Annotated in this window: 64 protein-coding genes and 2 pseudogenes (1 of these 66 only partly in view); 24 read left to right on the forward strand and 42 right to left on the reverse strand. The window is 69.0% G+C overall.

Annotation, left to right across the window (positions count from 1 at the left end; genetic code table 11):
• The 11 genes and pseudogenes from G4G29_RS20075 to G4G29_RS20855 all read right to left on the reverse strand — a co-directional run.
• Positions 1-76, reverse strand: the 5' end (the start) of a protein-coding gene (locus tag G4G29_RS20075) for a sugar ABC transporter substrate-binding protein (RefSeq protein WP_183151339.1). The gene continues 1,217 nt to the left of window position 1, outside the view; the window shows 76 of its 1,293 coding nt (coding positions 1-76); the start codon lies at positions 74-76; its stop codon lies beyond the left edge, outside the window.
• Positions 77-125: 49 nt separating this feature from the next.
• Positions 126-1,034, reverse strand: coding sequence for a carbohydrate ABC transporter permease (locus tag G4G29_RS20080; RefSeq protein ID WP_244632246.1), 909 nt, complete (start codon positions 1,032-1,034; stop codon positions 126-128).
• Positions 1,031-1,972, reverse strand: a complete 942-nt coding sequence (locus G4G29_RS20085; protein ID WP_183151340.1) for a sugar ABC transporter permease — start codon at positions 1,970-1,972, stop codon at positions 1,031-1,033. Before G4G29_RS20085 ends, G4G29_RS20080 begins: the two co-directional genes overlap by 4 nt.
• A 28-nt stretch (positions 1,973-2,000) precedes the next feature.
• Positions 2,001-2,660: a substrate-binding domain-containing protein gene (locus G4G29_RS20840; protein ID WP_244632630.1), complete on the reverse strand. Its 660-nt coding sequence runs from the start codon at positions 2,658-2,660 to the stop codon at positions 2,001-2,003.
• Positions 2,654-2,989, reverse strand: a complete 336-nt coding sequence (locus tag G4G29_RS20845; protein ID WP_202045435.1) for a LacI family DNA-binding transcriptional regulator — start codon at positions 2,987-2,989, stop codon at positions 2,654-2,656. Before G4G29_RS20845 ends, G4G29_RS20840 begins: the two co-directional genes overlap by 7 nt.
• 83 nt (positions 2,990-3,072) lie before the next feature.
• Positions 3,073-4,758 carry an aldolase/citrate lyase family protein gene (locus G4G29_RS23155; protein ID WP_244632247.1) on the reverse strand — a complete coding sequence of 562 codons (1,686 nt, stop codon included), beginning with the start codon at positions 4,756-4,758 and terminating at the stop codon, positions 3,073-3,075.
• Positions 4,719-5,060, reverse strand: coding sequence for a CoA transferase (locus tag G4G29_RS23160; protein WP_244632248.1), 342 nt, complete (start codon positions 5,058-5,060; stop codon positions 4,719-4,721). Before G4G29_RS23160 ends, G4G29_RS23155 begins: the two co-directional genes overlap by 40 nt.
• A gap of 107 nt (positions 5,061-5,167) precedes the next feature.
• Positions 5,168-6,196 carry an iron chelate uptake ABC transporter family permease subunit gene (locus G4G29_RS20105; RefSeq protein WP_183151342.1) on the reverse strand — a complete coding sequence of 343 codons (1,029 nt, stop codon included), beginning with the start codon at positions 6,194-6,196 and terminating at the stop codon, positions 5,168-5,170.
• Complete coding sequence (locus G4G29_RS23165) at positions 6,193-6,507, reverse strand: iron chelate uptake ABC transporter family permease subunit (RefSeq protein ID WP_244632249.1); 315 nt, start codon at positions 6,505-6,507, stop codon at positions 6,193-6,195. Before G4G29_RS23165 ends, G4G29_RS20105 begins: the two co-directional genes overlap by 4 nt.
• 52 nt (positions 6,508-6,559) lie before the next feature.
• Positions 6,560-7,282, reverse strand: coding sequence for an iron chelate uptake ABC transporter family permease subunit (locus tag G4G29_RS20850; protein ID WP_244632631.1), 723 nt, complete (start codon positions 7,280-7,282; stop codon positions 6,560-6,562).
• Between the two features lie 67 nt (positions 7,283-7,349).
• A pseudogene (locus tag G4G29_RS20855) lies at positions 7,350-8,405 on the reverse strand (ABC transporter substrate-binding protein); the annotation flags it as partial.
• 39 nt (positions 8,406-8,444) lie between these two features.
• Between G4G29_RS20855 and G4G29_RS20120 the strand changes: the two are divergent.
• Positions 8,445-8,639, forward strand: coding sequence for a hypothetical protein (locus tag G4G29_RS20120; RefSeq protein ID WP_183151344.1), 195 nt, complete (start codon positions 8,445-8,447; stop codon positions 8,637-8,639).
• A complete protein-coding gene (locus G4G29_RS20125) occupies positions 8,636-8,833 on the forward strand; it encodes a hypothetical protein (protein WP_183151345.1) in 198 nt (65 codons plus the stop codon). The genes G4G29_RS20120 and G4G29_RS20125 overlap by 4 nt, the downstream gene beginning before the upstream one ends.
• Positions 8,834-8,855: 22 nt before the next feature.
• Here G4G29_RS20125 and G4G29_RS23730 read toward each other — a convergent pair whose 3' ends face one another.
• The 9 genes from G4G29_RS23730 to G4G29_RS20150 form a co-directional block, all read right to left on the reverse strand.
• Positions 8,856-9,479 carry an ATP-binding cassette domain-containing protein gene (locus tag G4G29_RS23730; protein ID WP_274601205.1) on the reverse strand — a complete coding sequence of 208 codons (624 nt, stop codon included), beginning with the start codon at positions 9,477-9,479 and terminating at the stop codon, positions 8,856-8,858.
• Positions 9,476-9,694, reverse strand: coding sequence for an ATP-binding cassette domain-containing protein (locus tag G4G29_RS23175; RefSeq protein WP_244632250.1), 219 nt, complete (start codon positions 9,692-9,694; stop codon positions 9,476-9,478). The genes G4G29_RS23730 and G4G29_RS23175 overlap by 4 nt, the downstream gene beginning before the upstream one ends.
• Complete coding sequence (locus G4G29_RS23180) at positions 9,687-10,109, reverse strand: ATP-binding cassette domain-containing protein (protein ID WP_244632632.1); 423 nt, start codon at positions 10,107-10,109, stop codon at positions 9,687-9,689. The genes G4G29_RS23175 and G4G29_RS23180 overlap by 8 nt, the downstream gene beginning before the upstream one ends.
• Positions 10,067-10,504, reverse strand: coding sequence for an ATP-binding cassette domain-containing protein (locus G4G29_RS23185; protein ID WP_244632251.1), 438 nt, complete (start codon positions 10,502-10,504; stop codon positions 10,067-10,069). Before G4G29_RS23185 ends, G4G29_RS23180 begins: the two co-directional genes overlap by 43 nt.
• The gene (locus G4G29_RS20140) at positions 10,501-11,304 is read right to left on the reverse strand and encodes an ABC transporter permease (protein WP_244632252.1); all 804 of its coding nucleotides are present in this window, start codon (positions 11,302-11,304) and stop codon (positions 10,501-10,503) included. The genes G4G29_RS23185 and G4G29_RS20140 overlap by 4 nt, the downstream gene beginning before the upstream one ends.
• Positions 11,305-11,407: 103 nt before the next feature.
• Positions 11,408-11,677: an ABC transporter permease gene (locus tag G4G29_RS23190; RefSeq protein WP_244632253.1), complete on the reverse strand. Its 270-nt coding sequence runs from the start codon at positions 11,675-11,677 to the stop codon at positions 11,408-11,410.
• The gene (locus G4G29_RS23195; protein ID WP_244632254.1) at positions 11,674-12,072 is read right to left on the reverse strand and encodes an ABC transporter permease; all 399 of its coding nucleotides are present in this window, start codon (positions 12,070-12,072) and stop codon (positions 11,674-11,676) included. Before G4G29_RS23195 ends, G4G29_RS23190 begins: the two co-directional genes overlap by 4 nt.
• A complete protein-coding gene (locus G4G29_RS23200) occupies positions 12,021-12,467 on the reverse strand; it encodes an ABC transporter permease (RefSeq protein ID WP_244632255.1) in 447 nt (148 codons plus the stop codon). Before G4G29_RS23200 ends, G4G29_RS23195 begins: the two co-directional genes overlap by 52 nt.
• An 11-nt stretch (positions 12,468-12,478) precedes the next feature.
• Positions 12,479-14,065 carry an ABC transporter substrate-binding protein gene (locus G4G29_RS20150; protein WP_183151346.1) on the reverse strand — a complete coding sequence of 529 codons (1,587 nt, stop codon included), beginning with the start codon at positions 14,063-14,065 and terminating at the stop codon, positions 12,479-12,481.
• 150 nt (positions 14,066-14,215) lie between these two features.
• Here G4G29_RS20150 and G4G29_RS20155 point away from each other — a divergent pair, with 150 nt between their 5' ends.
• Positions 14,216-14,803 carry an Lrp/AsnC family transcriptional regulator gene (locus G4G29_RS20155; protein ID WP_244632256.1) on the forward strand — a complete coding sequence of 196 codons (588 nt, stop codon included), beginning with the start codon at positions 14,216-14,218 and terminating at the stop codon, positions 14,801-14,803.
• Between the two features lie 7 nt (positions 14,804-14,810).
• On the opposite strand, the gene G4G29_RS20160 is transcribed toward G4G29_RS20155, so the two are convergent.
• The 3 genes from G4G29_RS20160 to G4G29_RS20170 are packed head-to-tail and all read right to left on the reverse strand — an operon-like array spanning position 14,811 to position 16,118.
• Positions 14,811-15,170, reverse strand: a complete 360-nt coding sequence (locus tag G4G29_RS20160; RefSeq protein ID WP_244632257.1) for a hypothetical protein — start codon at positions 15,168-15,170, stop codon at positions 14,811-14,813.
• Between the two features lie 22 nt (positions 15,171-15,192).
• Entirely contained in the window at positions 15,193-15,798 is a 606-nt protein-coding gene (locus G4G29_RS20165; protein ID WP_183151348.1) for a GNAT family N-acetyltransferase, read from the reverse strand.
• A complete protein-coding gene (locus G4G29_RS20170; protein ID WP_183151349.1) occupies positions 15,795-16,118 on the reverse strand; it encodes a hypothetical protein in 324 nt (107 codons plus the stop codon). Before G4G29_RS20170 ends, G4G29_RS20165 begins: the two co-directional genes overlap by 4 nt.
• Before the next feature lie 285 nt (positions 16,119-16,403).
• Here G4G29_RS20170 and G4G29_RS20175 point away from each other — a divergent pair, with 285 nt between their 5' ends.
• From G4G29_RS20175 to G4G29_RS20185, 4 genes are all read left to right on the forward strand, one after another.
• On the forward strand, positions 16,404-16,808 hold the full coding sequence (locus tag G4G29_RS20175) for a hypothetical protein (protein ID WP_183151350.1): 405 nt from the start codon (positions 16,404-16,406) through the stop codon (positions 16,806-16,808).
• A 484-nt stretch (positions 16,809-17,292) separates the two neighbouring features.
• Entirely contained in the window at positions 17,293-17,718 is a 426-nt protein-coding gene (locus G4G29_RS23205) for a hypothetical protein (RefSeq protein WP_244632258.1), read from the forward strand.
• Positions 17,715-17,864, forward strand: coding sequence for a hypothetical protein (locus G4G29_RS23210; protein ID WP_244632259.1), 150 nt, complete (start codon positions 17,715-17,717; stop codon positions 17,862-17,864). Before G4G29_RS23205 ends, G4G29_RS23210 begins: the two co-directional genes overlap by 4 nt.
• Positions 17,861-18,964 (forward strand): hypothetical protein, encoded by a 1,104-nt coding sequence (locus tag G4G29_RS20185; RefSeq protein ID WP_183151351.1) that lies wholly within the window; start codon positions 17,861-17,863, stop codon positions 18,962-18,964. Before G4G29_RS23210 ends, G4G29_RS20185 begins: the two co-directional genes overlap by 4 nt.
• 222 nt (positions 18,965-19,186) lie before the next feature.
• Here the strand turns inward: G4G29_RS20185 and G4G29_RS20190 are convergent, their stop codons facing one another.
• Entirely contained in the window at positions 19,187-20,092 is a 906-nt protein-coding gene (locus G4G29_RS20190; RefSeq protein WP_244632260.1) for a nucleotide disphospho-sugar-binding domain-containing protein, read from the reverse strand.
• 470 nt (positions 20,093-20,562) lie between these two features.
• On the opposite strand from G4G29_RS20190, the pseudogene G4G29_RS23215 reads away from it, so the two are divergent.
• Positions 20,563-20,687: pseudogene (locus G4G29_RS23215) on the forward strand (TetR family transcriptional regulator); the annotation flags it as partial.
• 568 nt (positions 20,688-21,255) lie between these two features.
• Here the strand turns inward: G4G29_RS23215 and G4G29_RS20200 are convergent.
• Both G4G29_RS20200 and G4G29_RS20205 read right to left on the reverse strand, forming a co-directional pair.
• Positions 21,256-22,002, reverse strand: a complete 747-nt coding sequence (locus G4G29_RS20200) for a 3-hydroxybutyrate dehydrogenase (protein ID WP_183151352.1) — start codon at positions 22,000-22,002, stop codon at positions 21,256-21,258.
• Between the two features lie 20 nt (positions 22,003-22,022).
• The gene (locus G4G29_RS20205; RefSeq protein WP_183151353.1) at positions 22,023-23,384 is read right to left on the reverse strand and encodes an MFS transporter; all 1,362 of its coding nucleotides are present in this window, start codon (positions 23,382-23,384) and stop codon (positions 22,023-22,025) included.
• A 103-nt stretch (positions 23,385-23,487) separates the two neighbouring features.
• Between G4G29_RS20205 and G4G29_RS20210 the strand changes: the two genes are divergently transcribed.
• Positions 23,488-24,402 carry a LysR family transcriptional regulator gene (locus tag G4G29_RS20210; protein WP_183151354.1) on the forward strand — a complete coding sequence of 305 codons (915 nt, stop codon included), beginning with the start codon at positions 23,488-23,490 and terminating at the stop codon, positions 24,400-24,402.
• 21 nt (positions 24,403-24,423) lie between these two features.
• On the opposite strand, the gene G4G29_RS20215 is transcribed toward G4G29_RS20210, so the two are convergent.
• The 6 genes from G4G29_RS20215 to G4G29_RS20235 all read right to left on the reverse strand — a co-directional run bounded on the left by G4G29_RS20215 (position 24,424) and on the right by G4G29_RS20235 (position 30,916).
• On the reverse strand, positions 24,424-24,816 hold the full coding sequence (locus tag G4G29_RS20215; RefSeq protein ID WP_183151355.1) for a DUF779 domain-containing protein: 393 nt from the start codon (positions 24,814-24,816) through the stop codon (positions 24,424-24,426).
• Between the two features lie 59 nt (positions 24,817-24,875).
• Positions 24,876-26,426: an aldehyde dehydrogenase family protein gene (locus G4G29_RS20220; RefSeq protein WP_183151356.1), complete on the reverse strand. Its 1,551-nt coding sequence runs from the start codon at positions 26,424-26,426 to the stop codon at positions 24,876-24,878.
• A 109-nt stretch (positions 26,427-26,535) separates the two neighbouring features.
• Positions 26,536-27,300, reverse strand: a complete 765-nt coding sequence (locus G4G29_RS23220) for a hypothetical protein (protein WP_244632261.1) — start codon at positions 27,298-27,300, stop codon at positions 26,536-26,538.
• Positions 27,297-27,863 (reverse strand): hypothetical protein, encoded by a 567-nt coding sequence (locus tag G4G29_RS23225; RefSeq protein WP_244632262.1) that lies wholly within the window; start codon positions 27,861-27,863, stop codon positions 27,297-27,299. Before G4G29_RS23225 ends, G4G29_RS23220 begins: the two co-directional genes overlap by 4 nt.
• A 192-nt stretch (positions 27,864-28,055) precedes the next feature.
• Entirely contained in the window at positions 28,056-29,480 is a 1,425-nt protein-coding gene (locus tag G4G29_RS20230) for a CCA tRNA nucleotidyltransferase (RefSeq protein ID WP_244632263.1), read from the reverse strand.
• Positions 29,481-29,722: 242 nt separating this feature from the next.
• A complete protein-coding gene (locus tag G4G29_RS20235) occupies positions 29,723-30,916 on the reverse strand; it encodes a hypothetical protein (RefSeq protein ID WP_183151357.1) in 1,194 nt (397 codons plus the stop codon).
• Positions 30,917-31,139: 223 nt separating this feature from the next.
• On the opposite strand from G4G29_RS20235, the gene G4G29_RS20240 reads away from it, so the two are divergent.
• The 11 genes from G4G29_RS20240 (at position 31,140) to G4G29_RS20285 (ending at position 43,344) form a co-directional block, all read left to right on the forward strand.
• Positions 31,140-33,698: a metallophosphoesterase family protein gene (locus G4G29_RS20240; protein WP_183151358.1), complete on the forward strand. Its 2,559-nt coding sequence runs from the start codon at positions 31,140-31,142 to the stop codon at positions 33,696-33,698.
• A gap of 145 nt (positions 33,699-33,843) precedes the next feature.
• The gene (locus G4G29_RS20245; protein ID WP_183151359.1) at positions 33,844-34,869 is read left to right on the forward strand and encodes an Lrp/AsnC family transcriptional regulator; all 1,026 of its coding nucleotides are present in this window, start codon (positions 33,844-33,846) and stop codon (positions 34,867-34,869) included.
• A 115-nt stretch (positions 34,870-34,984) separates the two neighbouring features.
• Complete coding sequence (locus tag G4G29_RS20250; RefSeq protein WP_183151360.1) at positions 34,985-36,475, forward strand: aldehyde dehydrogenase family protein; 1,491 nt, start codon at positions 34,985-34,987, stop codon at positions 36,473-36,475.
• Positions 36,472-37,230 (forward strand): gamma-glutamyl-gamma-aminobutyrate hydrolase family protein, encoded by a 759-nt coding sequence (locus G4G29_RS20255; protein WP_183151361.1) that lies wholly within the window; start codon positions 36,472-36,474, stop codon positions 37,228-37,230. The genes G4G29_RS20250 and G4G29_RS20255 overlap by 4 nt, the downstream gene beginning before the upstream one ends.
• On the forward strand, positions 37,227-37,697 hold the full coding sequence (locus G4G29_RS20260; RefSeq protein ID WP_183151362.1) for a DUF3830 family protein: 471 nt from the start codon (positions 37,227-37,229) through the stop codon (positions 37,695-37,697). Before G4G29_RS20255 ends, G4G29_RS20260 begins: the two co-directional genes overlap by 4 nt.
• 41 nt (positions 37,698-37,738) lie before the next feature.
• Complete coding sequence (locus G4G29_RS20265; RefSeq protein ID WP_183151363.1) at positions 37,739-38,818, forward strand: ABC transporter substrate-binding protein; 1,080 nt, start codon at positions 37,739-37,741, stop codon at positions 38,816-38,818.
• Complete coding sequence (locus G4G29_RS20270) at positions 38,815-39,642, forward strand: ABC transporter permease (RefSeq protein ID WP_183151364.1); 828 nt, start codon at positions 38,815-38,817, stop codon at positions 39,640-39,642. The genes G4G29_RS20265 and G4G29_RS20270 overlap by 4 nt, the downstream gene beginning before the upstream one ends.
• A 2-nt stretch (positions 39,643-39,644) precedes the next feature.
• The gene (locus G4G29_RS20860) at positions 39,645-39,965 is read left to right on the forward strand and encodes a hypothetical protein (RefSeq protein ID WP_202045437.1); all 321 of its coding nucleotides are present in this window, start codon (positions 39,645-39,647) and stop codon (positions 39,963-39,965) included.
• Positions 39,965-40,444 (forward strand): ABC transporter permease subunit, encoded by a 480-nt coding sequence (locus tag G4G29_RS20865; RefSeq protein ID WP_202045439.1) that lies wholly within the window; start codon positions 39,965-39,967, stop codon positions 40,442-40,444. Before G4G29_RS20860 ends, G4G29_RS20865 begins: the two co-directional genes overlap by 1 nt.
• Positions 40,444-41,487 carry an ABC transporter ATP-binding protein gene (locus G4G29_RS20280; RefSeq protein WP_183151365.1) on the forward strand — a complete coding sequence of 348 codons (1,044 nt, stop codon included), beginning with the start codon at positions 40,444-40,446 and terminating at the stop codon, positions 41,485-41,487. Before G4G29_RS20865 ends, G4G29_RS20280 begins: the two co-directional genes overlap by 1 nt.
• Before the next feature lie 99 nt (positions 41,488-41,586).
• Positions 41,587-43,344: an alkaline phosphatase family protein gene (locus G4G29_RS20285; protein WP_183151366.1), complete on the forward strand. Its 1,758-nt coding sequence runs from the start codon at positions 41,587-41,589 to the stop codon at positions 43,342-43,344.
• A 36-nt stretch (positions 43,345-43,380) separates the two neighbouring features.
• Here G4G29_RS20285 and G4G29_RS23230 read toward each other — a convergent pair whose 3' ends face one another.
• The 8 genes from G4G29_RS23230 to G4G29_RS24380 all read right to left on the reverse strand — a co-directional run bounded on the left by G4G29_RS23230 (position 43,381) and on the right by G4G29_RS24380 (position 48,748).
• A complete protein-coding gene (locus G4G29_RS23230; RefSeq protein ID WP_244632264.1) occupies positions 43,381-43,974 on the reverse strand; it encodes a carboxypeptidase regulatory-like domain-containing protein in 594 nt (197 codons plus the stop codon).
• A gap of 453 nt (positions 43,975-44,427) precedes the next feature.
• The gene (locus G4G29_RS20295) at positions 44,428-44,628 is read right to left on the reverse strand and encodes an SdrD B-like domain-containing protein (protein WP_183151368.1); all 201 of its coding nucleotides are present in this window, start codon (positions 44,626-44,628) and stop codon (positions 44,428-44,430) included.
• A gap of 80 nt (positions 44,629-44,708) precedes the next feature.
• A complete protein-coding gene (locus G4G29_RS20300; RefSeq protein WP_183151369.1) occupies positions 44,709-45,362 on the reverse strand; it encodes a hypothetical protein in 654 nt (217 codons plus the stop codon).
• A gap of 66 nt (positions 45,363-45,428) precedes the next feature.
• Positions 45,429-46,079 (reverse strand): dihydrofolate reductase family protein, encoded by a 651-nt coding sequence (locus tag G4G29_RS20305; RefSeq protein WP_183151370.1) that lies wholly within the window; start codon positions 46,077-46,079, stop codon positions 45,429-45,431.
• An 84-nt stretch (positions 46,080-46,163) separates the two neighbouring features.
• Positions 46,164-47,219: an LLM class flavin-dependent oxidoreductase gene (locus tag G4G29_RS20310; RefSeq protein WP_183151371.1), complete on the reverse strand. Its 1,056-nt coding sequence runs from the start codon at positions 47,217-47,219 to the stop codon at positions 46,164-46,166.
• A gap of 28 nt (positions 47,220-47,247) precedes the next feature.
• Entirely contained in the window at positions 47,248-47,691 is a 444-nt protein-coding gene (locus G4G29_RS24370) for a hypothetical protein (RefSeq protein ID WP_309491609.1), read from the reverse strand.
• Positions 47,688-48,473 (reverse strand): methyltransferase, encoded by a 786-nt coding sequence (locus G4G29_RS24375; protein ID WP_345941129.1) that lies wholly within the window; start codon positions 48,471-48,473, stop codon positions 47,688-47,690. Before G4G29_RS24375 ends, G4G29_RS24370 begins: the two co-directional genes overlap by 4 nt.
• Positions 48,434-48,748, reverse strand: coding sequence for a hypothetical protein (locus tag G4G29_RS24380; RefSeq protein ID WP_345941130.1), 315 nt, complete (start codon positions 48,746-48,748; stop codon positions 48,434-48,436). Before G4G29_RS24380 ends, G4G29_RS24375 begins: the two co-directional genes overlap by 40 nt.
• A gap of 1,131 nt (positions 48,749-49,879) precedes the next feature.
• Between G4G29_RS24380 and G4G29_RS23235 the strand changes: the two genes are divergently transcribed.
• The 4 genes from G4G29_RS23235 to trxA all read left to right on the forward strand — a co-directional run bounded on the left by G4G29_RS23235 (position 49,880) and on the right by trxA (position 54,130).
• Positions 49,880-51,019: a DUF6049 family protein gene (locus G4G29_RS23235; protein WP_244632265.1), complete on the forward strand. Its 1,140-nt coding sequence runs from the start codon at positions 49,880-49,882 to the stop codon at positions 51,017-51,019.
• Entirely contained in the window at positions 51,012-52,718 is a 1,707-nt protein-coding gene (locus G4G29_RS20325; protein WP_244632266.1) for a lipid II flippase MurJ, read from the forward strand. The genes G4G29_RS23235 and G4G29_RS20325 overlap by 8 nt, the downstream gene beginning before the upstream one ends.
• 45 nt (positions 52,719-52,763) lie before the next feature.
• On the forward strand, positions 52,764-53,738 hold the full coding sequence (gene trxB, locus G4G29_RS20330; RefSeq protein WP_183151372.1) for a thioredoxin-disulfide reductase: 975 nt from the start codon (positions 52,764-52,766) through the stop codon (positions 53,736-53,738).
• A 68-nt stretch (positions 53,739-53,806) separates the two neighbouring features.
• Positions 53,807-54,130 (forward strand): thioredoxin, encoded by a 324-nt coding sequence (gene trxA / locus G4G29_RS20335; protein ID WP_046014687.1) that lies wholly within the window; start codon positions 53,807-53,809, stop codon positions 54,128-54,130.
• 430 nt (positions 54,131-54,560) lie between these two features.
• Here trxA and G4G29_RS20340 read toward each other — a convergent pair whose 3' ends face one another.
• Together G4G29_RS20340 and G4G29_RS23240 are read right to left on the reverse strand one after the other, a co-directional pair.
• Positions 54,561-54,830 carry a hypothetical protein gene (locus tag G4G29_RS20340; RefSeq protein WP_183151373.1) on the reverse strand — a complete coding sequence of 90 codons (270 nt, stop codon included), beginning with the start codon at positions 54,828-54,830 and terminating at the stop codon, positions 54,561-54,563.
• A gap of 61 nt (positions 54,831-54,891) precedes the next feature.
• A complete protein-coding gene (locus G4G29_RS23240; protein WP_244632267.1) occupies positions 54,892-55,146 on the reverse strand; it encodes an N-acetyltransferase in 255 nt (84 codons plus the stop codon).
• Between the last annotated feature and the right edge of the window lie 118 nt (positions 55,147-55,264).

Here is a 55,264-nt window from a genome sequence, read left to right on the forward strand (position 1 = left end):
CGGAACAGGACGCGAGGATCAGCGCCGTCGCCGCACCCGCGGCGAGCGCGATGGACGCGCGATGAAGCTTCTTCACTTCATACCTCTTTCTTTGTGTGATGGGACTTGCGGAAAGTCGTGTGCGTTCAGCCCTTGACGGCGCCCGAGAGCAGACCCGTGGCGAGGCGCTTCTGCAGCAGGGTGAAGAAGACGATGCTGGGGATGCTCGACAGGAGCGCACCGGCAGCCAGCGGTCCGACCGCGACCTTCCCCTCGCCGCCGACGAACGTGCTGAGGGCGATGGGGAGGGTGTAGTTCTCGGGCGACTGCAGCAGCACGAGCGCGAAGAAGAACTCGTTGTACGCCGATACGAAGCTGAACATCGCCGTCGCGACGAGTCCGGGCATGAGCAGCGGGAACACGACCCGCTGCAGCGTGCGGGCCTTGTTCGCCCCGTCGATGGACGCCGCCTCCTCGATGTCGTACGGGATCGCGGCGACATAGCCCTGCAGCATCCACAGCGAGAACGGCAGCGTGTACACCGAGTAGACCGCGACGAGTCCGAGGAGCGAGTCGACCAGCCCGACCGACCGGAGGATGAAGAACAGCGGGATGACGATCAGGATCACCGGGAAGATCTGACTCACCAGGATGTAGCCGACGCCGATCGACCGGAGCTTGCCCTGGAACCTGGCCATCACGTACGCGCCGGGGATCGACAGGAGCGTGACGATGATCGTGGTCGCCACCGCCACGAGAAGGCTGTTCCCCGCCGCACGCACGAGACCCTGCCTCTCGAGCGCGACCACGAAGTTGTCGATCGTGGGCTGCAGGGGCAGCAGGTTCACCGCGAGCGAGTTGATCTCGGCGGACGACTTGAACGCGGTCGAGATCAACCACAGCAGCGGGAACCCGAGGAAGATCAGGAACCCTGCGAGCGCCACGTACTGCAGCACACGCACGAGCAGCTTCCTGGTGCGGCGGTTCATCTTCGCGCGCTGCCTCTTCGTGGTGTTCTGCGTGACCAGGGTGCGGGTCTGGGTGCTCTGGGTCATCGTGCGCTCCTTTCCGGACGCAGCTGGCGCCAGAGGGCGATCACCAGGATCGCGACGAGGAACACGACGATCACGTCGCCCATCGCCGCGGCACCGCCGGTGTTGCGCGACTTGAAGGCCTCGAGGTACGTGAACAGCATGGGCAGCATCGTCCGTCCGCCAGGACCGCCCTCGGTCATGACGTAGACGATGCCGAACGAGTTGAAGTTCCAGATGAAGCTCAAGCTCGCGATCGAGAAGATCACCGGGCGCAGCGCCGGCAGGGTGACGCTGACGAATCGACGCCAGGTGCCTGCACCGTCGACCGCCGCGGCTTCGAGCAGCTCGCCTGGAACCTGCTGCAGACCCGCCAGCAGCACCACGGTGTTCTGCGGCATGCCCACCCAGACACCGACGAGGATGACGGCGGGCAGGGCGAGTCCGAAGTCGCCGAGCCAGTTGATGTTCTCGGGGCCGCCGAGCGATTCGATCAGCCAGTTCAACGGACCGTTGGTGGGCGAGTAGATCATCTGCCACATCACGGCGACGACCACGGGCGGCATCGCCCACGGGATGAGCGCGAGCACGCGGGTGATGCCGCGGAAGCGCAGGTCGGTGTTGAGCAGAAGAGCGAGGCTGAGTCCGCCGATCAGCTGGAGCGCGGTCACCGTGACCGCCCAGATCATGCCGATCCCGAACGACTGCCAGAACTGGGTGTCGGAGCCGAGCTTGATGAAGTTCTCGAAGCCGATGAACTGCGTGTCGTGGTGGCGCGCGAGCCGCGAGTCGGTGAACGCGGTGGCGACGCCGATGAAGAGCGGGACCACGCTGAGCAGGAGGATCGGGATCAGGGTGGGGATGACGAGGCCGATCGCCTCGTTGCGCCGCGACCTGGCGAGTCCGCCGGGCTTGGGCGCCGCGCTCTTCGCACGGTCGGTCCGGACTGCGGTGCCGCTCACGAGGACTCTCCGATCGTCGAGGCCCGCACTACGAGCGTGGCCTCCACCGTCTCGCGCCTGGTCGGACGGGAGGGGTCGGCGAAGCGCTCGGTGAGCATCCGCGCGGCGATCCGCCCTCGCCGCTCGGACTGCAGCGAGACGGAGGTGAGCGGGGGCTGTACAGCGCGGCCAGGTCGGTGTCATCGATGCCGGTCACGGCGATGTCCTCCGGCACCCGCATGCCGCGACGGCGGATGGCGTTGATCGCGCCGATCGCGATCAGGTCGTTGGCGCACACGATCGCGTCGATCGACTCTCCTCCGTCCGACGCCGCTGCGAGCATGCGCTCAGCGGCATCCACACCCGCGCCGACGGTGAAGTCGGTCGCGGTGATCTGCAGCGCGTCCGTGCGCACGAGGCCGTGCCGTTCGACGGCGGCGGCGAAGCCGGCTCGTCTGGCCGCTCCGGGGTTCGTGTTGCCTGGACCGTTGATCACGCCGATGCGCGTGCGCCCGATCTCGACGAGGTGGTCGACCACCATGCCGACCGCGACGGCGGAGTCGACGAAGACGCTGTCGATGCTGAGCTCCGAGTGCAGGGTGCCGATGACGACGACGGGCACGACGGTGTCGGCCAGCGCCTGCCGAAGCGCCGGCGTGACCCGCAGGGGCGAGATGATCAGGCCGTCGCCCGCTCCCATGCTCAGCATGCGCACGAGCTCGACCGTCTGGTCGGGGCGGCGGCCGGTCGCCGAGACGCTGATGCGGGTCGTCTCCCCAGCTCCTCCTCGATCGCGCGGAGCATCTGCACGTAGTTCGGGTTGCCGATGTCATCGACGGCGAACACGACCTGCGGGCGTCCTCCCAGCCGCAGCGAGCGCGCGGTGGCATCCGGGAGGTAGCCGATGCGCTTGGCCGCCGTGCGGACCTTGCGCACCATCTCCGGGCTCGCGGATCGACCGGTGAGGGCACGCGATGCGGACGCCAGCGAGACGCCGGCCGCAGCGGCGACCTCGTGCAGAGTCGGCTTCGTCCCCATGGTTCTCCTCATCGAGCGGAAACGTTTCCATCCCGCCATTGTGGAAACGTTTCCAAAATGGCGATATTCGGGCTGCAGGGAATCTAGGCGGACTCACCCAGGGTGTCAAGACCCCGGTGCGCGGGCACCGAGGATCCGTTCCGCGCGCCCGCGCATCGCGGGGTCCACCATCTCGCCGGAAGCAAGCGTCGCCACTCCTCCCCCGCGCAGCGCTGCGACGACCTCCCCCGCGCCCAGGCGATGTCGTCGTCGCTCGGCGCGAAGGCCGCCGCGATCACGGCGAGCTGGAGCGGATGCACAGCCATCCGTCCGATGAGCCCGAGTTCTGACGCGCGACGGGTGTCTTCGGCGAGGCCCTCGAGATCGCGGATCGCGGGGTACACCGCCGCCATCGGGGCAGGCAGTCCCGCGGCGCGTGCGGCGAACAGCATCGACAGTCGAGCATGGGCGATCACGGGTTCGCCCCCGCCGAGCTCGCTGCGCAGGTCACTCTCGCCGAGCGCGAGCGCCACGACGGCCGGATGCGCGGCGATCGCGGCAGCGTTCACCACTCCCCGAGCCGATTCGAGGAGCGCCACGACAGGCCGACCGGGAACCCGCGCTGCGGCGCGGTCGAGGTCGGCGACGGTCTCGACCTTCGGCAGACGCACACCGATGTCCGGAGCGAGGTCGGCCACGGCACGCAGATCCGCGTCGGAGCCGGCGTTCACGCGCACCTGCGCAGCGGCCGCTGCCCTCCGTCCATCCCGCAGCCACTCGACGACCGCTTCCCGCGCGGCCGACTTGCGCTCGGGAGACACCGCGTCCTCGAGGTCGAACACCACCAGGTCGGCGCCGCTCTCCTCGGCCGAGAGGAAGCGATCGGGGCGGTCGCCCGGCACATAGAGTCCGGTGCGGTACTGGCCGATCATCACACCACACCCTTCCCGCGGAGGTCGGCGATCTCCCCCCTCCGAGAACCCGGCGTCGCGCAGCACCTCGGCGGTGTCGGCGCCGTGCGCGCCCCCCGTCCACCGGATGGAGCCCGGCGTGCGCGACAGCCGGAACAGCACGTTCTGCATCGCGATGTCGCCGAGGTCTTCGTCGTCGACGCGCACGACCGTCCCCAGCGCCCGGTACTGCGGGTCCCCCACGACGCCGCGCACATCGTAGACAGGGGCGATCGCTGCGGACGCGGCCTCGAACGCGGCGACCACCTCTTCGGCGTCGTGCGCACCGATCCACGACTGCACGGCAGCGTCGAGCTCATCCGCGTGCTGCGCCCGATCGTGTCCGGAACGGAACCACGGCTCATCGATCAGCTCGGCGCGGCCGACGACCGTCATGACGCGCTCGGCGATCGATTGGGAACTCGTCGACACCGCCAACCAGATCCCGTCGCGCGAGCGGTAGACGTTGCGCGGGGCGTTGTTGACCGAGCGGTTCCCCGTGCGGGGTTGCACGATGCCGAGTTGATCCCACGCCGTGATCTGCCCGCCAAGGAGCATCAGGATGGGTTCGATGATCGCCATGTCGACGACCTGCCCCCGTCCATCGCGCTCGGCCCCACGCAGGGCGGCCATCACGGCATAGGCGGTGGCGAGTGCGGCGATCCCGTCGGCGAGACCGAACGGGGGCAGCGTGGGCGGCCCGTCCGGCGCCCCGGTGAGCGCCGCGAACCCGCTCATGGCCTCGGCGAGACTGCCGAATCCTGGGCGCGCGGCATAGGGCCCGAACTGCCCGAACGCCGTCACCCTCGCCAGCACGAGGCGGGGATTCGCCTCGAGCAACCGCTCGGGAGAGAGCCCCAGCGCTCGAGGGTGCCGGGGCGGAAGTTCTCGATCATGACATCGGCGTCCGCCACCAGGCGCAGCAGCACGTCGGCCCCCGCGGCGTCACCGAGGTCGATCGTCACGGTGCGCTTGTTGCGGCCGAGCGTCTTCCACCAGAGATTGACGCCGTCCTTCTGCGGCCCGTGACCCCGCGACGCGTCAGGGCGGGTCGGATGCTCCACCTTGATGACGTCGGCGCCGAAGTCCCCCAGGAAAGTCGCGGCCAGCGGCCCCGCGAACAGCGTGGACACATCGAGCACGCGCACCCCCTGCAGAGGCGCTGTTGGAACAGTTCTCAGATCTTCCCGGTCCGACACCGAGACATGATAGCCACAGCACCCGCCGGGCTCGACCCTCCGCGTGCACCTCAGAAGCGCCGCCGCGCCGACCGCACCACCAGGTAGATCAGGTACACGCCGCCGAGCACCAGCGTCACGACGCCGGCGGGGAGCGCATGCTTCGGCACCAGGTTCTGGCCGATGATGTCGGCGAGCGCGAGCAGCACGGCTCCCATCAGCGCTGTCGCCAGCAGATGAGCCGGGCCGTTCTTGACGATGAGCTTCGCGAGGTGCGGAGCCGCGAGCGATACGAAGGCGATCGGACCGATCACCGCGGTGACGACGCCGGTCAGTCCGACCGCGATCGTCACCAGTCCCCCCTTGGTGAGGCCCACTCGTCCGCCCAGACTGGTGCCGAGATCGTCGCCGAGCTCGATGAGCCACAGGCCTCGTCGAGCGAGGACCAGCAGCACCATCAGCACCGTCACGACAACGATCGGCACGGTGGCCTGCTGCCAGCCGACGCCGTTCAACGAACCGGCGTCCCAGATCGCGGCGGAGACGGCGACCTCGAGCCGTGCCCGCAACAGCATCCAGGAGTTCAGGGCGGCGAGCACCGCACTCACCCCGATGCCGACGATCACGATGCGGTACCCCAGGGCGCCGCGCCCGGCGATCAGCAGTGCGACCAGTGCGGCCGTGGCGAAGCCGCCGAGGATGGCGCCGATCGCGACGGCGATGCCCGACCCGCTGCCGCTGGTCATGACGATCAGGGCGCCGGTATAGGCGCCGGTCGTGAGCCCGATCACGTCGGGGCTGCCGAGCGGGTTGCGCGTGATGGTCTGGAACACCGTGCCTGAGAGCGCGAGTGCTGCCCCGAAGAACACCGCGGCGAGCGCCCGGGGCACACGCCAGTCGACGACCACCATGCGGATGCCGCCCTGCGTCTCGAACAGTGCCTGGATCACACGGATCGGCGAGAGCACGGTGTCGCCGATCGACAGGCTCGCGAGGAAGGTGAGGAGCAGGGTCGTCGCCAGGATGCCCATCGCCCAGCGTCCGCGCCGGTCGAGGGTGCGGCGTGCACGGCGGATGTCGGCGCGAGTCGGGGCGTTCACATCTGCACCGGGTTCCTGCGCCGACCGATCCAGATCAGGAACGGCGCGGCGACGAACGCCATCACGATGCCGACCGGCACCTCCTGCGGCGCGATGATCACCCGCCCGACCACGTCGCCGAGCACCACGACGATCGCACCGATCACAGCGGACAGCGGTACGACGGCCTTCTGCGATGGCCCGACGACACCACGCGCGATGTGCGGGGCGGCGAGTCCGAGAAAGGCCACCGGTCCCGCCACCGCGGTCGCGGTGCCGGCGAGGAGCGTCACGGCGGCGACCGAGCCCGTGCGCAGCATGCCGATCTTCACCCCCAGGGCAGCCGCGGTGTCGTCGCCGAGCGCGAGCAGGTCGAGGCCCCGGTCATGAGCTGCGCGAGCACGAGGCCGATCGCGATCGCGGGTCCGGCGACGAGGAGGATCGAGAGGTCGCGCCCCGCGAGCGCGCCGGACTCCCAGCTGCGCATGTGCAGGAAGGCAGTGGGGTTGAGGAGGACGAGGGCCGTCGTGATGCCCGCGAGCACCGCGGTGAGCGCGACCCCGAGAGCACGAGCGTCACGGGGCTTCCGCCGCCTACGGCTCCGAGCAGCACGACGACGATGGTCGCGACCAGCGCGCCGAAGAGGGCGAAGGCCATGAGCTGCGGGAAGGCGTTGATGCCGAGCGCCGCCACGGCGATCGCCACGGCGACCGATGCGCCGGCGTTGACGCCGAGGAGGCCGGGATCGGCCAGCGCGTTGCGGGTCAGTCCCTGCATGATCGCCCCCGCGGCTCCGAGCGCGAGGCCGACGACGATGCCGAGCACGGTGCGCGGGATGCGCGATTCGCGGACGACGAGCTGCGCGTCGCTCCCGTCGAAGTCGGTGATCGCCCGGAGCACGGTGTCGAGGCCGACGATCTTCGTGCCGACGGTCAGTCCGACGCCCGCGGCGATGGCGAGCGCGAGCAGCGCGAGCACGACGACGAGCGCGGTCCGTCCGGTGGATGACCGGCGCGGACCGCGACCCGAGCGCGTGCTCGCGGTCACCCGCCGTGCGGGCGGGGCCGTTCCCCGCGACGGCCTCCGCGAGGGCGGGCACCAGCGCATCGAGGACGTACGGCAGGCTGAGCGGCGAAGTGAAGTAGATCGCACCGGCCGTGACCCCGTCGGTGTAGACGACCGACGTGTTCTTCATGGCGTCGATCGCGGTCACGAACGCCTCGCCCTCGAGCGCCGTGATGTCGTCGTCAGACTCGGTTCCCCAGATCAGCACGTCGGCGGCGTTGAGCACGTCGAGGTTCTCGACCGGGATATACGCCTGGCCGCCCGACGAGTCGTCCGGAGCGTAGGCGTCGATCTCCGACGGGATCGTGAATCCGAGATCGGTGAGGAAGTCGGTGCTCAGGCCGTCCTGGTAGGCGATCGCCGAGCCGTCGTAGATCGCGTTCTGCAGGAACACGACAGACGTGTCCGCGAACTCGGGATGCGCGGCGGCGGCCTCGGCGAACTTCGCGTCGATGTCGTCGACGAGCTTCTGCGCCTCGTCCTTCATGCCGACCGCCTCGCCGATCTGCAGGGTCTGCACGTCCCACGGCTCGAAGTACATCGAGTAGTCGCCGGAGTGCGCCACGGTCGGGGCGATGTCCGACAGACGGTCGAAGTCCTCCTCCGTCATGCCGGCGTTGGTTCCGATGATGAGGTCGGGGTCGAGCAGGGCGATCGCCTCGAAGTCCAGGCCGTCGCTCGTGCCGAGCACCTCGGGCTCGGAGCCGTCGCGCGCCTCGTCGGCCCACGGCCAGGAGGCGAAGTCGTAGTCGCCGTACCAATCGGTCACGCCGACGGGCTCGAGACCCAGCGCCCAGAGCGTGTCCTGCTCGGTGTAGCCCACCGAGACGATGCGCGTGGGCTGCTCCGAGATCGTGGTGTCGCCGTAGGCGTGCTCGACCGTGACGGGGAACGCGTCGGCGTCGCCGGCGGGCGCGTCACCGCCCGCGTCATCGGCGGCGGGGGCACAGGAGGTGAGAACGGCCGCCGAGACGACGACGGCGAGCAGCGCGGTGAGCGCCTTCGAGCGGATGAGAGGCATGAGGCACCGTTCCGTTGGGTAAGGGTTGCCTAAGCTTATCCATCCCGCGCAGCCGCGACGCAGCCACCCGCCCAGATCGCGAGCTCGGCCGCGAACCAAGAGGTAAAATGTTACTGAGATCGATGCGCGGTCACCCGCTGACATCGGACGCTCTTCGCAGTGACAGATAGAGACGGGTTCGAAATGATCAACCGTATTCGCTGGATCATTCTCTGCGCGATCATCCTGACGGCGCTCGCATTCCTGATCGCCCGCCAGCAGGGCGCGATCACCGACTTCGTCACCTCGGTGGTTATGTGCGTCCTCATCGCCCTCGCGACGACCGTCGGGTTGGTCGCTTCATCGCTCCTTCGCCGGGAACGCCGGGAACGCCGATGAAATCCCGACTGAAACCCGCGACGTTCGCGACCATCGTGATCGCTCCGATCGTCGGCCTCCATCTCGTGCTCTTCATCACCCGAGCGTGGTCGCCCTCGTCATCCCTGATCGGCGTCGGCCTCATCGACGCCGTGAGTTGGACCATCTGCTTCTTCATCTGGCGTCAGACCGGCCGACGACTGCCCCCACGCTGACGGGCCGCCGCCCGTCGCACCGTCAGTATGCGACGGGCGGGATCTCGGCCCAGACAGCGCGGTCATCGACCGAGGGAGCAGCGGGGATGCGGCCGGCGCCGTCGGGCTCGGGGATCGCGGCGAGCAGCGCCTGCGTGTACGGATGCTGCGGCGCGGCCCAGAGCCGGTCGGTCGGTCCCGACTCGAGCACGCGCCCGCCGAACATCACGAAGGTCCGGTCCGCGATGCGGCGGACGACCGCGAGGTCGTGCGAGATGAACAGCATTCCCGCACCGGACTCCGCCACCAGGTCGCGCATGAGACCGGCGACACTCGTCTGCGTCGACGCGTCGAGCGCCGAGATCGGCTCGTCGGCGACGAGGAGCGACGGCCTGGCGGCCAGAGCCCTGGCGATCGCGATGCGCTGCTTCTGCCCGCCGGAGAACTGGTGCGGGAAGCGTGTGCGCACCTCCGCGGGCAGGCCGACCCGCTCGAGCCACTCCTCGACGGTCGAACCTGCCGCGCCGCGAGCCCGCGCCGTCGCGATGCCGTCCGCGACCTGGTCACCGACCCGGCGTCGCGGATTCAACGACGTCGCCGGGTCCTGGAACACCATCTGGATGCCCGTCAGCGCCGTCGATCGGCGTCGGATCCCGAGCGGGGTCACTGGGGCGTCACGGAAACGCACCGTCCCCCCGCGATCTTCTCGATGCCGACGACGGCGCGCGCGAGGCTGGACTTCCCGCTTCCCGACTCTCCGACGAGGGCCACGGTCTCGCCGGCGGAGACGCTGATCGACACACCGTTCACGGCGACGACCGGCGGGCTTCCCGGGTAGCGCACGACGACATCCTGCGCGTCGAGGACGGCGACCTCACTCATCTGCAGCCTGCCCTTCCGGCGCCTCGTCGATCCGCGAACCCGGCAGGGCCGCGAGCAGCATGCGCGTGTAGTCGTGCTGCGGATCGCGGAACAGCGTCTCGCGGTCGGCGAGCTCCACGATCCGGCCGTCCTTCATGACGGCGACCCTGTCGGCGATCGCGCTCATCACGCCGAGGTCGTGCGTCACGAGCAGGACGGCAAGGTTCCGTTCGGTCGCGAGGTCGCGCAGCAGCTTCAGGATGCCGGCCTGCACCGTGACGTCGAGCGCGGTGGTGGGCTCGTCGGCCAACAGCACCTCGGGGTCGCACGCGAGGGCGCAGGCGATCGCGATGCGCTGACGCTGGCCGCCCGAGAACTGGTGCGGATACCGCTTCAGCGCCTCTTCGGGGTTCGGCACCTGAACGGTCTCAAGCAGTTCGACGGCGCGCTGCCGCGCCGCAGCCCCTTGAGCCCCAGGTGCACGCGCATGTGATCGGTGAGCTGACGTCCGACGGGAAGCTGCGGGTGCAACGAGGCCGACGGGTCCTGGAACACCATCGCGATGCGCATGCCGCGCACCCGGTTGAGGGAGCGGCGCTTCAACCCGACCAGCTCTTCGCCCGCCAGGGAGATCGAGCCGCCCGTGCGCGCCTGGCGCGGCAGCAGACCGAGCACCGCGAGCGAGGTGAGCGTCTTGCCCGAACCGGATTCGCCGGCGAGGCCGTGGATGCGACCGGCCTCGAGCTCGAGCGACACACCCTTCACGAGGGGCCGCCCGATGTCGATCGTCAGATCCCGGATGCTGAGGACGGAGGTTCCCTGAACGCTCATGCGGCCACCCCCGTCGCGGACGCCTTGTGCTCGGCCGCCTTCTCGTGCGTGATCTCGGCCGTGGGGTCGAGCACATCGCGCATGGCGTCGCCCAGGAAGTTGAACGCCAGCACGACGGTCAGGATCGCGAGACCGGGGAAGACGCCGAGCCACCAGGCGTCGAAGTTCTGCATCGCGCCGGAGATCATCGATCCCCACTCGGCCGTCGGCGGCTGCGCGCCCAGGCCGAGGAAGGAGAGTCCGGAGAGGAGCAGGATCGCCGCGCCGATGTCGAGAGTCGCGAGCACCAGCACGGGGCCGGCGATGTTCGGGAGGATGTCGACGAACAGCGTGCGGGCGGGCGAGTGCCCGAGCAGCCGACCGGCGATGACGTAGTTCTGCCCCCGCAGGCTCAACACGATGCTGCGCGTCACGCGGGAGTACTGCGGCCAGGAGACCACGATCGCCGCGATCACGGCGTTGAACAGCGAGGGGCCGAGCGAGGCGGCGACCACCATCGCCAGGATCACGGTGGGGAACGCCATGAACAGGTCGGTGATGCGCATCAGCGTCTCGTCGACCCAGCCGCCGAAGTATCCGGCGAGCGCCCCGATCAGCGTTCCGATGATCATCGCGGCGATGACGAGCATGAGCGCGAGCGGGAGGCTCACCGTCGCACCCGTCATCAGGCGCGAGAAGATGTCGCGGCCGTTGCCGTCGGTGCCGAGGAACGTGTCGATGCCCGGTGCCTGCAGACGAGGGAGCACCTGCGCATTCGGCGGGTAGGGAACCCACCACTGCGCGGTGAAGGCCACGATCACCCACGCCCCGGCGACGACGGTGCCGATGATGCCGAGCGGGGTGCGCCAGGCGCGGGGCCAGCGGAAGCGGAAGCGCCCGGCCGGTGGGCTGCGGCGATGCGGCTCATGCGATCCTCACTCTCGGGTCCAGCACGCCGTAGAGCAGGTCGACGACGAAGTTGATGAGGAGGTAGATGACCCCGACCACGAGTCCGACGCCCATGATGCCCGGCAGGTCGAGGTTCGCGGCGGAGTTGTAGGCGTAGGTGCCGAGTCCGGGCCAGGCGAACACCGACTCGACGAGCACCGTGCCCGACAGCAGGGCCCCGAACGCGACACCCACCACGGTGAGGATCGGCAGCGAGGCGCCGCGGAGCACGTAGTCGAGGATCACGCGCAGGGCAGGGAGCCCCTGGCCCTGGCCGCGCGCACGTAGTCGCTGCCGAGGACCTCGAGCACCGAGGTGCGGATGAACCGGGTCAGCAGGCCGATGGTCACGAGCGAGAGCACCATGACCGGAAGCGCGAGGTGGGCGAGGGCGTCGAAGAAGCCGACCGCGTCGCCGTTCAGGAGGTAGTCGACCGTGTAGAGGCCCGTCACACGCGGGGGTGGCGTGATCGACGGCGAGATGCGTCCGGACCCCGGCGCGATGCGGAGCTCGAGGAAGAACACGTAGAAGCTGACCAGCGCGAGCCAGAAGGTCGGCACGCTCAGGCCGATCAGCGTGACGACGCGGATCACCTGGTCTGTGACGAGCCCTCGGCGGTAGGCGGCGAGCGTGCCGAGCACGATGCTGACCGCGAGGCTGACGATGATCGCGCCGATCGCGATCTCGATGGTCGCGGAACCGCGGTGGCGAGGTCGCTGGTGACCGGGCGTCCGGTCACCAGCGACGTGCCGAGGTCCCCGCGGAGCAGGTTCCCCATGTAGATGAAGTACTGCACGAACAGTGGCTGATCGAGTCCGTTCGCCTTGATGAAGGCTTCTCGGGTCGCCGGGTTCTGCGACGCGCCCTCACCGAGGGCGGCCGAGACCGGGTCTCCCGGCACCAGGTTGGTGAGCGCGAACGTGACGATCGTCACGCCCACCAACAGGAGCAGGGAGGTCCCGGCCCGCCGCAGCAGGTATCCGACGAGAGGCGAGCGGCGCCGCTGCGCCTGCCTCTGCACCGCCACTGTCGTCATGGGATGTCCGTTCAGCCGGCGGGCGTGATCTCGGCGATGTCCATCTCCCAGACGGAGTTGTACACGGCGCCCTGCACGCTGTCGGCGGAGGAGATGTTGCGCCCGGGGACGATCAGCGGCACGAACGGCCCCTCCGCCTGCATCGCTTCGGCGAAGTCAGTGAAGGCGGCCGTGCGCTGCTCGGGGTCGGTCGCGGCGGCAGCACCCGCCGCGATGCCGGCGATCTCCGGGTTCGCCTCAGCGGCCCAGCCGGCGCGGAGGCCGACCTTCAGACCAGGGGCGAAGGGCAGGAAGTTCGCGGAGTCGGCGTAGTCCGGACCCCAGAACCAGAGGCCGAAGCCCTCGGTGCCGTTGACGTAGGCGTCGAGTTCGGTCGCGAACGGCGCGGGCGCCAGCTCCACCGTGATGCCCGCGTCTTCGAGCTGCGCCTGCACGCGCTCGGCGAGCGGGATGAACTCCACGCCGCCCACCGGGTAGTCGTTGGGGAACTGCAGCTTCAGCGTCTGACCGTCGTAGCCGGCCTCCTCGAGCGCGGCCGCTGCCTTGTCGAGGTCCTGGTCGACGCCGTCTTCGAGTGCGCCTTCGAAGCCGGGCGGGATCACTCCGGTCGCCTGCACGGATCCGGCGCCCGCGAGCTCGAGAAGTGCGTCGTAGTCGAGCGCGTACCGGATCGCCTCGGCCAGCTTGACGTTCGCCAGGTCGCCCGCGACGGCCTCGGACTGGTTGAGCAGCAGGAAGATGGTCTGGCCTGACGGGACGGAGTCGACCGAGATGTCGTCGCCGAGACCCGCGACCTGGTCGCCGTTGAGGTCCATCGCGACCATCGAGTCGCCGCCCTTGAGGTTGGCGAGCTGGGTGGCGCTCTCCGAGACGTTGCGCACGACGACGCGCGAGTAGGCCGTCTCCTCGTCGCCGTTGTATGCCTCGTTGGGCGTCAGCACGACCTGCGAGCTGAGGTCGAGCGTGTCGAGCACGAACGGCCCGGAGCCGGCGGACTCCCCGTCGAGGAACTTCTGGGCGACGTCGGTGCCGTCGATCGTGCCGCCGTTCTCGATCACCACGTCGGAGTTGACGATGCCGAGCGCCGGGTTCGCCAGGATCGCGGGAAGCTGCAGCAGCGGAGTCTCGGACGTGATCTGGATCGTCTTCTCGTCGACCTCGGTGATGGTGAGGCCGCCGAGGAGGAAGTTCGGCTTGGCGTCGGTCATGCCCTGGATGCGCTGCAGCGAGAACACGACGTCCTTGGCCTCGATCGGCGAGCCGTCGGAGAAGACCCGGTCGCCTTCGAGCGTGAACGTGAACTCGGTCGCCTCGTCGTTCTGCTCCCACGAGGCGAGACCCGGGACCGGCGTGGAGACATCGGAGCCCTCGAAGTCGACAAGGGTCTCGTACAGCGCCTTCGCGATCATGTTGCCGGTCGGGTCGTAGGTGTGACCCGGGTCGGTGGTCTCGATCGAGAACGCGGTGTCGATGACGAGGGAGTCGGAGCCCTGGGACGACTCGCTCGTGTTCGCGGAGTTCCCTCCCGAGCAACCTGCGAGCGCGAAGAGCGCGACGGCTCCGAACGCGAGGACCGGCGTGATGCGGCGTGACGACATGAGGGCCTCCAAGGGCGAGGAGTACATTCGGGTGAGTCGCCACCGATGTGGACGACCGGGGATCAGATTCGCATCATATGCGACGATGTGTCCAGCGAGTGCGGTCCCCACCGACACGCTCTGTCCAGAACCTCGGATGTCAGGAGCAATATGTCCAGCAAGGATGCGGATCAGTCGAAGCATTCTGGACGAAGTGCCGCCCCTTTGGACGCGACCGCGTACAGAATCCTCGATGTGCTGCGTGATAACGGTCGCGTCTCGATCGCGGCCCTCGCCGACACGGTCGGGATCTCCCGCGCGAATGCGTACACGCGCGTCGAGTCTCTGGTGCACGACGGGGTCATCACGGGTTTCAGCGCCAGGGTCGACCAGGCGAAGGCAGGACTCTCGATCGGCGCGCTCGTCTTCGTCACCGTGATGCCCCAGGCGTGGGCGTCGTTCCGGGAACGCGTGCTCGAGATGCCCGACGTGGAGTGGTGCGCGATCACGACGGGCGAGCACGACGCGATGCTGTTGATCCGCGCCGTGGACGTCAGCGGCGTGCACGAGTTCTCGACCGGCGTGATCGCCCAGCTGCCCGAGGTCCGCACGGTCGTCAGCGTGGTCGTGCTCGACGAGGTGATCCGCCGCCCCTACCTGCTGCCGGCCGACCTGCCGGAGCGCGACACCGAGATCCCGCTCGGCATGACGCGCTGGACGCCCGCGTCACCAGGTCGGGACGCCCTGCCGCCGCGCTGAGGACCCCTCAGCGCACCGGGATCTCCTCGCACACGCTCAACTGCGGGAGGCCGTGCATCTCGTAGTGCTCCACGAGGCGGATACCGCCACCGTCGATGAGTTCCAGCTCGCTCTCGCCGTCGCCGGTGACCACCGAGCCGTCCGCCTTGAGCACGTGCACGAACGACACCCAGATCGTGTCCCCGGTGCGCGTGCCGACGAACTTCCCGAACGTGACGGTGTCGCCCTCGTAACCGCCCCAGATCGCGCCGTCGCGCTCGAAGTACTCGAAGATGCTCGGCGATTCGGGGTCGACCGCGGAGGTCGTGGAGGAGACCATCCGGAAGCGGCGGCCGTCGAGGGAAGGAAGGGTTGCTGTCGCAGTCACTCCTCGATTATGGGGGATGCCGTCACGGGCCAGGCCCCGCGGGGCGCTCTCGCCATTCCCTCTCGAGGAGGGCGTACACGAGGAGCGTCGCCCACTCGCCCTTGAACCACTCGCTCTCCACGAGCCGGGCTTCGCGCCGGAACCCGAGCCGTTCGACGACCCGCGCAGACCCGATGTTCCGTTCGTCGATCCGCGCGACGATGCGATGCAGGCCGAGTCCGTCGAAGCCGAGCGCGAGCAGTGCGGCGACGGCCTCGCCCGCGAATCCCTGCCCGGCGAAGCGCGGGTCGAAGATGTAGCCGACCTCACCAGTACGATCCGACTCGCTGCGCCAGAACAGCACCACGTCGCCCACCAGCTCGCCGCTCGCACGGTGTTCGACCGCGAGGCAGACGGCATCGCCCTCCTGGGTGAAGCGGGTGTTCGCCCAGGTCGTGGCGATCCGCTGCTCGACCGCGGCGAGGTCGAGCGGCGCATACGGCACGTAGCGCACGGAGTCCGGATCCGACTTGTACGCGTGCATCGCGGCGGCATCCGTGGGGGCGATGGGTCGCAGGAGCAGTCGCTCGGTGCGGATCGGGTACTCCGGCGCGTAGGCCGACCGCGGAGACCCGGACTCCTCCGTCATTCGAGGTCCAGCGAGACGATGCCGGGCCGATGCGCGGTTCTGGCGCGGACCGCGGCGAGCAGATCGTCATAGTCCGGCGTGATCTGCACACGAGGCGAAGACACGAGATACGTGGTGGCCCTCGCCGCCGCGCGCTCGAACCGGATGCGCTTGACGGGATACGCGGGCGGCGTGAGCCAGAGGCGGTCGACCTGCGCATAGGGGATGTCGACGCCGTCGACGCGGATGCCCTGCGAGTCGACCGACAGCTGCGCCGGGATCGAGCGGACGAGGCGACGGCGTTGCAGGGCGCCGATCCCGAATCCGACGGCGGCGAGCACGGCGAACGGCGCGAGCAGGATGAGGGCCGAGAGCTCCCCTCGAGGAAGCCCGGGATCAGTGCGAGGAGCCCGACGGCGACGGCGATCACCAGGAACACGACAGCGGCGATCGTGATCCGCGCGGCGACCCGCCGCTCTCCCGCCGCGTCGATCGTGAACTGCGTCGGCAGGTGCGCAGCGGCGCGGGCTGCCTCGACCGGGTCGTCGAACAGCGGCTGCGCGATCGGGTTCAGCGTCGCCATCAGCTCGTTGAACAGGGACCTCGTGTAGCCGGGGAGCTCGAACGTGATCTCCCGTCCGCCGCTGTGCACGATCAGGGCGCGGGTGGTGCCGCTGGGCAGCCCGTTGGTGCGGTGTTCGGTGATCTTCGAGCGGAAGACGGTGGTCGCTCGCGAGAACGTCTCGCGACCGCCCGCCTTCCCGATCTCGACCGCGTCGGGCCGCACGACGATGCGGATGTTGCGGAACCAGAAGAACCCGGCGAACACGGCGACCGTCAGCGCGACCGCGACGATCAGCACGACCAGACCGCGCGTGGCGATGTTCATCCCCGGGGAGGAACGTCGGGAGCAGGAACAGCGTCGCCGCAGAGAGGACGGCGGAGAGCACGATCGCCCCGACGGCGGAGCGGACGGGATGGCGGCGGAAGATCCGCTCTCGGGGCACGGCTTCGGCCTGATTCAGCATTGATCTCCCCCAGACGGTCGGCCTGCGTGGCCGACTCCCACCGTAGTGGCGGCGGTCGTATCGGCGACAGTGATCCCCGGTAGCTTTGTCGCATGGAGTGGATGTCTGATCCCTCGGCGGGGGCATGGCTGCGCGAGCGGCTCGATGCGGGTTACGAGACCATGCACGGGGTGGTTCCGCGCGGCTTCCCCTCCTATGCACGGATCCTCCATCCGGCGATCGTCCGGTCGCTGCCGGACCGCCCGGTGCCGTCTTCCGGAGAGTGGGATCGACTGCCCGAAGGGGAGCAGCATGTGCTCCTCGAGCAGTTCGTCGATGAGCCCGCGACCTGGGCGCAGACAGCCGCCGCCTTCGGCACGGTCCTGCACCCGCTGGCGCAGTGGCACCGGATCGTGCGGACCCCGCCGGACGGCGACTGGCGCACGCGGATCGCTCCGGACGGTCGCGAATTCTCCGCCCCCTGGAGGGCGAACTCGCCCCCGCGCACATGGCAGCCATCGCGACGCACCTCGTGGAGAACACGCACACCCCGGATGCCGGCTTCGTCGCGCTCTGGGAGGGCCGCGGCGATCTGTTCGGCTACTACGGCATCACTCCATCCGGCGGTTCCCCGACCTTCACCGACGACCCACACCATCAGGCGATGCTCGCTCGCAGCACGCACGATCCGTTCAACAACGTCTTCCGCAAAGCCACCTGGCAGGAGGGCATCCTCTCGCGCGAGATCTCCGAGGGTCCGCGCCTCCGGCTCCCGATGCGCGACCACGTGCTGTTCTCGGCACCACCCCGCGCCTTCGCCGACCCGGAGTGGGCTCGGCAGGTTCCGTGGCGCGACCGGATCGCCGAGGAACGCGGGTTCCCCGGCCACCCCAGAGCCCGAGCCTGCTGTGGCCCGAGGACCACACCTGGGTGATGGTGAGCGAGGTCGACTTCGACTCGACGATCGTGGCGGGCTCTGCCGCCCTGATCGACGCGATCTGCGCAGATCAGCGACTCGAGGCCTTCGCGATTCCGGAGGGCGCCGACCTCACCTGGGATGCCGACACGGTGAACCGGTGACATCTGCACAGGCGTCCTTCGACGCGCGGCCGCTCACCGAGCCGGTCGACGCTGCCGCCGTGCGCGCCTTCGCCGCGGAACTGCGATCACGCCCGTCGTCGCGGATGTCGGCGTCGACCGTCGTCGGGATCGTCGCCGTGTCTGTCGCGGCCGTCGTGATGATCCCGGTCATGGTCGGGGTGATCGTGAGCATCGCTTCGCTCGGCGGAAGCCCGTCGGCCCTGGCGATCCCGCTGCTGCTGATCGTCCTCCTGCTCGCCGCGGTCGGCGTCCTGATCTGGATGGGCGTGCGCAACGCGCAGACCACGCGGTATCGGCTGCATCGCTTCGCCCAGGCGAACGGCATGTCGTACGAGCCGAAGGTCGTCGATCCTCCGCTCCCCGGGATGGTCTTCAGCCTCGGCCGCTCGCGGCAGTCGACCGACCTGATCCGCGGCACGAGGCCGCGCTTCGTGGAGTTCGGCAACTACCAGTACACGGTGCAGTCGGGGAAGAACTCCACGACCTACCGCTGGGGCTACGTGGCGGTGAAGCTCGACGTGCCCCTGCCCAACATCGTGCTCGATGCGAAAGGCAACAACGGCTTCGGCTCGAACCTCCCGGCGTCGTTCCAGCGTGCGCAGCGTCTCTCGCTCGAGGGCGACTTCGATCAGCACTTCACGCTGTACTGTCCTGCCGGGTACGAACGCGACGCGCTCTACCTGTTCACACCCGACATCATGGCGCGGTTCATCGACAACGCGGCTCAGCTCGACGTGGAGATCGTCGACGACTGGCTGTTCCTGTACACGCAGCGCAAGGTGTCGACCCTGGACCCGGCGACCTGGGCGTGGCTGTTCGGTGCGGTCGGAGCACTCCTGACGAAGCTTGACCAGTGGGCGCGGTGGCGTGACGAACGTCTCATCGCCGAGAACCCTCCGTCCGCGGCGAGCGCTGCGGCCTCGGCGGATGCCCTCCCCTTCGCGGCACCTGCAGGGCTGCTGACGCCGCCCCCCGGCGTGGCGTCACAGGGCCGCCGACTGAAGCGCACCGGGACGTGGGTGCCCATCGTCGTGGTGATCGCGTTCGCCGCGTTCTGGCTCCTGAGCCGCATGAACTGAGGCGGAGTCCGAGTGTGGGGGTGGGTGCCGGCTGGGGACCGAACTCCCACCCCATCCCCCCTCGGGATCGAAAGAAGATCGACTCTCCCTCCGCATGGCGGCTGAGCCGCCCCGCCCATCGTCAGCTGGGGACTGACACTGCTGGGCGTATAGGAGAATGGTATACCGGACGGGGTTGCAACGCGTTGCATCCATGCGCGGGAATGCGCTTTCATCCGCGGGTCAGCGACGGGCGCCGCCGCGGAAGATGAGCCACCGTCCGACGATGTCGTCCAGTGCGCCGTCCAGTGACCGCCAGGCGTCCGCGGACGCCATGGACGCGCCGATCCGCTCGGCGTTCGCGCGGAACGAGGGATCGGTCAGCACCCGCTCGACGGCGCTCGCGACCTTCGCCGGAGTCGCGGTGCTCGTGCGCAGATTCACGCCGGCCCCCGACCACCCCACGCGCGCGCACACCTCGACCTTGTCTTCGGTCTGACCGGCGACCACGAGCGGGATCCCGTGCGCGAGAGCCTGCTGCACCCCGCCGTATCCGCCGTTCGTGACCAGCACATCGACGAGCGGCAGAAGCCTGTCGTAGGGGAGGTACTCCGCCACCCGAACGTTGTCGGGCAGCCGTCCGGTCAGCGCGTCGACCGGACGTCCGCCCGTCGACACCACCACGAGGGCGTCGGAGGCCGCGAGCGCCGCGATCGTCGGCAGGACGAGCTGCCCGAAGTCGGAGTTCGCGATGGTGCCCTGCGTGACATGGACGATCGGACGCGAACCGTCGAGGTCGGCCCACCAGTCCGGCGCCGTGCTGTCGGAAGCCAGCGACGGCAACGGCCCCGCGAAGGTCACGCCCGCCGGGAGATCGGGACGCGGGTACTCGAACTCCGGCACCGTGAACTGCACGTAGGCGTCGGCGCGCCCGGCCCAGTCGAGCACGAAACCCCCGAGGTCGCGCCCCACCTCTCGCCGCGCCATCTCGTCGGCCTCCTTCTGGACGCCCCCGAAGATCGCCCGCTCGGCGACCGTGCGCAGGGCGGCATTGCGGAGTCGGCCGAACGGCCCCGGCATCGGAGTGACGCCGAGACCGAACGGCGCCGTGTCCTTGCTGCGCGCCCCGAGCGGGAAGATGCCGAGCACGACGACCGGGGGCCTCTCGGAGGCCGGGAGCAGTTGCAGGAGCGCACCCCGACGAAGAGTGGTTCGGTGAGGACGGCGTCGACCGGTCGCGCATCGAGTTCGGCACGGACGGCGGCGAGCTGCGCGGCTCCGGGGCGCACGAAGAGCGTGCTCATGTCGAAGCGCAGCGCCGCGGGGCCTGTGAGACCGACGCGCTCCGGGAAGGCGCCGTCGGCGTCGTCGAGGTCGACATCGGCTTCGGCGGGGAGCGGAAGGAAGCGCGCGCCCGCGGCTTCGACCCGCTCGGCATAGCGACTGCTCGTGAGGAAGCCGACGTCGTGGCCCTGGGCCAGGAGGTGGCGGCGATCTGCAGCAGCGGCACGACGTGGCCGTGCGCGGGCGTGCACGTGATGAGGTAACTGGACATGGCGGGTTCTTTCCCTAAGATTGAATGTACCGTCGAAGTATTCATCACCCCGTAAGGAAAGTCAATGGTCGAGGCTGCTCCCCGCGCCTACAAGTCCGCCCTGCGCGCCCGTCAGGCGCAGGAGACCCGCACGCGTATCGTCATCGCAGCCGCACGCTTGTTCGCCACCCAGGGCTATCAGGCCACCACGATCGCCGCGATCGCGCGCGAGGCCGGTGTCTCGGCGGAGACCGTGAAGACCACGGCAGTCAAGGCGGAATTGCTGATCGCCGCCTTCGAGGTGACATTCTCCGGCTCCGAAGCCGCTGAGACGCTCGCCGACACGGAGGTCGCCGCCGGCGTCACCGATCTCCCGGACGACATCTTCCTCGATGCGGTGCTGACCACGATCACGACGGCGAATGCACGCGGTCACGGCCTGTGGACGGTGCTGCTCGGCGCCGCGCTGTCCGACCCGGTCGTCGACGACGCCCTGAACCGCATCCTCGAGCATCGCCGCGCCGACTACCGCCTGCTCGTGTCCGAGCTCGTGCGTCGCCACATCGCTTCTCCTCGCGCCGACGAGGCCTCGACCGCCGATGCGCTGTCGTTCCTGCTCTCGCCCGAGAGCTACCAGCAGCTCGTCGTGCAGTCGGGCTGGGGCGCCGAGCGGTACGCGGCATGGCTGCGCGCCGCGGTGATCGCCGAGATCGAGCGCACCCCTGACGGTGTCGAGCGACCCGCGCCGATGCAGAAACCCGGTGCGCCGCCGTCGGCATCAACGCGCGGACCAGCCGCCGTCCATGGTGTAGCCGGCGCCGGTCACCATGCCCGCGGTGTCGCCCGCGAGCCAGAGCGCGAGCGAGGCGACCTCGGCGGGTTCGACGAGCCGTTTGATCGCCGACTCGGTCAGCATCACGTTCTCGAGGACCTCGCTCTCGGGGATTCCGTGGAGCCGGGCCTGATCGGCGATCTGCTTCTCGACGAGCGGCGTGCGGACGTACCCGGGATCGATGCAGTTGCTCGTCACGCCGCGCGGTCCCCCCTCCAGCGCGGTCACCTTCGACAACCCTTCCAGCCCGTGCTTCGCGGAGACATAGGCCGACTTGTAGGCCGAAGCGCGGAGGCCGTGCACGCTCGAGACGTTGATGACCCTGCCGAAGCCCCGCTCGTACATCCCCGGCAGCGCGGCGCGGATGAGGAGGAACGGCGCTTCGAGCATGAGGCGCAGGATGAACGAGAAGCGCTCAGGTTCGAACTCCTCGATCGGACTCACGTGCTGGACTCCCGCGTTGTTCACGAGGATGTCGACCTCGAGGTGCAGGGTGGCGAGCGCGGCGGAGTCGGACAGGTCGACCTGCCAGGCCTCGCCGCCGACCTCCGCCGCGAGCGCATGCGCCGCATCGCCGTCGATGTCGGCCACGATCACACGGGCACCTGCCCCCGCGAACGCGCGGACGCATGCCGCGCCGATGCCGCTCGCTCCCCCCGTGATGAGAGCCGTGCGTCCTCGAAGATCGGTCATGGGTCAGTCCCCTCGTGACGTCAGACCGCAGCGGCGCGGGCCGCGTCGGCGTCGTCGATCGACTGCAGCGAGATGCCCCTGGTCTCTCGCAGCGACAACACGGCGATCGCGGTCACCACGCAGGCGGCGACGATGTAGATCGCGATCGGCAACCAGGATCCGAAGTCGCGCAGCCACTGGATCGCGAGGATCGGAGCGAGCGACCCGGCGAGGATCGCGGTGACCTGGGATCCGAGCGAGACCCCGGAGTACCGCATTCTGGTCGGGAAGAGCTCCGACATCACGGCCGGCTGCGGCGCGTACATGAACGCGTGGAAGCAGAGTCCGATGGTCACGGCGAGCACGATCAGCACGGGGTTGAGCGTGTCGAACATCGGAAACGCGAAGAAGGCCCATGTGGCGCTGAGGATCGCCCCGGTCAGGTAGACGGGCGTGCGTCCCCAACGGTCGGCGAGACGGCCGAGCTGCGGGATGATCGCGAAGTGCACGACGTGGGCGATGAGGAGGGCGAGCAGCAGCTGGCTCGTGTCGTACTCGTGCACCGTCTTCAGATACACGATCGTGAAGCTGACGACGATGTAGTACACGATGTTCTCGGCGAAGCGGAGCCCCATCGCCTGCAGGATGCCCTTCGGGTAACGGCGGAGCACCTCGACCACCCCGTACGAAGTCGCCTTCTCGGCCTCGACCTGCGCCTTGGCCTCCAGGAAGATCGGCGCCTCCTCGACGTGCCGACGGATGTAGAAGCCGACCAGGACGATCACGGCCGAGAGCCAGAACGCGATGCGCCACCCCCACTCGAGGAAGGCGGCCGGGCTCATGACCCAGGAGCTCACGAGGAGCACGAGCGTGGCCAGCAGGTTCCCGACCGGCACCGCCGCTTGAGGCCAGCTCGACCAGAACGAGCGGGAGCGATCGGGACTCTGCTCCGCGACCAGCAGCACCGCGCCACCCCATTCGCCGCCGACGGCGAAGCCCTGCAGGAACCGCAGGGCGACGAGCAGGGCAGGCGCCCAGTAGCCGATGCTCTGGAACCCGGGCAGGCATCCCATCAGGAAGGTCGCCGCCCCGACGATGACGATCGTCGCCTGCAGCGTGGGCTTGCGGCCGAACCGGTCACCGATCTGACCGAAGACGATGCCGCCCAGCGGTCTCGCGATGAAACCGACCGCGTAGGTGACGAACGCCGCGATGATGCCGTCGAGCGGAGACCCCGTGGCGGGGAAGAAGTAGGTGCCGAACACGAGGCTCGCGGCCGTGGCGTAGAGGAAGAACTCGTACCACTCGACGACCGTTCCGGCCATGGAGGCGGCGACGACGCGCTTGAGCTTGGAGGTGGATACGGGCGGCGTGGTCGACGCCGCACTCACGGAAGATGTCATGTCTCTCCTTCGGGTGTCGACGGTGACACCACGGTCAAGTGTTCGCGATCCGGCCATCTGCATCAACGCCCAGTGCTGCACATCCCATGTGCATAATTGCAGAATGAATCCCGCCCTGCGCCCTCGCGCCGACGATCTGCTCGTGCTCCTCGCCGTGGCGCGCACCGGACGCTACACCAGCGCCGCCGTGCACCTGGGGCTCGACCACACGACGGTGGCCCGCCGCATCGCCGCACTCGAAGGAGCGCTGGGCGGGCGCGTGCTCGCGCAATCCCCTGCGGGCTGGGAGCTCACCGATCTCGGCCGGTCGGCCGCGGAGAGTGCCGGACGCATCGAGGCCGCGCTCTCGCAGCTCGACGGAAGCGATGCCGACGCCCCCGACCCGATCTCCGGTGTGATCCGCATGTCGGCCACCGACGGCTTCAGCGCCTACATCGCCGCGCCGGCCGTCGCCGAGCTGCGTCTCACGCATCCGCGACTCACGGTCGAGATCGTCGCTGCGACACGACGCGCAGCCGAGCACCGCGCCGGCCTCGACCTCGAGGTGGTGGTCGGCGCTCCGCAGACCAGTCGGGCGCAGGCCGTGAAGCTCGGCACCTACACGCTCGGCATGTACGCGGCGCGAGACTATCTGGAGCGCACCGGAACGCCTGCGACCCGGGAAGAGTTGGAGCAGCACCGACTGGTGTACTTCGTCGACTCGATGCTGCAGGTCGACGCCCTCGATCTGCCTCGCCGTCTCGTTCCGCACATGCAGGACGGCCTCACCTCGACGAACGTGTTCGTGCACGTCGAGGCCACGAGGGCGGGTGCGGGGATCGGACTCCTCCCCTGTTTCGCAGCCGACCGGCACGACGACCTCGTGCGGCTGCTGCCGTCGGTCTTCGCCGAGAAGCTCCCGTACTATCTGGTCGCGCGCCCCGAGTCGCTGCGCCTCCCCGCCGTCGCGGCCCTCGCCGAGGCTCTGCATGCGCGCACCCGCGCATCGAAGGCGCTGCTCGACGGCGTCACCGGGTGAGCGTCGCCCGCGCAAAGCGGACTAGGCGGTCAGCCCGAAGTACTCCAGTTCCGCGTCGTTCAGCATCCGGGACCGGATCAGGAAGCGCATCCCGGTCGGCCCCTCGACGCTGAAGCCGGCACCGCGCCCCGGCACGATGTCGATCGTGAGGTGCGTGTACTTCCAGTACCCGAACTGCGACTCCGACATGAACACCTCGACCGGATCCGGGAGTCCGACGTCGAGACGCCCGAGGAGCACGTCCGACGCTCCGGTCAGGAACATGCCGACGGGGTAGCACATGGGCGCAGAGCCGTCGCAGCACCCGCCCGACTGATGGAACATGAGGGGACCGTGCTGCGCGGTCAGGTCGCGGACGAGTGACGCCGCAGCATCCGTCACGTCGACCCGCTGGTAGGTGCCGATGCTGACCATGGTTCCGCCCTTCGAGGATGGATCCGGGCGGACGCCGCAACGCCCGCCCGGAAGCGAGCTCAGAAGAAGCCCATCGGCCCTTCCGCGTACGAGACGAGGAGGTTCTTCGTCTGCTGGTAGTGGTCGAGCATCATCTTGTGGTTCTCGCGGCCCACGCCCGACTGCTTGTACCCGCCGAAGGCCGCGTGCGCCGGGTACTGGTGATACGTATTCGTCCACACCCGACCGGCCTCGATCGCACGGCCCGCCCGATACGCGGTGTCGCCGCTGCGGCTCCACACCCCGGCGCCGAGTCCGTAGAGCGTGTCGTTGGCGATCGAGATCGCGTCGTCGAAGCCGTCGAACGACGTGACCGACAACACGGGACCGAAGATCTCCTCCTGGAAGATGCGCATGTCGTTCGTGCCCTCGAACACGGTCGGAGCGACGTAGAAGCCCTCGCTCAGATCGCCACCGAGGTCGACGCGCTCTCCGCCGGTGAGCAGCCGCGCGCCGCCCTGCTTTCCGATGTCGATGTAGCTGAGGATCTTCTCGAGCTGATCGTTCGACGCCTGGGCGCCGATCATGGTCGCCGGATCCAGCGGGTTACCCTGCACGACCTTCCCGACCCGCTCCAGACCGTCGGCGAGGAATCCGTCGTAGATCGAACGCTGGATGAGAGCGCGCGACGGGCACGTGCACACCTCGCCCTGATTCAGCGCGAACATCGTGAAGCCCTCGAGCGCCTTGTCGTAGAAGGGATCGCTGGTCGAGCGCGCGACGTCTTCGAAGAACACGTTCGGGCTCTTGCCCCCGAGTTCCAGCGTCACGGGGATCAGATTCTGCGACGCGTACTGCATGATCAGCCGCCCGGTCGTGGTCTCTCCGGTGAAGGCGACCTTGCGGATCCGCTTGTGCTGCGCGAGCGGAGCCCCCGCCTCGATGCCGAATCCGTTGACGATGTTCACGACACCGGCTGGCAGCAGGTCGCCGATGATGTCGAACAGGAACAGCAGGGAGGCCGGAGTCTGCTCGGCCGGCTTGATGACGACGCAGTTGCCCGCGGCGAGCGCCGGCGCGAGTTTCCACACGGCCATCAGGATCGGGAAGTTCCAGGGGATGATCTGCCCGACCACACCCAGCGGCTCGTGGAAGTGGTACGCGACGGTGTTCTCGTCGAGCTGGCTGATGCCGCCCTCTTGAGCACGCAGCACACCGGCGAAGTAGCGGAAGTGATCGACGGCGAGCGGGATGTCGGCGGCGAGGGTCTCGCGCACGGGCTTGCCGTTCTCCCAGGTCTCGGCGACCGCGATCTCCTCGAGGTGCTGTTCGATGCGGTCGGCGATGCGGTTGAGGATCACCGAACGCTCGGCGGGGCTGGTCTTGCCCCAGGTCGCGAACGCGCTCCAGGCCACGTCGACCGCACGATCGATGTCTTCGCTCGTGCCGCGCCCGACCTCGGTGAAGGGCTTGCCGTTGACGGGGCTGACGTTCTCGAAGTACTGGCCCTTGACGGGATCGACGAACTCGCCGCCGATGTAGTGACCGTACCGGGGGCGATAGTTCGCGAGGGCGCCCGGCTGGCCGGGGGCCGCATAGGCGAGGGACACGTCTTCTTCGACGATGCTCATGGGGGTCTCCTTCGACGGGGCCGCGCTTCGGTGTGCGGCTTTCTCCGAAGGTAGGTCGCGCGACGTTGCACCCCGATGCGCAACGTTGCACCTGGTTGCGGTCTCGAGGTCAGTCGGCCGTGAGGCGTTCGATCCGCGCGACGAGTCCGGCGCGTTTCGGCGAGCGCGCGGGGAGCATCTCCAGGGCGAGCCGGAGCGCTTCGGCGTCGGCCTGGCCCTCGGGGATCTCGGCGTACGAGAGCAGCACGTCGAGGCTCGCCTCCGACAGCATCGCCTCTCGCAGCGCCGCACGCACGCTCTCGCGGAACTCCTCCACCCCCGGCGACGTCGACTCGGGAAGCACCGGTCCTCGATAGGCGGTCAGTGCCACGCGGTGCGCCCCGCGGTCGAGGAGCGACAGCACGTCTTGCGCATCGGTGTCGAGGGCGACGGGCAGGCGATACGGGCGCGACTCGGGCACGAGGTCCGGCGCTGTGCGCTCGAGCACCTTGCGCAGCCGCACCATCTCCGGCCGCAGAGTGTCCGGCGATACCTCCGGCCCGTACACGAGTTCGCACAGGCGCTCTGCCGAGAGGCCTTGGCGGTGCACGGCGAGCATCAACAGGATCGCGGCGTGCCGTGCACTGAGTTCGACCATCGACTCGCCGTGCGCCGACTCGGTCTCCAACCGTGCCCTGTCACGCCCGAGCACGTGCAGAGTCGCACGGGACGTCACCGGGGTGCGCGCCTTCGACGGGGACTTCGTGCGAGGCGTCTCGCTCCGCGCCTGCAGCCGCGCGACCATCAGCTCGGACTCCACGGCACGCGCGGTCGCATCGACCAGCAGCCGCGCCTGGGGCGAGACCACGTCGGGGCCGCCGGTGATGTCGATCACCCGAGCACGCGCTTCGTCTCGGGGTCGCGCACCGGTGCGGCCGTGCACGACCACGGATGCACCAGCCGGTTGTAGTGCTCCGCTCCCCTGATCTGCACCGAGCGGCCGAGGGCGAGAGCGGTCCCTGGTGCACTCGTGCCGACGGCATCCTCCGACCAGTTCGCTCCGGCGACGAAACCCATGTCGTCGGTGAGCGAACGCAGCTGACGGTCCCCCTCGATCCACAGCAGTCGCCCCGCCTGGTCACCCACGGCGATGATCACACCGGTGTCCGCCGCTTCTCCCGGCAGCAGCAGCGCACGGATCATGTCCATCGCCGATGCCAGCGGGTGCGCGAGACGATACGCCTCGAGCTCCTCGCTCACCAGGTCGATCGGCGGAGCACCCTCCGGGCCGACGCGACGTCGCCAGGATCGCTCCCACGATTCGCGGACGAGTGGACGCACCTCCTGCAGCCGCCGGTCGTGGAGGTTGCCGGCGACCAGTTCCTCATGCGCACGCTCGACGAGCAGTCGTGACGTCGCGGGGAGCGACTCGCGGGATACCTGCCACGGCGCAGACACAGCGGTCTCCGATCTCGAGCACGTGCGTTGCTTCAGTGTACGAGCGCGAGGCCACGGGCGGAATAGCCCGCTCTGGCGGCACCCCGGTCCGCCGCGTCCCATCTGTCGGGAGCGCGGACCCCTGCCGGACGAATCGCCGCAAGACCTCCCGACAGGTGCACATCCTCCCGACAGGTGCACCGGGACGGGGCGTCAGCCGCGGGCGGCCCACCACTCGCGCAGGCGCTGCTCCGCGACCTCGTCGCCGAGGACTCCCTCGTCCAGACGCAGATCGAGCAGGAACTTGTACGCCTCTCCGACCTCCCGCCCCGGCGCGATGCCGAGGACCTGCTGGATGCGGTTGCCGTCGAGCTCGGGACGGATCGAGTCGAGCTCCTCCTGTTCGCGCAGCGCGGCGATGCGCGACTCGATGTCGTCGTAGGCGCTCGACAGACGACCGGCCTTGCGCCTGTTCCGCGTGGTCACGTCGGCACGGGTGAGGATGTGGAGGCGCTCCAGCAGATCGCCGGCGTCGCGGACATAGCGGCGAACCGCGGCATCGGTCCACGCTCCTCCGCATACCCGAAGAAGCGCAGATGCAGTTCGATGAGCGTGGCGACGGCATTCGTGGTGTCGGTGTCGAAGCGCAGTGCCTGCAGCCGCTTGCGCGCCATCCGCGAGCCCACCACGTCGTGGTGGTGGAACGTGACCACTCCCCGGCTCGAGCTTGCGGGTGCGCGGCTTGCCGATGTCGTGCAGCAGTGCGGCGATGCGCAGCGGCACATCGGGCGCCGCGCCGGGATGACGCACGTGTTCGAGCTCGATCGCCTGACTGAGCACGGTCAGCGAATGCTCGTAGACGTCCTTGTGGTGGTGATGTTCGTCGACCTCGAGGCGCAGTTCGGTGACCTCGGGCAGGAACTCGTCGATCAGGCCCGTGTCGACCAGCACGCGGATGCCCCGCACCGGGTCGTCGGTCTGCATGAGGCGCACGAGCTCGGACTGGATGCGCTCCGGGCTCACGATCCTCAGGGTCTCGCGGAGCTCCGCGATCGCCTCCGCTGTGGCGTCATCGACGCGGAACCCGAGTTGAGCGCTGAATCGTGCCGCGCGCAGCATCCGTAGCGGATCGTCGCCGAAGGACACGCGGGGATCGGCCGGTGTGCGCAGAACGCCCGAGACGAGGTCTTCCACGCCGCCGGTCGGATCGATCAGCTTCACGCCGGGCACCTGCAGGGCCATGGAGTTGACGGTGAAGTCACGGCGCACGAGGTCGCCGTCGATCGTGTCGCCGAACTCGACCGTGGGCTTGCGGGTCACACCGTCGTAGCTGTCGGCGCGATACGTCGTGATCTCGACCTGCTCGCCCTGCACACGCGCGCCGATGGTGCCGAACGCACGGCCGATGTCCCATTGGGCCGTCGAGATCGGTGTGACGATCGCCAGGATGTCGTCGGGCGACGCGTTCGTCGTGAAGTCGAGGTCGTGCGTCATTCGGCCCAGCAGCGCGTCACGCACCGGCCCGCCGACGACCGCGAGATCGAAGCCGACCTTCTCGAACGCCGTCGCGAGGGTGCGGACGACCGGATTCTCGGCGAGCGCACCGAGGCGGACGAGGCCGTCGGCCATGTTGAGCATGGGTTCCAGCGTACCGGGGCGAGTGTGACGGATCCGCGTCTTCCGTTCCTAGAGCGCAGACCACCACAGGGGAAGCATCACGAGCGCGGCGATCTCCATCACCGCCACGACCACCGTGAACACCCAGGCGACGACAAGCAGCGCCACACGTCGATCGTCGCTCTGCTTCCGAAGCCAGGTCGCAGCGACCACGAGCACCAGGGACACCGGAGGCAGGAGGCTCGTGATGATCGACAGCGTGCTCAGGACACGCCAGGGGGCGGCCGCTGCGCGCCCTGCTGGTTCCGCAGCCGGCCGATCTGAGCCTCCAACGCGGCTCGGGCCACCGCGAACAAGGGAGACGACACCCGCTCGCGGCCTCGAGGGACGAGCAGGAAGGTGACGATCAGCGCCGGCGGAACCGTGATCAGCAACCCGTACGCCAGCCCCTGCAGATAGCGCTGCTCGTCCGTCCCCGCGATGAGCGGCATCGCCGAGGTGGAGCCCTCGAGCACGACCACCAGCGTGACGAGAGCCGGAGGCACGAGGACCAGCAGCGCATCGAGGATCTTCGCCTGGAGCAGTGAGGGGACGATCTGGGTCGCAGTTCCCAGAGCGAACAGCGACAGCGCCGTGGCGAAGAACGCGAATGCCGCCGTCAGCCCCGGGTTCCGGACGAGGAGGAACACCCCGGCCGTCGCTGCACCGATCACCAGGATCCCGACGACGAGTCCCTGCACGACGAGGGAGCGTTTGGGATGAGGGTCGGCCGTCCCGGGGATGCGGGTGATCGCGTCCTCGATCTTGACCACCGCGTCGTTCGCCCGGCTCGACGCCAGACTGAGCCGCTCCGCCTCGAGATCGGCCAGGACCGCGGCATCCGCGGCGATCAGCAGTGTCAACGCCGCGCCGACCGGGATGCCGAAGATCTGCACGACGTCGAGCGTTCCGGCCCCGAAGTTGACGGCCATCGCCCCGAGGAACGACGACAGCGCCACGAACGCCGACGCCATCGCGACCACGACGGCCACCCTGCCCCAGAACTGTCGGTGGGCGACGGAGTCCTCGAAACCCGTGCTCTCGGGGTCACGGGGCATCCGCAGCAGCACCTGCAGTGCGATCGATGCCGGCAGGAGCAGCACGAGCGCCGTCCCGCCCTGTTCCACGGTGAGGGTGGCCGGAGAGATCATCGGACTCCGCTGCCCTGCGGCTGCCCCGCCCGTGGCCGTCAACCACGCGAGCAGGATCTGGATGCCCACCAGCAGCACGGCGACCAAAGCCGCCACACCGACGGCCCGCCGAAGGGACCCGGCGTAGCGCGTCTCCGCGGCGACGACGGCATCCCCGTGTCCCGGATCCGTCACCTCCGGGGGTATGGACGGCGTGGGCGGGGCTCCGTGTCCTGCGAACAGATCGCCGATCCGACGGACGATGCTCCTGGGAGACTGACGGTTCATGTCGACGTACCTTCCTGGTGCGCGGTTCTGCGACGGACGGTACACGGGCGAGCGGACACGGGTCCCCCGGCTCACGGCGCTCGCACGGCAAGATATCGGATTCGAACCACGATGCCGTTCACCTCCCCGCCTCTTCGATGTCAACCCCAGGTCACCCGTCTTCGATGGGGTGGAGGTGCCCCGTGCGACTGAGCACGGAACCCCACCCCCACGAAGGACTGACATGACCTCCCTCACCCCTGCGGTGCGGTGGCGGCGTCACGGACTGACATCCGTCGCGCTCCTCGCCCTGCTCGGCGGCGCCGTCGTCGCCCCAGCGGCCCTCGCCGCACCCGACCCCGAGGTTCCCATCGGGTCGCTGATCACCGACGCCACCGCGTGGAACTACCTCGACGACGGGTCCGACCCGTCCCCGGCTCCGGCAGCGCTGCGCGACTGGACACTGCCCGCGTACGACGACAGCACGTGGAAGACCGCACCCGGCTCGTTCGGCGCGAAGAACGGCAAGCTCGGAGCCGTCGGGCCCCAGACGCCGAAGACGCTCCTGAACCACTACCTCGACGGCACCAAGGCCCCGACCGTGCCCACCTACTTCTTCCGCACGACGTTCGAACTCGAGTCGGGTGTCGCTGAGCAGGTCGCCGCACTGCAGAGCACCATCACCTACGACGACGCGATCATCGTCTGGATCAACGGCGAGGAAGTCGCCCGCTACGTCGACGGCCGCATCACCGACACGACGAACGTCGAGTACGCCGGCGACTCGAACGGCGACCCGCTCACCAGCACGTTCAGCGCCGAGGGCACGCTGCTGCACGACGGCACGAACACGATCGCCGTCTCGCTGTTCCAGGACCGCGAGACCAGCTCCGACATCTACTTCGACATGTCGTCGCTGACCCTCGTCGAGGCGTCCGATCCCGGCACCCCCGTGATCGCCCCGCCGACGCGCGTCATCCTCACCCCGACCGAGCAGCCGGCGATCTCCCAGTCGTTCTCGTGGCTCGCAGGCGATGCGTCGCACACGGTCGGTCAGGTCGAGATCGCGCCCGCAGCCGGCGGCGAGGTCCGCACCGTCGACGCCTACGACGCCGGCGTCGTGAACGGCAACCCGAACAAGCACTTCTCCGCGACGGTCACCGGCCTCACCGCGGCCACCGAGTACCGCTATCGGGTCGGCCTCCCCGGCAGCTGGAGCGACTGGTACGAGTTCCGCACGGCCGACCCCAGCGCCACGGACTTCCAGTTCATCTACTACGGCGACGCGCAGATCGGCCTCGACACCACGTGGCCGAGCGTCGTGAAGCAGGCCGAGGCCAGCGCTCCGCGCTCGATCGGCTCCGTGCATGCGGGCGACCTGATCAACACGTCCAGCAACGAGAACGAGTGGCTGAACTGGTTCAAGGGCATGGAGGACTCCGCCGTCCGTACGAACGTGATGGCCGCACCCGGCAACCACGAGTACTCGGGCGACAAGCTGCTCACCGCATGGAAGGCCGCCTTCGAGTATCCGCGTAACAACCCGTCGCTGAGTTCGATCGGCGAGCTGGCCGACCTCGCCAAGGGCGACTCCGAAGCCGCGCAGCAGTACCGGTCGCTGTTCGAGCACTGGAGTGCGTTCGCCGCCGAGACGGCGTATTACACCGACTACCAGGGCGTGCGGTTCATCACGCTGAACGCGACCCGTGACGCGACCTTCCTCACTCCGCCGGCGCTGCCCTCATGCACGGGTGCGGACTGCCCTCTCGCTCAGGGTGAGGAGCTGTGGATCCGCTTCCAGGGCGCCTGGCTCGACCTGCTCCTGCAGAACAGCCCCTCGAAGTGGAACGTCGTCACCTTCCACCAGCCGGTGTTCTCGGCGTCCGAGGGTCGCGACGAGCCGAAGCTCCGCGCCGACTGGGTGCCTGTGTTCCAACGCAACGACATCGACCTGGTGCTCATGGGCCACGACCACACGTACGCCCGCGGCTACGTGAACACGGACGCGACCGAGACCCCCGGCATCACGACCGGGCCGGTCTACGTGGTGTCGAACTCGGGCGCCAAGCACTACGAGCTCGAGACGCCGGAGAAGAACGTCTGGACCAACAACGGCGCCACCCAGGTGCTGCGCGGCCAGGGCGTCACCACCTACCAGGTGATCGACGTGTCGAAGAACCAGCTCGTCTACCGCTCCTACCTCGCCGAGAAGCAGCCGGGCGCGACGACCGATCTTCCCGTCGGCGCCGTGTACGACACCTTCACCGTGACGAAGTCGGATGCCGGCGAGAAGTGGGTCACCGAAGAGGGCATCACGCCTCCGGTCACCCCCGAGCCCGAGGTTCCGGCCGAGATCGAGCTGGGCGCGGCAACCGTCGAGGCCGGCGGCGCACTCACGGTGTCGGGCAGCGGCTTCGCGGAGGGTGCCGAGCTGCGACTCGAGCTGCGCTCCGACCCGGTGCAGCTGGGCACGGTCACGGCCGGCGCCGACGGCACTTTCCAGCGCACGGTGACGATCCCGGCGAACACCCCTGCCGGCGCGCACACCCTCGCCGCGATCCTGCCGGACGGCACCGAGGTCACGGCTTCCGTCACGGTCACGGCGGTGTCGGGCGGCGGAGCGGTCACTCCGGGCGACGGCTCGGGCGGTTCCGGTGGCGCGGACGGCGACCTCGCCACCACGGGTGCCGACAGCGTGCCGTACATCGTCGCGGCCGTCGTGCTCCTCACGGCAGGTCTCGGCCTGTTCGCGCTGCGTCGCCGCCGGCAGCTCGCGACCGTGGAGGCGGCCGAGGCGGAGTAGTCCATCGCAACCGCTGGAGGGCGTCACCCGGGGTTCAGCCCGGGCGGCGCCCTTCTTCGCTCTCCGTCTCGCGAGTGATCGGGGACGGGCGGTACGCCGGACTGGGATAACCTTCCACCGAGTCCGTCCCGCTGAAGGAGAGCCCGTGCCCGCGAACGATGTGATGGCCGACGAGACCGATCGGATCGTCGCCGCGGCCCTGCAGGTGAACGGCCGCGCGTCGTGGGGAGAGATCGCCCGTGTGGTCGACCTCCCAGAGCGCACGGTCGCCCGCCGCGGCCAGCGGCTGCTCGATCGCGGACTGGTGCGGGTGTCCACGTACGTCGACCCCGCGCGGGTGCTGCATGCCCGTGCGGTGCTCTTCCGCATCACGACAGAGCCGCATGCGCTGTGGCACGTCGCTCGCACACTCGCACGGCGCGCTGACGCCTCGTCGGTCTCGGTGCTCGAGGGCAGCAGCGACATCGCCGGGATGCTGCTCCCCCATGACGACGCCTCGATCCGCGAACTGCTCTTCACCGACTTCCCCGAGCTCGAGGGCATCGACTCGATCAACGTCACGACGGTGCTGAAGTTCTTCCGGTCGGGCCACGACTGGCGCGCGGGCGTGCTCACCGACGAGCAGGCCCGGATGCTCGATGAGTCCTCCGGCTCCGAAGTCGACCCGGCCGATTCGCTGAGCGACGACGAGGAGGCGCTGATCCGGCTTCTGCTGAAGGACGGCCGGATGCCGGTCGCCCAGCTCGCACGGGCACTGGGGCTGAACGTGACGACCACCCGTCGACGGATGGAGTCGCTGAGCCGTCGCGGCCTGATGCATCCGCGCACCGAGGTCGTGCCGAGCCTTTTCGGACTCGGACTCGAGGCGCTGGTGTGGCTGCGGGTGCCGATGGCGCGGCTCGAGAAGGTCGGTACCGCGCTCGCGGCGGCCCCCGAGGTGAAGTTCATCGTCGCGACGACCGGCACCTCGCAACTCCTCGCGAACGTGCTGGTCCCCGACGCGGACGCGTTCTACGAGTTCCTCACCGGACCCGCCGTCGCGGGGCATGACGGGCTGGAGGTCGTGGAGTCGCTCGTGGTGATCACACCGGTGTTGCGCGGTTCCCTGATCGTCGACGAGGCCCCGGCGGCGCTGGCGAATGACATACCGACGGGAGCCATCCGCCTGTAGGCCGATCCTGTTACAGGAATGTAAAGAATTGGCGAGATCGTTCGCTACAGCTTGACCTAGTGGCGAAATAGAGCGAGTATCCTCTCCAGGGCCATCACCCCTGGAGAGGACGACCATGTTCACGGCAACGGGAGACGACTGGGCGGATCGCGCAGCGTCGCTGTCTCTGCACGCGCGCATGTTCATCGAGGGCGCGTGGGTGGAGGGGTCGGCCGAACCGCTGGCTCCCGTGAGTCCGCGCGACGGCCGTGCACTGCCGCAGATCACCGCCGCCTCGGCCGCCGACGTGGACCGCGCCGTCCGCTCCGCCCGCGCCGCGTTCGACGCCGGCGTGTGGTCGCGGATCGCGCCTCGGGAACGCGGGCAGCTTCTGATCGCCTTCGCCCAGCGGATCCACGACAACGCCGAAGAGCTCGCCCTCATCATCTCCCTCGAGATGGGCAAGCCGATCCGCGAGGCGCTGCAGACCGAGCTGCGCGCCGTCGTGAACTGCTTCCGCTGGTACGGCGAGGCCGCCGACAAGGTCCTCGACGAGATGCCGGTCACCGCTCCGAACAGCCTCGCCCTCGTGACCCGAGAGCCGGCCGGAGTAGTCGCCGCCGTCGTTCCGTGGAACTTCCCGCTGACCATGACGGCATGGAAGCTCGCCCCCGCCCTCGCGGTCGGCAACAGCGTCGTGCTCAAGCCGGCCGAGCACACCACCTTCTCGGCTCTGCGCCTCGCCGAGCTCGCGTTCGAAGCGGGCATCCCGGCCGGCGTCCTCAACGTCACGCCGGGTGCAGGACACATCGCCGGCCGCGCGCTCGGCGAGCACTCCGACGTCGACGTCGTCACCTTCACCGGCTCGCCCGAGGTGGGCCGGAAGTTCCTCGGCTACGCGGCCGCCTCCAACGGCAAGCGCGTCTGGCCCGAACTCGGCGGCAAGACCGCGAGCCTGGTGCTGCCGGATGCCGACCTCGAACGCGCAGTCCGCGCCACCGCAGACGGCTGCTTCTACAACCAGGGGCAGATGTGCACCGCGTCCTCCCGCCTTCTCGTGCCCCGTGCGCAGCGCGACCGGGCCCTGGAGATCGCCGCCGAGGTCGCACGCACGAGCCTGCCCGCCGACCCCTTCGACGTCGGCACCTCTATGGGCGCGATCGTCAGCGAGAAGCAGCTCGCGGGCATCGCCGGTTTCGTCGAGCGCGCGCAGGCCGAGGGCGCCGAGCTCGCAGCGGGGAGCGCCGAGCGCTTCCGCGCCGTCGACGGAGGCAGCTACTTCGCCCCGGTCGTGCTCGGCGTCACCCCTGCGCACGAGGTCGCGCAGCGCGAGGTCTTCGGCCCCGTGCTCTCGGTCATCGCCTACGACGACGTGGAGGACGCCCTCGCGATCGCGAACGGCACCGAGTTCGGTCTCGCCGCCGCCCTGTGGAGCACCGACCTCAACGCGGTGCACACCCTGTCGCGCCGACTCCGCGCCGGGGTCGTGTGGGTCAACTGCTTCGAGGAGGGCGACATGACCATCCCGTTCGGCGGCGTCAAGGGCTCGGGCTTCGGTCGCGACAAGAGCCTGCACGCGATGGAGAAGTTCACCGACCTCAAGACCACCTGGATCGAGCTGTCGTGACCCGCCCGTTCATCGGCATCACCACCTGGCGCCGCTTCATCGACACCGACCTCGGCACCGGTCGCCCGGCCCACAGCCTGGGCACGGAGTACGCCGCGCCCGTCGAGGCCGCCGGTGGAGCCGTCGTGCTGCTGCCGCCGACCGCGGGCGTCGACGAGGTGCTCGACCGCCTCGACGGACTCGTCCTGTCCGGCGGAGAAGACGTGCACCCCTCGCGCTACGGCGCGGAGCCTCAGGAGGCCAAGACCTACGACCCCTCGCGTGACGGGTTCGAGATCGCGCTCGCCCTCGGCGCGCGCCGACGCGGCATCCCGGTCCTCGCGATCTGCCGCGGTCTCCAGGTGAGCAACGTCGCGTTCGGCGGATCCCTGATCGTCGACATCCCCGCCACCGCGCACCACGAGCCGGTGCGCGGAGCCGACCAGCAACTCGCGGCGCGGCATCCGATCACCCTCGCAGACGGCAGCCGCCTCGCCGCCCTGTACGGCACCACACGGCGAATCGTGAACACCATCCACCACCAGTCGATCGACACCCCGGCCCCCGGCCTCCACGCCGTCGCCTGGGCGCCGGACGGAATCGTCGAAGCCGTCGAGGCCGACGGCGACTGGCCCTTCTGGGCGGTGCAGTGGCACCCCGAGAAGATGATCGCCCCCGATGAGGCCACAGAGGAGATGCCGCTGTTCGCGGCGTTCGTCTCGGCCGCCCGTGAACGCGCAGCGGAACACCCCGCTGCAGAGAAAGGAACACGATGACCAAGAAGGTCTTCCTCGAATACGAGAACGGCGTCCGCGCCGTCGCCACCCTGTTCGAGGACCTCGCCCCTCGCACCTGCGAGGCCATGTGGGGTGCGCTCGAGAAGCGGGTCACCATGCAGGCGATGCATGCGATGTACGCCGGACCCGAGGTCATGGTCGGCCTCCCGGAAGAGGCGCAGAACTTCGACCCGGAGACGGTTCCGTTCGAGAACCAGCAGGTCGTCCCTGCGCCGGGTGACCTGCAGTGGTACTGGCAGCGTCCGATGCAGATGGGCGGGTTGCCGTTCGAGTGGTACGAGATCGGCGTCTTCTACGATCGTGGTGCCCGTACTCTCGGCCCGCTCGGATGGACACCCGTCAACATCTGGGGCGGCATCACCGAAGGACTCGCGGAGTTCGCCAAGGAGAGCGCGGCGATCCGCATCGACGGAGCGAAGCAGCTCACCATCGGACGCCTGGTCTAAGGCGTTCACTCAGTGCTGGACCCATCCCGAAGGAGCAGTGCATGAATACCCGAAGAATCCTCACCACCGGGGCGCTCGTCGCCACCGGCGCCCTCGTCCTCGCCGGTTGCTCGACCGGTGACGACACGGCTTCCTCCGACGACAAGGAGTTCGCCGGCGAGACCATCGTCGTCACCTCGTTCGGCGGCGACTGGGAGAAGGCCTTCATCGAGGCCGTCGTCGACCCGTTCGAAGAGGAGACCGGGGCGAAGGTCGAGCTGATCACGCTGTACAGCGCCGACGCCCTCGCGCAGGTCACCGCCCAGAAGGCGAGCCCGCAGATCGACGTCGTGCACTTCTCCGGCGGGCAGGAGTTCACCGCTGCGGAGCAGGGGCTCATCGCGCCGATCGCGGCGGACGAGCTCTCCGAGTCCGGTGACCTGGTCGAACTCGCCACCGCCGGTCTCGAGCGCGGCGAAGGCCCGGTCATCCAGCTCGCGCCGATCGGGCTCGTCTACAACACCGAGGCGGACGCTCCGGCACCCACCTCGTGGCTCGACTTGTTCGACGAGGCCTACGCGGGTCACGTCGCGCTCACGGACTTCTCGAACACGTACGGCGTGCTCTCGATGCTCCGCGTGGCCGACGCGCTCGGCGGCGGCATCGACGACCCGTCGCAGGCGATCACAGACCTCGGCGAGCTGGCCTCGTCTGGCGACGCGATCGTGGTCCCGACCTCGCCCGACCTGCAGACGGCATTCGCCCAGCGCGACACCTGGCTGGCACCGTACGCGATGGACTACGCGGGCACGCTGCAGGACGCGGGTCTTCCGGTAGAGTTCATCGTCCCGGAGGAGGGCGCCACCGCCTCCCTCATCACGGCGAACGTGGTCGAGGGCCGGGACAACCCCGACCTGGCGAAGCTCTTCATCGATTTCGAACTGCGCCCCGAAGCGCAGACCGTCTTCGCGGAGAACATGCGGTACTCGCCGGTCAACACCAAGGCCGAGCTCTCCGGCGATGCCGCGGACGCCGTGCTCACCGGCGACGAGCTGGAGACGGTCGTCGTCTACGCTCCGGGTGACATCGCGGCTTCGCGTCAGTCCTGGACCGATGAGTGGAATGCGCTGATCACCAAATGAGCGTCCGAACCCGTAGGGAGCCCTGGCTCCTGCTCCTGCCGGCGATCGTGCTGCTCGCGCTCGCCTTCATCACCCCGGTGGCCGGCATGCTCCTCATGAGCGTGCAGTCGTCGGCAGGCGGGTTCACCCTCGACAACTTCACCCGGTTGTTCACGAGTGAGTATCACCTCCAGGCGGCGCTGCGCTCGCTCCGCCTGGGGGTGATCCAGACCGTCATCACTCTCGTCCTGGCCATCCCCCTCTCCTACGTGATGGCCCGCGCCGGCTCGAAGGTGCGCTCGTTCCTCCTCATCGTCGTGATCCTCCCGCTCATGACCAGCGTCGTGGTCCGCACCTTCGGCTGGGTGGTCCTGATGGGGCCGTCCGGCCTGATGATGCAGATCCCCGGCGCGGAGTTCCTCGTCGGCGGCACGCAAGGCTTCCTCGGCACCGAGACCGGTGTCGTGATCGCCATGGTCCAGGTGCTCCTGCCGTTCGCCGTGCTCAGCATCCTCGGTGTGATCTCGGGGATCACGCCGCAGCTCGAGGAGGCGTCCCGCACGCTCGGCGCCGGATTCTGGCGCACGCTGCGTCACGTGGTGCTCCCCCTCGCGGTCCCCGGCATCGTCGCGGGCGCCTCGCTCGTCTTCGTGCTGTCGGTGAGCTCGTTCATCACCCCGCGGTTCATCGGCGGCGCGCAGATCCCCGTGTTCGCGCAGACCATCTACGTCGACGCGACCACCAACCTCGACTGGTCGTTCGCGGCCGCACAGGCCGTGCTGCTGTTCGCGGGCGTCATGCTCGTGCTCGCGGCGACGTCGCGGCTCGGGAAGCAGAAGGTGTGACCATGGTCCGTTCCGTTCCCCTCCTCGGCAGGATCCTCGCCATCGTCCTCGGTGTCATCGTGACGCTGTACATGCTCGTGCCGCTCATGGTGGTCGCCGGCGCCTCCGTCGGCGAGAACCGCTTCCTGACCTTCCCCGGCCAGGGCTTCACGCTCGACTGGTACGTCGAGGCGCTCACCTCCGACACCTACCTCGAGCCGTTCCGCCTCAGCCTGCTGGTCGGCATCACGGTCGCGATCCTCGCCGCAGCGATCGGCACCGCCGCCGCCTTGGCACTCACGCGCTTCCAGGTGCCCGGGGCGCCGCCATCCAGGCGCTGCTGATGTCGCCGCTGACCATCCCGACGATCATCCTCGCGATCGGCGCGCTCTCCATCGCCTCGCTCACGATCGGCTCCCCCAACGTGGGCGTGCTCATCGCGATCCACGTCGTGATCGCCATCCCCTACGTCATGCGCACCGTCACGGGCGTGATGACCAGAGCCGACCACTTCACCGAGGAAGCGGCACGCACCCTGGGCGCCAGCACCTGGAACCGCTACCGGCTCGTCGTGCTGCCGATCGCCCGGCCGGGTATCGCCGCCGGGGCGTTCTTCGCCTTCAACATCTCGTTCGACGATGCGGTCATCGCTCTCTTCCTGCGCACGCCGCAGCTGGAGACGCTCCCCATCGCCATCTACGGCCAGCTGGAGTTCAGCACGTCGCCCACCGTGGCGGCCGTCTCGACTCTCATGGTCCTGCTCACCGTCGTCCTCATGATCGTCCTCGAACGCATCATCGGTCTGGGAAGGTTGTTCGTCTGATGACAACGCTCACCATCAACTCGCTCACCAAGGACTTCAAGGGCACCCCAGTGCTCAAGGGCATCGATCTCTCGATGCAGTCCGGGGAGTTCGTCTCCCTCCTCGGCCCCTCCGGCTGCGGCAAGACCACGCTGCTGCGCTGCATCGCGGGGTTGGAGTCGCCGAGTGCCGGCACGATCGAGATCGCAGGTCAGGATGTGACCAAGCTCCCGCCCGAGAAGCGCCACCTCGGGATGATGTTCCAGAGCTACGCGCTGTTCCCCCACATGAGCGTGGTCGAGAACGTGCGCTTCGGTCTGCGGATGTCGGGCGAGAAGTCCAAGGCCGAGCAGAAGGAGCTGGCCGTGCGTGCCCTCGAACGCGTGCAGATGGGCCACCTCGCCGATCGGATGCCGGCGCAGCTGTCGGGCGGCCAGCAGCAGCGCGTCGCCCTCGCCAGGGCCATCGCCTTCGAGCCCCGGGTGCTGCTGCTCGACGAGCCGCTGTCGAACCTCGACGCTCGTCTGCGAGAAGACATGCAGGTCGAACTGAAGGAGCTGCACCGCACCCTCGGCCTCACCACCGTGTTCGTCACGCATGACCAGGAGGAGGCGATGAGCCTCTCCGACCGCATCGTCCTCATGAACGCGGGGGTGATCGAGCAGGAGGGTGCGCCCGCAGAACTGTACGGCGCACCGCGCACCCCGTTCGCTGCGGACTTCATCGGCGCGGCGAACCTGCTCCCGGCGACCCGCTCCGGGGCGGTCGCGACGCTCGACGGCACAACCGTCCAGGTGCCGCTGACGGGAGCCGGCCCGGATGGCAGTGGAGAGGTCGTGCTGCGTCAGGAGGACCTGCGCCTCTCGCCCGTGGTCGGCCCGGACGCTCCGGTGACCGTCGAGGTCGTCGCGCATGTCTACCGGGGCGCCGACATCGTCTACATCGTCGAGCTGGCGGGCACCCGGATGCGCGTGGTCCGCCCGCGACACGAGGAGCCGATCTCCGAAGGCACCGCCGGCCTCGGCTGGCGCGAGGGTGCCGTGCTCTGGATCGCCGCGGCCTGAAGACCCGGGCGCTCGATCGCGAACCCCGGGCCATCCTCACCAGGGGTACTTCCGCGGCATCCCGCGAACCCTGAGACGCAGCGGCCATAGGATCGCCTCGTGGCCGACGACGACTCCCCTTCCGTTCCCGATACCTCCCGCCGAGGCTTCTTCAAGATCGGCGGCGCGGCGCTCGCGGGTGCGGTCGTGGGCGGAGCAGGCGGAGCGGCCATCGGCGCCTCCGTCGCCGGCAACGCGAGAGACGGCTTCGCAGACGACCCCGTCCCCTTCGCCGCACTGACGCCCCGCAGCGAACCGGGCTTCGATCATGTCGTCGTGGTGATGGGCGAGAACCGGTCGTTCGACAACCTCCTCGGCTACCTGTACTCGAAGGAGAACCTTCCCCAGGGCGAGACGTTCGAGGGCCTGGGTTTCGGGACGCACAGCAACACGGCGTCCGACGGCACCGTGGTCGATGCCCACATCTACCAGGGCGAGACCGACCGCATCATGAGCCATCCCGACCCGGACCCCGGCGAGGAGTACCCGCACGTCAACACGCAGATCTTCGGGACGGTCGATCCGAAGACCAACGCCGACCTCTTCGTCGACCAGATGGAGTCGCCCTTCAACGCCCCGACGCACGGGGAGAGGGCGACGATGTCGGGCTTCCTCCAGGACTACATCATCAACTTCCGTCGGCTGCGCAAGGGCACGGAGCCGAGCGTCGACGAAGCCAGGCACATCATGGGCTCGTTCTCTCCCGCGATGCTCCCCGTGCTGTCGACGCTCGCGGCCGAGTTCGCCGTGTTCGACAACTGGTACGCCGCGGTTCCGTCGCAGACCTTCTGCAACCGATCGTTCTTCCACGCGTCCACCTCGCACGGATTCGTCACCAATCAGGCGGGCGGCGGCTACGACAAGTGGATCGACGCCCCGGCGGCCCCGACCGTGTTCAACCGGCTCGAGGAGAAGAAGCTCGACTGGAAGATCTACATCGACAAGCTGCAGCTCGTCTCCTTCACCGGCATGCTGCACGCGCCCGTGCTCGAGAAGTACTGGCGCACGGAGCACTTCGGCACGATGGACGACTTCTACACCGATGCGAAGGACGGCACGCTCCCCGCCTACGCGTTCATCGAGCCGCGGATGGTCTACGACCACAACGACTTCCACCCGCCGTTCGGCTCGCCCCGCGAGAGCACCGTGGCGGGCGAGGAGGTGTTCGACAGTGCGATCTCCGACGTGCGCGCGGGAGACCTGCTCATCCACGACATCTACGAGGCTGTGCGCACGAGTGCATCGCCGAAGGGATCGAACGCGGTCAACACCCTGCTACTCATCACGTTCGACGAGCACGGCGGATGCTACGACCACGTGCCGCCGCCCGCGGCCACGAAACCGACGAAGGACACGACGGCCGGCGAGATGGGCTTCACGTTCGATCGGCTCGGATGCCGTGTCCCGGCGATCGCCGTCTCGGCGTACACGAAGCGGAACACCATCATCCATGACGAGATGCACCACGGCTCGGTCACCGCGACGCTCTCCCGGCTGCACGGTCTGAAGCCCCTCAACGACCGCGATGCCTCGGCGAACACGCTGTTCAACGTCGTGAACCTGGAGCAGCCGCGGCACCCGGCCGACTGGCCCGTCACGAAGCCCTCGTACACTCCGCCGAACCCGGAAGAGGCCATCCCTCAGCCCGACCTCGAGAAGCACCTCAAGCCGCTGACTCCGCCTGCCCGCGGTCTGCTCGGCCTCCTCCTCGCCCGCTACGGCAGACCGGGCGAGAAGGAGCCGGAGACCTTCGCCGACGCGTACAAGGTCCTGCACGAGCACGGCGAGGAGCTGTTCGGCCCGCCGAACGGGAGCTGACCGCGGGGGTCGGCCGATGCCGTCTCCGGCGCGACCTCAGCCGTCCGGATCACTCCGCGTCGCCGGGCTCGACGCGCTCGAGGTGGGGAGGGTCAGCCGCGCGAGCGACGGCGCGCGACGACCAGCAGCACGACGCCGAGGATCAGCACGGCCCCGCCCCCGACCGCCCAGGCCAGTGTCTCCGGGCCGAGTCCGGTCGCGGGGGCGCGCCGTTGCCTCCTCCGGTGCTCGGGGGTCGGTCGGGTCCGGCGGGACGACCACGGCGTCGGCCGCGAGCGTGAAGTCCTGCTCCTCGACGGCTTCACCGGCGGCGGTGATCACGACCGTGCGGGTGGCGGAGCCGACGACGCTCGTCCCTGTCGGCGGCACCACCGTGAGGATGTAGGTGCCGGGCGGGAGCTCGCCGAGGCCGAACGTGCCGTCGGCGCCCGAGGTGACCTGTTGCGGGGTACCGGGTCCGGTCACGGTCACGACCACGTCGGCAAGGGGATTGCCGTCGTCGTCGCGCACCGTGCCGTCGACAGCGCCGAGTCGCGCGAGTTCGAAGTCGACATCCTCGACATCTGCGGCGGCCACCTGCTGGTCGCGCGTGACCGGCGACGTCGCGACGAAGCCGGCGGGCGTCGTCATGGTGATCGCGTAGTCGCCCGCGGCGAGGCGGGGAAGGTGTACGCCCCTGACGCGTCGGTGACGCGCGTGAGGGTCGCACCCCGGGGCCGACCGCGGTCACGGTCACGCCGGCGACGCCGGCGCCGTTCGAGCGGACGGTTCCGCGCAGGTCGGGGTTCTCGGCGATCCGGAAGTCGACGTTCTCGATCGGCACTTCGCTGCCCCGTGGCACGACGACGGGTGCTGGTGCGAGGTCGACCGTGTAGCCGGAGGGAGCAGTGATCGTGGCGGGGTGCGTGCCGACCGACACCTGGTCGAACAGGTAGCTCCCGTCTGCGTCGGTGGTGGTGGTCTGACCGTCGATCGTCACAGCCACCCCGGCGACCGGCGTCCCCGCGGTGTCGGTGACGCGTCCGGACACGGCGACGGGAACGATGTCACGGAGTCCGAAATCGGCCACCGCATCGCCGGCGCTCAGATTCGCCGCGATGGTGGTGGGTCCGGTCGGGATCTTCCCGGCCGGGGTGTCACGCGCACGGTGTAGCCGTCGGCGGCGATGAATCCGGGGAACGAGTATGTGCCATCCGCGGCGGTGGTCGTGGTGCCCACGACGGTGCCGTTCGCGTCGGTCAGCGTGAGAGCGACGCCCGACGCCGGAGCACCGGTGTCGGTCACGGTTCCCGTGATGTCCTGGGCGATCGATGCGAACCACGTCTGGTAGACCGGCAGCCCCGAACGGCGGGTGAAGATGAGACTCAGGGAACTGATCGCAGCGTTCGGCTCGAACCACGCCGCGGAGCCGCTGGTGTCGGCCGCGGCCGCGTTGCCGGTGAGCGTGAGGGTCGTCTCGTCCCAGGTCGGGACGTCATCGGCCGCCCCCGTGCAGGGGGCTTGCCGACCACACCGGGGGCGCAGTAGTTGAAGAGGTCTTGCAGTCCGAGTTCCGCCGCGGTGAGCACGTGTCCGTCGGGGGCCGTGGCACGGATGCGCACCGCGTCCGCGTCGATGTCGCCCACCGCGAAGGCCCACCCCGAGGTCGGGGTCGGCGTCGCGAAAGAGTATGTCGTCGTGGACGGGCTCGTCGCGTTGTCGGCCTTGGGCCGCAGGTTCAGGTAGGCCTGGTCGCGGCTGGAGCCGTACTTGGCGCCGATGGGCGTGCCCTCCGACAACCACGTCGACGCACCCGAGATCACGCCGATCTGTCCGGCGCGGGAGTCGCTCGCCATCGTCGCCGTGAGCGCCGGCTGAGCCGCGATCTGGACCGTCGTCGTGTAGGCGCCGCCGGTACCGGTCACAGGCTGCCACGTCGCCCACGCCGTGGTCGTCGCCGCTGCCGCGGGGATCGTCCCCACCAGCACGGCCACGAGAGCGAGACTTCCGGCGATGATCCCCGTGCGGCGCAGACGCATGAGGTCAGCGTACTGATATGCCGGCTCCGCGGGAAGGGCGGACGGGCGACGACCGCGGCGCGCGATTCACCCCTCGCGGGAGTAGGTCACGTGGATGACACCCGACTCGGCCACCTCGGAGGTCGCACGATATCCGTTCTCGAACCCACGGAGGTCATCCCACAGCCGGATCCCGCTGCCGAGCAGGATCGGCGTGATGCCGACGTGCAGATCGTCGACGAGTCCCGCCTTCAGGAAGTCCCGCACGGTGGTCGCTCCTCCGCCCGCGCGCACATCACCTCCGGCTGCGGCGTCGACGGCGAGACGCAGGGCCTCGTCCGGAGAGACCGAGAGGAAGTGGAAGCTCGTGCCGTTCGCGAACTCGATCGTCGGACGCGGAGAGCGCGTGAGCACGAAGACGGGCACCCGGAACGGCGGCTCCTCGCCCCACCAGCCGCGCCAGTCCGGGTCAGCCGCGTTGTCGTGGAGTCCGAACATGCCCGCGCCCATGATCTCGGCGCCGATGTTCTCGAAGTAGTGCGCCGCGTACTTCTCGTCGACCCCGGTGGTCCCCGCTCCGCTGGTGTCGAGGAACACCCGCTCGTGGAACGTCCGCGTCGCCGTGTAGGCGGCGGTGAGCCGACCCCAGTCCTCGCCGAACGGGTTCTCGGGGGTCTGATCCGTCGTCGTGGCGAAGCCGTCGAGCGAGATGTTGAGATCGACGCGGACACGGGTCATCGAGGCCTCCGGCACTGTCGGGCTGACGCACCGTTCGATGCGCCAGCCTCAGCGTCGAGGTTCAGCCGTCCGTTGTCAAGACACTCAGATGGCGTCGCCCTGCACGGGCCCCTCGGTGTTGGGCTTCCACCCGAGCGCCGGGGCGACATGGGTCGCGAACGCCTCGAGCACATGCAGGTTGTACTCCGGTCCGAGCTGGTTCGGGATCGTGAGCAGCAGCGTGTCGGCGGCCATCACGGCCTCGTCCTGCTTCAGCTGCGCGATCAGCACGTCCGGCTCTGCGGCGTACGTCTTGCCGAAGGTGGAGCGGAATCCGTCGATGACGCCGATCTGGTCGGCGTTCTCCTCGCTGCGCAGTCCGAAGTACGCCCTGTCCATGTCGGAGACCAGGGGGAAGACGCTGCGGCTCACGGAGACGCGAGGGCGGCCCGTGTGTCCTGCCTCCTTGTACGCGGAGCGGAACAGTTCGATCTGCTCGCGCTGCAGCTCGTGGAACGGCTGGCCGGTCGCCTCGGTCACGAGCGTCGAGCTCATCATGTTGAGTCCCTTGCGCCCGGTCTCCTCTGCGGTCGCCCGCGAACCCGAGCCCCACCAGATGTGGTCGCGGAGGGTCGGCGACTGCGGCTCGATCGCGAGGTAGCGACCGGCACCCACCATCCGCGGGTCACCGGGGGCGATGCCTTCGCCGTCGATCGCACGCAGGAAGAGGTCGAACTTCTCCCGCGCCAGCACGCTGCCGCGCTCCGGATCCTCCTCGTCGACGTAACCGAACGTCTCGTAGCCGCGCAAGGCGGTCTCGGGTGAGCCACGGCTCACACCGAGCGCGATCCGCCCGTCGGCGATCAGGTCGAGCGCGGCCGCCTCTTCGGCGAACTGGAAAGGGTTCTCGTAGCGCATGTCGATCACGCCGGTGCCGACTTCGATGCGCTTCGTGCGCGCCGCCATCGCCGACAGCAGCGGCATGGGCGATGCGGCCTGGCGAGCCCAGTGGTGCACGCGGACCGAGGCGCCGTTGACGCCGATCTCGTCCGCCCCCTCCGCGATCTCGATCGTCTGCTTCAGCATGTCACCCGCGGTGCGGGTCGCCGAGCCGGGCACATCTGCATAGTGCCCGAAGGAGAGGAATCCGAAAGCCTTCATGATCTATTCCAACGCATGGATCGGTCCTCTATTCCCCCGGCAGCAGGATGCCGTCGAGCATGAGCGAACGCAGGCGCGGCTCGAGCTCCGCCCACAGGTCGGCGAGCGGCACCTCGAAGAGGTCGGCGAGCGCAGCCGCTATCTGCGCCACCGTGAGGTCGCCGTCGCACGCACCGACGAATCCGGCGAGCGCGGGATCGACGGCGATCGTCCGGCCGAACCCGCCGCCCTGACGCAGCTCGATCACACTCGGATCGTCGTTGCCCGGCATCAGATGGCGTGCCTCGGTGACATCCGCGGCGACCACGAGCGTCGGCGGCACTCCCTCCACGAGCACATCGTGGGCGGCGAGGCCCGCGGCCAGGGCGGCGCCGACGTTCGACACGTGCTGGGCGAGGCGCTCCGTCCGTCGGAGCGGCTCCCCCGCGGTGCCCCGACGCATCAGGACGTATCCGAACCCGATCGAGGTCACTCCGCGCGCCGCGAAGTCGTCGAGCCAGGCGGTGAGCAGCGGGGTGAAGGAGGGATCGCGCGGTGTGGTGCCGCCGTCGCGGATCCACAGCTCGGCATACGCGAGGGGGAGAGCTCTTCGCGCTGGATCACCCAGAGGTCGAGGTCGGCCGGAACCCAGGCCTCCAGCCGGGCGAGGCCGGCGACGGCGGCGTCGGACTCCCAGTTGCCGAGCAGCTGCGCGATGCCGTTCTGCGTCAGGAACCTCGGGGCGCTGCGTACGAACTGCTCGACAAGGGCATCGCCCACCAGCCCGCCGTCGCGGTACTCGTATGCGGGGACGCCCTCGACCCGCGGCGTGATCACGAACGGCGGATTGGAGACGATCAGATCGAACGCCTCTCCTGCCACGGGTTCGAACATGCTGCCGTGGCGGAACTCGATGTTCGAGACGCCGTTCAGGCGGGCGTTGAGTTCGGCGAACGCGAGCGCGCGGGAGGAGATGTCCGTCGCCACGACCGTGCGTGCGCGACGCGCGACCAGGAGCGCCTGGATGCCGCACCCCGTGCCGAGGTCGAGCGCACGATCCACCTCGATAGGGACGATGGTCTCTGCCAGGGTGCGCGAGGCGCCGCCGACTCCGAGCACGTGATCGGCGGGGAGGGCGCCGTCGAGGGCCACTTCGTCGAGGTCGCTGGCGATCCACCACTCCCCCACGCCGTCCGCATCGACGAACGACTGCGGCCGCAGCAGGGCGGTCGGCGTCACCGTCTCGCTCTCGGCCCTGGCGAGTCCGAGAGCCACGAGCCCCTCCACTCCGAGCTGTGGCAACGCCGCGGCCACCGAGGCCTTCGGTTGCGGCATCCCCAGCACCAGCAGGCGGCCGAGAGTGGCGAGAGGCCGCTGTCGCCCTCGATCGCGCGGAGGATCGGCTCGCGCATCCCCCGTCCGAGGGCGTCGTCGGCCTCTTCGCCCCACAGGCGCCGCAGGGGCTCGGAGCGGAGGTCGGCGGCGTCGAGGTCGGCGGCGAGCGCGGCGGTGCGGAGCGGGTCGGGGACCGGTTCGGGGGTGTCGGACACGGCCGTCACTCTACGCGTCTTCAGGGTTCTCCTTCGTGCGGCCTCCTAGAATCACTAGGTCAGTACTCACGAGCAGCCCCTCACCGGGCGTTCGAGGAAGACCTTCATGACCGCGATCACCCCCGACACCGGCCTCCGTGCGCGCCTACGACGGCTCGCAGGCAGGACCGCTGTTCTGGCGATCGCATTGGGCGGTTGTGCTCTCGTCGTGCCGAGCGCGGCCACCGCCGCCGAGCAGTCGGACGACGAGCCGAGCGTCGAGCTGCACGTCTCCGCCGGCCTTCGCGGGGTCATCGCCCCCGGTTCGTCGACATCGGCGATCCTCACGGTCGACAACGGCGAAGACGCGACACTGTCCGCCGGGCAGGTCGAGGTCGAGCTCAGTCGCACTCCGTTGACCGATGGGGAGGCGGTGTCGAGCTGGCTCGACGACGGCGAGGCCCCGGGTGATTTCGCGTCCGTCGGAACCGAGGCGACCGAGGCGGTGGATGCCGGCGCGTCGGCCACGGCCACGGTCTTCCTCTCCGAGGCGACCCTCGAAGGCCTCGGCCCCGGCGTGTATCCGCTGCGTGCCGAACTCACCGACGCGACGACCGGAGGGACCGGCGACGACGCGGTCCCGATCGAGGCGAGTGCGACGAGCGTTCTGGTCGTGGCCGCGGCACAGACCAGCCAGGTCGGCGTCATCGTGCCGATCACGGCGACGCCCGAGGCTGGTGCTCTGCTCACGGCCGAGGAACTCACCACCCTGACAGGCCCTGAGGGCACCCTGACCGCGCAGCTCGACGGCGTCGCGGGGACCACGGCTGTGCTCGCGATCGACCCCTCGATCCCCGCGGCGATCCGCGTGCTCGGCTCCGCGGCCCCGGAGAGCGCGCGGGAGTGGCTCGTGCGGCTCGATGGACTGCCGAACGCCCGATTCGCGTTGCAGTTCGGCGATGCGGACGCGGCGGCTCAGGCGCAAGCCGGCCTGCCGTCGCTGTTGCAGCCGACGACACTGGCCCCGTTCCTCGATGTGGCGAACTTCCGCAGACTCCCGCGACGGTCGCGCCGACGGCCGATCCGGGTGCGACAGCGGATCCGACACCTGGCGCCACCGAGTCCCCCGCTCTCCCCACCGACGAAGAGCTCATGGCGATCGAGGGGGCTCTGCCGCGAATCCTGTGGCCGCAGGATGCGCTCACGCAGAAGGACCTCACCGCATTCGCGGGATACCTCGAGGGGGACACCACGACGATCGTGTCATCGACGGCGGTCGGCGGGGGCAGCGCCGCTCACGCCACGGCGGGCGGCCAGGACCTCCTCGTCACGGATGCCGCCGCGTCCGCCGTCCTGTCGAAGGTCGCGGCCGAGCCGGACCCGGTGGACCGCCAGCGTCTGCTCGCCGAAGCGGCGGCCCGACTCCAGCTGACGAAGGGAGCGACGCCGGGCGCCCCGCTCCTCATCGGGTTGGAGCGCGACGAGGACCGCACGTCCGATGCGCTGCGCGATGCGATCTCCTCGGCCGACTCGATCGGGTTCGAGCTGTCCGCCCTCCGCGCGGTCGCTCCGGTGGCCGCGACGGTGACCGACGCGCCTGATGCTGCGAGAGCGGGTGCCGTGGGTGCCCTCCTGGCCGACGAGACCACTCTCACGGCTTTCTCGTCGATCCTCGCCGACCCGCAGGTGCTGTTGAGCCCGGAGCGGATCCGCATCCTTCGCACGCTGGCGGTCGGGACGTCGGCCGCGGTGTTCACAGAGAAGGTCGCGGCCCATCAGGAACGCACCAGGGCGACTCTCGCCGCCGTGAACATTCCGCCGTCCAGCACGATCCAGCTCCTCACCGCGAACGCCGATCTGCCGATCGCGGTGCGCAACGACCTGCCGTGGCCCGTGACGGTGCAGCTGTTCGTGTCGCCCACCGATCCGCGACTCGACGTCAAGCCCATGACCGAGACGGTCGTGCAGGCGAACTCCACGACACGGGTCAAGGTTCCCGTGTCCGCGCGGGTGGGCAGCGGCGAGGTCGACCTCCGCCTGAGCCTGTACAGTCCCACCGGCGTGCAGATCCAGGGGGACCAGTCCATCCGGGTCGCTGTCCGTGCGGAGTGGGAGACCATCGGGCTGGTCATCTTCGGGGGTCTGGCCGTGCTGCTGATCGCGCTCGGCGTGATCCGCACCATCCGCCGCAAGCGCCGGGAGGCGGCCGAGGAGTCGGCCGTCGAGGCGCAGATCGACGCACTGGATGAGACGGCCGCCCAGCCGACCGAGCCCGAGGAGCGGCGTGAATAGTCTCGGACGCGCGAGCGCCATCATCGGAGCGGGCACCATGGTCTCCCGTCTGACGGGACTGCTGCGGAGCATCGTGCTCGTCGGGGTCATCGGGTCGTACAAGTCCGGACCGGCAGACGCCTTCACGTTCGCGAACCAGCTTCCGAACAGCGTCTTCTCCCTGATCTCGGTGGGCATCCTCACGGCGGTCATCGTGCCGCAGATCGTGAAGGCGACCGCAGATGTCGACGGCGGCAACGCCTTCATCTCCAAGCTGTTCACGCTCGGAACCGTCGTCCTGGTCGTGATCACCGGCATCGCGACGGCAGCCGCCCCCTGGCTCGTTCATCTGGTGGCCGGCCGGGCGACCCCCGACATCCTGGCTCTGGCCACCGCTCTCGCCTACTGGTGTCTGCCCCAGATCCTGCTCTACGGCCTGTATGCGCTGCTCGGCGAGGCCCTCAACGCCCGCCGCATCTTCGGCCCGTTCACCTGGGCCCCGGTGGTCAACAACGTCATCTCGATCATCGGGTTCCTGATCCTCGGCGCGGTGTTCGCTCCGGTCTCGACCGATGCCGCCGACTGGACCCCGGCCATGATCAACACGCTCGGCGGCACCGCCACGCTGGGCATCGCTCTGCAGGCCGTGGTGCTGCTGGTGTTCTGGCGGCGCACCGGTCTGGCGCTGAAACCCGACTTCCGGTGGCGCGGCGTGGGCCTCGGGGCGGTGGGACGCCTGGCGGGGTGGACCTTCCTCATGGCGTTCGCGAGCCTCGCCGCAGGAATGCTGCAGGGATTCATCATCAGCGAGGCTGCCGGCGCCGGTGCGTCGGTGACGGTCACGGCCAACGCCTGGCTGATCTTCATGCTGCCCTACTCGGTGATCGTGCTCTCGATCGGCACTCCCTATTTCACGCAGATCAGCGAGCATGCCGCTGCGGGGCGCCACGACGAGGTCCGTGCCGACATCTCGCGCAGCATCCGCACCCTCCTCTTCTTCATCCTGGCCGCCGTGGCCGCCGTCGCCGCCGCAGCGGTGCCCGCCTCCCGCGTCTTCACGAAGGACGCGGAGGGCGTCACGGCCGCGAGCGCGGCGCAGTCGGCAGCGGTCGTGCTGCTCTGCTATCTCGTCAGCCTCATCCCGCTCACGATCCTCTTCATCGTCCAGCGCACCTTCTACGCGTATGACGACACCCGCACCCCGTTCTGGTTCACGATCGTCCAGTGCGTGCTCATCGTCGTCACCACGCTCGCGGCGTGGGCCCTGTACGAGGCCGATGTGATCCCGCTCACCTCGCTGGCGGCCGCCGTGGCACTCGGGCAGTCGATCGCGAGCGTCCTGCAGACCCTGCTGGCCACGTGGCTGCTGCATCGCAAGATCGGCGGGTTGCAGATCGGCTCCTGGATGGCCGCCGTGGGTCGCTTCGCCGTGGCGGCCGTGCCCGCGGGTCTCGCCGGGTGGGGGTCTTCGTGCTCGCAGGGGTGCCGAGGGATGGATGGTGGCAAGCCCGGTGTTCGGAGCCCTCGCCACCGCGGTCATCGGCTTCGTCGTGGTCGTGGTGTACGTCGCCATCCTCGCCCTGATGCGGGCTCCCGAGCTCAAGGCCGGCGGGGCCCTGGTCCGCCGGTTCCTCCCCGGTCGCTGATCCGCGCACGGAGCCGTCTCCCAGGCCGGTGGCGCACACTGTCGAGGGAATGCCCCGCGGTTACCATGGGTTGAAGCAGTCGAAGGTCATTCGACCGCAGTTTCTACGACGGAGAGCACATGCGTCAGGTCATCATCATCGGCTCCGGCCCTGCCGGATTCACGGCTGCCATCTATGCGGCCAGGGCGAACCTCAAGCCGCTGCTCATCGCGAGCTCGGTGGAGGTCGGCGGCGAGCTGATGAACACCACCGAGGTCGAGAACTACCCCGGCTTCCCCGAGGGCATCCAGGGTCCTGAGCTGATGGCGAAGTTCCAGGAGCAGGCTGAGAAGTTCGGCACCGAGGTCGTCTACGACGACGTCACCGAGCTGCAGCTCGACGGCCCGGTCAAGAAGGTCGTCCTCGGCAGCGGTGCCGAGCACGAGACCCAGTCGCTCATCTATGCGACCGGATCCGCATATCGCAAGCTCGGCATCGAGGGCGAAGAGCGTCTGTCCGGCTACGGCGTCTCGTGGTGCGCGACGTGCGACGGGTTCTTCTTCCGTCAGAAGACGATCGCGGTCGTCGGCGGCGGCGACTCGGCGATGGAAGAGGCCACCTTCCTCACGCGCTTCGCCGACAAGGTCTACGTCATCCACCGCAAGGACTCCCTGCGGGCGTCGAAGATCATGCAGGAGCGCGCGTTCGCGAACGAGAAGATCGAGTTCGTGTGGAACAGCGAGGTCGCCGAGGTCCTCGGTGGCGACTCGGTGACGGGCGTGCAGCTGCGCTCCACGGTCGACGGCACGCTGAGCGATCTTCCGCTCGACGGTCTGTTCATCGCGATCGGCAACGACCCCCGCACGCACCTCGTGCACGACAAGCTCGAGCTGACGCCGGAGGGCACCATCTGGGTCGACGGCCGCTCGTCGAAGACCTCGGTGCCTGGCGTGTTCGCCGCGGGCGACGTCATCGACCCGACGTACCGTCAGGCCATCACGGCTGCCGGCACAGGCACCGTCGCCGCTCTCGACGCGGAGCACTTCCTCGCGGATTTTGAGGACGCCTCCGTGGAGGTCCCGGCTGCGGAGGCGGCGGAGATCCTCACCGCCTGAACACGGCGGGAACACTTTTCCCTCGTCGGCTGTTGTAGCAGACGAACCTCGAATCAAGGAGAACTCTGATGAGTGCAAAGGCTACGAGCCAGGCGACCTGGGAGCAGGACGTTCTGCAGGCCGACGGTCCCGTGCTGGTGGACTTCTGGGCCGAGTGGTGTGGTCCGTGTCGTATGGTCGCGCCGGTTCTGGACGAGATCCAGGCCGACAACCCCGACAAGATCACGATCCTCAAGCTGAACGTCGACGAGAACCCTGAACTCGCGATGAAGTACCAGATCACGTCGATCCCGGCGATGAAGGTCTTCGACGGCGGTGAGGTCAAGACGACCATCATCGGCGCCAAGCCCAAGTTCGCGCTCGAGAAGGACCTCGCCGCCTTCATCGGCTGATCCTCCGACTCGCAAGGGCCGCACCTCCCGGGGAGGTGCGGCCCTTCTGCGTCCCGGTGCAGGGGAGACTAGCACTGAGCGCGACCTTCCTCCTGTTGTATAGTGTTACCTTCTATCACCTCTGGAGCGTTGTTGAATTTGCCCGGGTTCAATCGGTAACAGGCAGGAAAATGCGATGAATACACTTCTCGTCCTCATGGGGGTTCTCCTCGTCGCTTGCCCAGCGATCCTCCTTGTACTGCTCCTCGTCATCGTGGTGCGATTTCGAGACAACGTCTACGCAGACCTTCGTGCGCTTCGTGGGGGCGTGAATCGGAGAAGGGATAAGGGGTTGGGGTCAGAGAAGCGCTGACCGCTCCAGAGTGATCTTCTCTAAGAGGTCGACGATGTCGCCCTCTTCGTCCGCTCGACGAGAGATCGCTTCATGCCGCTACGGCCTGACGCCTGCGGGCAGAAGGAACAGCGCCAGGAGCGCGATCTCGAGGATGCCGGTACCGGAGAACACCACCAGGGCGGCACGATTCGTGCGACTCAGCCCGAACGGACCGACGACCGCGAAGACGGCGGCGATCAGGACGAGTGTCCATCCGATCGGCGGAGCCAGGAAGATGGTCAGCATTCCGACCAGGATCAGCGCGGCGACGCCGATATCGCGCCCTCTGTCCAGCTTCGACGGCGTAGACGCCTCCCCCGGTGTCATCCTTGGGTACCCACTGGAGATAGCATGGGTGTAACATTATACGTTGCTGCCGTCCCCGGTCTCAGCGCACAGCGGCGATCGGCCTCCCGAACGTCACGCCCCCCGGTGTCCTGCGCAGTTCTGTGAATCCGATACGGCGGTAGAAGGCGATCGCCCCGGTGTTCGTCCCGCCGGCCGTCAGTTGCAGCCCCGGAATGCCGCGCCGGCCGAGATCCTGGACGAGGGCGTCGATCAGAGCGCGCCCCCACCCGCTCCCCTGCGCTTCGGGCAGCAGGTCGATGTGCAGATGCGCGGGATGCTCGTCGACGAACGGCACCGGCCGCCCCCGATCGCCGCGGCGTATCGGAGCATCGCGGCGTCCTTCGCGGAGTCTCCGCCGCGCGGCGGTGCCCCTCCTCGCGCGGCGGCCACCACTCGTAGCGGAACCAGCGTTC

It is taken from the genome of Microbacterium sp. Se63.02b (genome assembly GCF_014171575.1).
Taxonomy (GTDB): Bacteria; Actinomycetota; Actinomycetes; order Actinomycetales; family Microbacteriaceae; genus Microbacterium.

Bases quoted from the DNA above. Each gene is read 5' to 3' on its own strand.
- G4G29_RS23200 (WP_244632255.1), bottom strand. From the start codon at position 12,467: ATGACGACAGTGGCGGTGCAGAGGCAGGCGCAGCGGCGCCGCTCGCCT.
- G4G29_RS20280 (WP_183151365.1), top strand. From the start codon at position 40,444: ATGACAACGCTCACCATCAACTCGCTCACCAAGGACTTCAAGGGCACC.
- G4G29_RS20310 (WP_183151371.1), bottom strand. From the start codon at position 47,219: ATGAAGGCTTTCGGATTCCTCTCCTTCGGGCACTATGCAGATGTGCCC.
- G4G29_RS23230 (WP_244632264.1), bottom strand. From the start codon at position 43,974: ATGACGACGCCCGCCGGCTTCGTCGCGACGTCGCCGGTCACGCGCGAC.
- G4G29_RS20200 (WP_183151352.1), bottom strand. From the start codon at position 22,002: ATGACCGATCTTCGAGGACGCACGGCTCTCATCACGGGGGGAGCGAGC.
- G4G29_RS20240 (WP_183151358.1), top strand. From the start codon at position 31,140: ATGACCTCCCTCACCCCTGCGGTGCGGTGGCGGCGTCACGGACTGACA.
- G4G29_RS20270 (WP_183151364.1), top strand. From the start codon at position 38,815: ATGAGCGTCCGAACCCGTAGGGAGCCCTGGCTCCTGCTCCTGCCGGCG.
- G4G29_RS20865 (WP_202045439.1), top strand. From the start codon at position 39,965: ATGTCGCCGCTGACCATCCCGACGATCATCCTCGCGATCGGCGCGCTC.
- G4G29_RS20155 (WP_244632256.1), top strand. From the start codon at position 14,216: ATGTCCAGCAAGGATGCGGATCAGTCGAAGCATTCTGGACGAAGTGCC.
- G4G29_RS20165 (WP_183151348.1), bottom strand. From the start codon at position 15,798: ATGACGGAGGAGTCCGGGTCTCCGCGGTCGGCCTACGCGCCGGAGTAC.
- G4G29_RS20235 (WP_183151357.1), bottom strand. From the start codon at position 30,916: ATGAACCGTCAGTCTCCCAGGAGCATCGTCCGTCGGATCGGCGATCTG.
- G4G29_RS23205 (WP_244632258.1), top strand. From the start codon at position 17,293: ATGGCAGCCATCGCGACGCACCTCGTGGAGAACACGCACACCCCGGAT.
- G4G29_RS20250 (WP_183151360.1), top strand. From the start codon at position 34,985: ATGTTCACGGCAACGGGAGACGACTGGGCGGATCGCGCAGCGTCGCTG.
- G4G29_RS20120 (WP_183151344.1), top strand. From the start codon at position 8,445: ATGATCAACCGTATTCGCTGGATCATTCTCTGCGCGATCATCCTGACG.
- G4G29_RS20220 (WP_183151356.1), bottom strand. From the start codon at position 26,426: ATGAGCATCGTCGAAGAAGACGTGTCCCTCGCCTATGCGGCCCCCGGC.
- G4G29_RS20210 (WP_183151354.1), top strand. From the start codon at position 23,488: ATGAATCCCGCCCTGCGCCCTCGCGCCGACGATCTGCTCGTGCTCCTC.
- G4G29_RS20205 (WP_183151353.1), bottom strand. From the start codon at position 23,384: ATGACATCTTCCGTGAGTGCGGCGTCGACCACGCCGCCCGTATCCACC.
- G4G29_RS20125 (WP_183151345.1), top strand. From the start codon at position 8,636: ATGAAATCCCGACTGAAACCCGCGACGTTCGCGACCATCGTGATCGCT.
- G4G29_RS20845 (WP_202045435.1), bottom strand. From the start codon at position 2,989: ATGGGGACGAAGCCGACTCTGCACGAGGTCGCCGCTGCGGCCGGCGTC.
- G4G29_RS20860 (WP_202045437.1), top strand. From the start codon at position 39,645: ATGGTCCGTTCCGTTCCCCTCCTCGGCAGGATCCTCGCCATCGTCCTC.
- G4G29_RS23235 (WP_244632265.1), top strand. From the start codon at position 49,880: ATGGCGATCGAGGGGGCTCTGCCGCGAATCCTGTGGCCGCAGGATGCG.
- G4G29_RS20215 (WP_183151355.1), bottom strand. From the start codon at position 24,816: ATGGTCAGCATCGGCACCTACCAGCGGGTCGACGTGACGGATGCTGCG.
- G4G29_RS20305 (WP_183151370.1), bottom strand. From the start codon at position 46,079: ATGACCCGTGTCCGCGTCGATCTCAACATCTCGCTCGACGGCTTCGCC.
- G4G29_RS20080 (WP_244632246.1), bottom strand. From the start codon at position 1,034: ATGACCCAGAGCACCCAGACCCGCACCCTGGTCACGCAGAACACCACG.
- G4G29_RS20840 (WP_244632630.1), bottom strand. From the start codon at position 2,660: ATGCTGAGCATGGGAGCGGGCGACGGCCTGATCATCTCGCCCCTGCGG.
- G4G29_RS20150 (WP_183151346.1), bottom strand. From the start codon at position 14,065: ATGTCGTCACGCCGCATCACGCCGGTCCTCGCGTTCGGAGCCGTCGCG.
- G4G29_RS20230 (WP_244632263.1), bottom strand. From the start codon at position 29,480: ATGCTCAACATGGCCGACGGCCTCGTCCGCCTCGGTGCGCTCGCCGAG.
- trxA (WP_046014687.1), top strand. From the start codon at position 53,807: ATGAGTGCAAAGGCTACGAGCCAGGCGACCTGGGAGCAGGACGTTCTG.
- G4G29_RS20260 (WP_183151362.1), top strand. From the start codon at position 37,227: ATGACCAAGAAGGTCTTCCTCGAATACGAGAACGGCGTCCGCGCCGTC.
- G4G29_RS23175 (WP_244632250.1), bottom strand. From the start codon at position 9,694: ATGAGTGAGGTCGCCGTCCTCGACGCGCAGGATGTCGTCGTGCGCTAC.
- trxB (WP_183151372.1), top strand. From the start codon at position 52,764: ATGCGTCAGGTCATCATCATCGGCTCCGGCCCTGCCGGATTCACGGCT.
- G4G29_RS20265 (WP_183151363.1), top strand. From the start codon at position 37,739: ATGAATACCCGAAGAATCCTCACCACCGGGGCGCTCGTCGCCACCGGC.
- G4G29_RS20850 (WP_244632631.1), bottom strand. From the start codon at position 7,282: ATGCGCTGGTGCCCGCCCTCGCGGAGGCCGTCGCGGGGAACGGCCCCG.
- G4G29_RS23185 (WP_244632251.1), bottom strand. From the start codon at position 10,504: ATGAGCGTTCAGGGAACCTCCGTCCTCAGCATCCGGGATCTGACGATC.
- G4G29_RS20300 (WP_183151369.1), bottom strand. From the start codon at position 45,362: ATGCGTCTGCGCCGCACGGGGATCATCGCCGGAAGTCTCGCTCTCGTG.
- G4G29_RS20340 (WP_183151373.1), bottom strand. From the start codon at position 54,830: ATGACACCGGGGGAGGCGTCTACGCCGTCGAAGCTGGACAGAGGGCGC.